The sequence below is a fragment of the Roseovarius sp. genome, assembly GCF_040219995.1.
Taxonomy (GTDB): domain Bacteria; phylum Pseudomonadota; class Alphaproteobacteria; order Rhodobacterales; family Rhodobacteraceae; genus Roseovarius.
On record NZ_JAVJUC010000024.1, the window covers coordinates 57,672 to 114,322 of the forward strand.

At 64.1% G+C, this 56,651-nt stretch carries 53 protein-coding genes and 1 tRNA gene (2 of these 54 cut by a window edge); 25 read left to right on the forward strand and 29 right to left on the reverse strand.

Going from position 1 to position 56,651, the window contains the following annotated elements; genetic code table 11:
* Together RID11_RS11995 and RID11_RS12000 are read right to left on the reverse strand one after the other, a co-directional pair.
* Positions 1-874 carry the 5' end (the start) of an adenosylcobalamin-dependent ribonucleoside-diphosphate reductase gene (locus tag RID11_RS11995; protein WP_350139363.1) on the reverse strand. It extends 1,394 nt beyond the left edge of the window, so only the first 874 of its 2,268 coding nucleotides appear in the window; the start codon lies at positions 872-874; the stop codon falls past the left edge of the window.
* A 27-nt stretch (positions 875-901) separates the two neighbouring features.
* A tRNA-OTHER gene (locus RID11_RS12000) sits at positions 902-1,010 on the reverse strand.
* Between the two features lie 103 nt (positions 1,011-1,113).
* Here RID11_RS12000 and RID11_RS12005 point away from each other — a divergent pair.
* From RID11_RS12005 to RID11_RS12015, 3 genes are all read left to right on the forward strand, one after another.
* The gene (locus RID11_RS12005) at positions 1,114-1,563 is read left to right on the forward strand and encodes a DUF1489 family protein (RefSeq protein WP_350139365.1); all 450 of its coding nucleotides are present in this window, start codon (positions 1,114-1,116) and stop codon (positions 1,561-1,563) included.
* 141 nt (positions 1,564-1,704) lie between these two features.
* Entirely contained in the window at positions 1,705-2,334 is a 630-nt protein-coding gene (locus tag RID11_RS12010; protein WP_350139368.1) for an outer membrane protein, read from the forward strand.
* Between the two features lie 301 nt (positions 2,335-2,635).
* Positions 2,636-3,241, forward strand: a complete 606-nt coding sequence (locus tag RID11_RS12015) for an outer membrane protein (RefSeq protein ID WP_350139371.1) — start codon at positions 2,636-2,638, stop codon at positions 3,239-3,241.
* A 90-nt stretch (positions 3,242-3,331) separates the two neighbouring features.
* Here the strand turns inward: RID11_RS12015 and hisG are convergent, their stop codons facing one another.
* Genes hisG through hisS form a run of 3 tightly spaced genes read right to left on the reverse strand, consistent with a single transcriptional unit; the run spans position 3,332 to position 6,638 of the window.
* Positions 3,332-4,027, reverse strand: coding sequence for an ATP phosphoribosyltransferase (hisG, locus tag RID11_RS12020; protein ID WP_350139373.1), 696 nt, complete (start codon positions 4,025-4,027; stop codon positions 3,332-3,334).
* Positions 4,024-5,109: an ATP phosphoribosyltransferase regulatory subunit gene (locus RID11_RS12025; protein ID WP_350139375.1), complete on the reverse strand. Its 1,086-nt coding sequence runs from the start codon at positions 5,107-5,109 to the stop codon at positions 4,024-4,026. The genes hisG and RID11_RS12025 overlap by 4 nt, the downstream gene beginning before the upstream one ends.
* On the reverse strand, positions 5,109-6,638 hold the full coding sequence (gene hisS, locus RID11_RS12030) for a histidine--tRNA ligase (RefSeq protein ID WP_350139377.1): 1,530 nt from the start codon (positions 6,636-6,638) through the stop codon (positions 5,109-5,111). Before hisS ends, RID11_RS12025 begins: the two co-directional genes overlap by 1 nt.
* A 121-nt stretch (positions 6,639-6,759) precedes the next feature.
* Between hisS and RID11_RS12035 the strand changes: the two genes are divergently transcribed.
* Positions 6,760-6,954 (forward strand): SlyX family protein, encoded by a 195-nt coding sequence (locus RID11_RS12035; RefSeq protein WP_350139380.1) that lies wholly within the window; start codon positions 6,760-6,762, stop codon positions 6,952-6,954.
* Between the two features lie 97 nt (positions 6,955-7,051).
* Here the strand turns inward: RID11_RS12035 and dnaE are convergent, their stop codons facing one another.
* Positions 7,052-10,552 (reverse strand): DNA polymerase III subunit alpha, encoded by a 3,501-nt coding sequence (dnaE, locus tag RID11_RS12040; protein WP_350139383.1) that lies wholly within the window; start codon positions 10,550-10,552, stop codon positions 7,052-7,054.
* Between the two features lie 157 nt (positions 10,553-10,709).
* Between dnaE and xdhA the strand changes: the two genes are divergently transcribed.
* The 7 genes from xdhA to RID11_RS12075 are packed head-to-tail and all read left to right on the forward strand — an operon-like array spanning position 10,710 to position 20,218.
* Entirely contained in the window at positions 10,710-12,116 is a 1,407-nt protein-coding gene (gene xdhA, locus RID11_RS12045) for a xanthine dehydrogenase small subunit (RefSeq protein WP_350139385.1), read from the forward strand.
* A complete protein-coding gene (gene xdhB / locus RID11_RS12050) occupies positions 12,113-14,449 on the forward strand; it encodes a xanthine dehydrogenase molybdopterin binding subunit (RefSeq protein ID WP_350139388.1) in 2,337 nt (778 codons plus the stop codon). The genes xdhA and xdhB overlap by 4 nt, the downstream gene beginning before the upstream one ends.
* Positions 14,446-15,390, forward strand: coding sequence for a xanthine dehydrogenase accessory protein XdhC (xdhC, locus tag RID11_RS12055; protein ID WP_350139391.1), 945 nt, complete (start codon positions 14,446-14,448; stop codon positions 15,388-15,390). Before xdhB ends, xdhC begins: the two co-directional genes overlap by 4 nt.
* A complete protein-coding gene (locus tag RID11_RS12060) occupies positions 15,387-16,904 on the forward strand; it encodes an ABC transporter ATP-binding protein (RefSeq protein WP_350139393.1) in 1,518 nt (505 codons plus the stop codon). Before xdhC ends, RID11_RS12060 begins: the two co-directional genes overlap by 4 nt.
* Positions 16,905-16,952: 48 nt before the next feature.
* Positions 16,953-18,035 carry an ABC transporter permease gene (locus tag RID11_RS12065; protein WP_350139396.1) on the forward strand — a complete coding sequence of 361 codons (1,083 nt, stop codon included), beginning with the start codon at positions 16,953-16,955 and terminating at the stop codon, positions 18,033-18,035.
* Positions 18,035-19,123, forward strand: a complete 1,089-nt coding sequence (locus tag RID11_RS12070; RefSeq protein ID WP_502949355.1) for an ABC transporter permease — start codon at positions 18,035-18,037, stop codon at positions 19,121-19,123. Before RID11_RS12065 ends, RID11_RS12070 begins: the two co-directional genes overlap by 1 nt.
* 21 nt (positions 19,124-19,144) lie before the next feature.
* On the forward strand, positions 19,145-20,218 hold the full coding sequence (locus RID11_RS12075) for a BMP family ABC transporter substrate-binding protein (RefSeq protein ID WP_350139399.1): 1,074 nt from the start codon (positions 19,145-19,147) through the stop codon (positions 20,216-20,218).
* Positions 20,219-20,518: 300 nt separating this feature from the next.
* Here RID11_RS12075 and RID11_RS12080 read toward each other — a convergent pair whose 3' ends face one another.
* The 3 genes from RID11_RS12080 to RID11_RS12090 are packed head-to-tail and all read right to left on the reverse strand — an operon-like array spanning position 20,519 to position 22,574.
* A complete protein-coding gene (locus tag RID11_RS12080) occupies positions 20,519-21,139 on the reverse strand; it encodes a class I SAM-dependent methyltransferase (RefSeq protein WP_350139401.1) in 621 nt (206 codons plus the stop codon).
* A gap of 20 nt (positions 21,140-21,159) precedes the next feature.
* A complete protein-coding gene (locus tag RID11_RS12085; RefSeq protein WP_350139520.1) occupies positions 21,160-21,852 on the reverse strand; it encodes a CDP-alcohol phosphatidyltransferase family protein in 693 nt (230 codons plus the stop codon).
* Positions 21,853-21,911: 59 nt separating this feature from the next.
* A complete protein-coding gene (locus RID11_RS12090) occupies positions 21,912-22,574 on the reverse strand; it encodes a phosphatidylserine decarboxylase (protein WP_350139403.1) in 663 nt (220 codons plus the stop codon).
* Positions 22,575-22,684: 110 nt separating this feature from the next.
* Between RID11_RS12090 and RID11_RS12095 the strand changes: the two genes are divergently transcribed.
* The 5 genes from RID11_RS12095 to RID11_RS12115 all read left to right on the forward strand — a co-directional run bounded on the left by RID11_RS12095 (position 22,685) and on the right by RID11_RS12115 (position 26,210).
* A complete protein-coding gene (locus RID11_RS12095) occupies positions 22,685-23,623 on the forward strand; it encodes an aldo/keto reductase (RefSeq protein WP_350139405.1) in 939 nt (312 codons plus the stop codon).
* The gene (locus RID11_RS12100; protein ID WP_350139408.1) at positions 23,620-24,279 is read left to right on the forward strand and encodes a DUF938 domain-containing protein; all 660 of its coding nucleotides are present in this window, start codon (positions 23,620-23,622) and stop codon (positions 24,277-24,279) included. The genes RID11_RS12095 and RID11_RS12100 overlap by 4 nt, the downstream gene beginning before the upstream one ends.
* A 71-nt stretch (positions 24,280-24,350) precedes the next feature.
* On the forward strand, positions 24,351-24,689 hold the full coding sequence (locus RID11_RS12105; protein WP_350139410.1) for a carboxymuconolactone decarboxylase family protein: 339 nt from the start codon (positions 24,351-24,353) through the stop codon (positions 24,687-24,689).
* A 96-nt stretch (positions 24,690-24,785) separates the two neighbouring features.
* Positions 24,786-25,388 (forward strand): DUF937 domain-containing protein, encoded by a 603-nt coding sequence (locus RID11_RS12110; protein WP_350139412.1) that lies wholly within the window; start codon positions 24,786-24,788, stop codon positions 25,386-25,388.
* 84 nt (positions 25,389-25,472) lie between these two features.
* Positions 25,473-26,210 carry a glycoside hydrolase family 25 protein gene (locus tag RID11_RS12115; protein ID WP_350139415.1) on the forward strand — a complete coding sequence of 246 codons (738 nt, stop codon included), beginning with the start codon at positions 25,473-25,475 and terminating at the stop codon, positions 26,208-26,210.
* Positions 26,211-26,251: 41 nt separating this feature from the next.
* Here the strand turns inward: RID11_RS12115 and RID11_RS12120 are convergent, their stop codons facing one another.
* The gene (locus RID11_RS12120) at positions 26,252-26,638 is read right to left on the reverse strand and encodes a hypothetical protein (RefSeq protein ID WP_350139418.1); all 387 of its coding nucleotides are present in this window, start codon (positions 26,636-26,638) and stop codon (positions 26,252-26,254) included.
* A 131-nt stretch (positions 26,639-26,769) separates the two neighbouring features.
* Positions 26,770-29,277, reverse strand: coding sequence for a GcvT family protein (locus RID11_RS12125; RefSeq protein WP_350139421.1), 2,508 nt, complete (start codon positions 29,275-29,277; stop codon positions 26,770-26,772).
* A 194-nt stretch (positions 29,278-29,471) separates the two neighbouring features.
* Between RID11_RS12125 and panB the strand changes: the two genes are divergently transcribed.
* Both panB and panC read left to right on the forward strand, forming a co-directional pair.
* Positions 29,472-30,299, forward strand: a complete 828-nt coding sequence (gene panB / locus RID11_RS12130) for a 3-methyl-2-oxobutanoate hydroxymethyltransferase (RefSeq protein ID WP_350139423.1) — start codon at positions 29,472-29,474, stop codon at positions 30,297-30,299.
* Positions 30,296-31,141: a pantoate--beta-alanine ligase gene (panC, locus tag RID11_RS12135; RefSeq protein WP_350139425.1), complete on the forward strand. Its 846-nt coding sequence runs from the start codon at positions 30,296-30,298 to the stop codon at positions 31,139-31,141. Before panB ends, panC begins: the two co-directional genes overlap by 4 nt.
* A 2-nt stretch (positions 31,142-31,143) precedes the next feature.
* Here panC and RID11_RS12140 read toward each other — a convergent pair whose 3' ends face one another.
* Positions 31,144-34,248, reverse strand: a complete 3,105-nt coding sequence (locus RID11_RS12140) for an efflux RND transporter permease subunit (protein WP_350139427.1) — start codon at positions 34,246-34,248, stop codon at positions 31,144-31,146.
* A 20-nt stretch (positions 34,249-34,268) separates the two neighbouring features.
* Positions 34,269-35,363: an efflux RND transporter periplasmic adaptor subunit gene (locus tag RID11_RS12145; protein WP_350139429.1), complete on the reverse strand. Its 1,095-nt coding sequence runs from the start codon at positions 35,361-35,363 to the stop codon at positions 34,269-34,271.
* A 222-nt stretch (positions 35,364-35,585) separates the two neighbouring features.
* On the opposite strand from RID11_RS12145, the gene RID11_RS12150 reads away from it, so the two are divergent.
* Positions 35,586-36,185 (forward strand): TetR/AcrR family transcriptional regulator, encoded by a 600-nt coding sequence (locus RID11_RS12150; RefSeq protein ID WP_350139431.1) that lies wholly within the window; start codon positions 35,586-35,588, stop codon positions 36,183-36,185.
* On the opposite strand, the gene RID11_RS12155 is transcribed toward RID11_RS12150, so the two are convergent.
* The 5 genes from RID11_RS12155 to RID11_RS12175 form a co-directional block, all read right to left on the reverse strand.
* A complete protein-coding gene (locus RID11_RS12155; RefSeq protein ID WP_350139433.1) occupies positions 36,172-36,840 on the reverse strand; it encodes an aspartate/glutamate racemase family protein in 669 nt (222 codons plus the stop codon). The two genes, RID11_RS12150 and RID11_RS12155, sit on opposite strands and share 14 nt — an antisense overlap.
* A gap of 3 nt (positions 36,841-36,843) precedes the next feature.
* Positions 36,844-37,680 (reverse strand): ABC transporter permease, encoded by an 837-nt coding sequence (locus RID11_RS12160; protein ID WP_350139436.1) that lies wholly within the window; start codon positions 37,678-37,680, stop codon positions 36,844-36,846.
* Between the two features lie 2 nt (positions 37,681-37,682).
* The gene (locus tag RID11_RS12165; RefSeq protein ID WP_350139438.1) at positions 37,683-38,537 is read right to left on the reverse strand and encodes an ABC transporter permease; all 855 of its coding nucleotides are present in this window, start codon (positions 38,535-38,537) and stop codon (positions 37,683-37,685) included.
* A 99-nt stretch (positions 38,538-38,636) separates the two neighbouring features.
* Positions 38,637-39,902, reverse strand: coding sequence for an ABC transporter substrate-binding protein (locus tag RID11_RS12170; RefSeq protein ID WP_350139522.1), 1,266 nt, complete (start codon positions 39,900-39,902; stop codon positions 38,637-38,639).
* A 54-nt stretch (positions 39,903-39,956) separates the two neighbouring features.
* Complete coding sequence (locus RID11_RS12175; protein WP_350139440.1) at positions 39,957-40,940, reverse strand: ABC transporter ATP-binding protein; 984 nt, start codon at positions 40,938-40,940, stop codon at positions 39,957-39,959.
* Between the two features lie 236 nt (positions 40,941-41,176).
* Here RID11_RS12175 and RID11_RS12180 point away from each other — a divergent pair, with 236 nt between their 5' ends.
* Positions 41,177-41,911, forward strand: a complete 735-nt coding sequence (locus RID11_RS12180) for a GntR family transcriptional regulator (protein WP_350139443.1) — start codon at positions 41,177-41,179, stop codon at positions 41,909-41,911.
* A gap of 32 nt (positions 41,912-41,943) precedes the next feature.
* On the opposite strand, the gene RID11_RS12185 is transcribed toward RID11_RS12180, so the two are convergent.
* From RID11_RS12185 to trpS, 3 genes are all read right to left on the reverse strand, one after another.
* Positions 41,944-43,989 carry an FAD-dependent oxidoreductase gene (locus tag RID11_RS12185; RefSeq protein ID WP_350139446.1) on the reverse strand — a complete coding sequence of 682 codons (2,046 nt, stop codon included), beginning with the start codon at positions 43,987-43,989 and terminating at the stop codon, positions 41,944-41,946.
* 81 nt (positions 43,990-44,070) lie between these two features.
* The gene (locus RID11_RS12190; RefSeq protein ID WP_350139449.1) at positions 44,071-45,129 is read right to left on the reverse strand and encodes a GlxA family transcriptional regulator; all 1,059 of its coding nucleotides are present in this window, start codon (positions 45,127-45,129) and stop codon (positions 44,071-44,073) included.
* Positions 45,130-45,203: 74 nt separating this feature from the next.
* Positions 45,204-46,232, reverse strand: coding sequence for a tryptophan--tRNA ligase (gene trpS, locus RID11_RS12195; protein ID WP_350139452.1), 1,029 nt, complete (start codon positions 46,230-46,232; stop codon positions 45,204-45,206).
* 74 nt (positions 46,233-46,306) lie between these two features.
* On the opposite strand from trpS, the gene RID11_RS12200 reads away from it, so the two are divergent.
* Positions 46,307-46,993, forward strand: coding sequence for a rhomboid family intramembrane serine protease (locus RID11_RS12200; protein WP_350139455.1), 687 nt, complete (start codon positions 46,307-46,309; stop codon positions 46,991-46,993).
* Positions 46,994-46,995: 2 nt separating this feature from the next.
* Here RID11_RS12200 and RID11_RS12205 read toward each other — a convergent pair whose 3' ends face one another.
* From RID11_RS12205 to RID11_RS12240, 8 genes are all read right to left on the reverse strand, one after another.
* Complete coding sequence (locus RID11_RS12205; RefSeq protein WP_350139457.1) at positions 46,996-47,691, reverse strand: ABC transporter ATP-binding protein; 696 nt, start codon at positions 47,689-47,691, stop codon at positions 46,996-46,998.
* Positions 47,675-48,397 carry an ABC transporter ATP-binding protein gene (locus tag RID11_RS12210; RefSeq protein ID WP_350139460.1) on the reverse strand — a complete coding sequence of 241 codons (723 nt, stop codon included), beginning with the start codon at positions 48,395-48,397 and terminating at the stop codon, positions 47,675-47,677. Before RID11_RS12210 ends, RID11_RS12205 begins: the two co-directional genes overlap by 17 nt.
* Complete coding sequence (locus tag RID11_RS12215) at positions 48,394-49,326, reverse strand: branched-chain amino acid ABC transporter permease (protein ID WP_350139462.1); 933 nt, start codon at positions 49,324-49,326, stop codon at positions 48,394-48,396. Before RID11_RS12215 ends, RID11_RS12210 begins: the two co-directional genes overlap by 4 nt.
* Complete coding sequence (locus tag RID11_RS12220; RefSeq protein WP_350139464.1) at positions 49,323-50,249, reverse strand: branched-chain amino acid ABC transporter permease; 927 nt, start codon at positions 50,247-50,249, stop codon at positions 49,323-49,325. Before RID11_RS12220 ends, RID11_RS12215 begins: the two co-directional genes overlap by 4 nt.
* 22 nt (positions 50,250-50,271) lie before the next feature.
* Positions 50,272-50,889, reverse strand: coding sequence for a hypothetical protein (locus RID11_RS12225; RefSeq protein WP_350139466.1), 618 nt, complete (start codon positions 50,887-50,889; stop codon positions 50,272-50,274).
* 1 nt (position 50,890) lies between these two features.
* Positions 50,891-52,174, reverse strand: coding sequence for an ABC transporter substrate-binding protein (locus tag RID11_RS12230; RefSeq protein ID WP_350139469.1), 1,284 nt, complete (start codon positions 52,172-52,174; stop codon positions 50,891-50,893).
* A 92-nt stretch (positions 52,175-52,266) separates the two neighbouring features.
* The gene (locus RID11_RS12235; protein ID WP_350139472.1) at positions 52,267-53,643 is read right to left on the reverse strand and encodes a hypothetical protein; all 1,377 of its coding nucleotides are present in this window, start codon (positions 53,641-53,643) and stop codon (positions 52,267-52,269) included.
* Positions 53,636-54,673, reverse strand: coding sequence for a hypothetical protein (locus RID11_RS12240; RefSeq protein WP_350139474.1), 1,038 nt, complete (start codon positions 54,671-54,673; stop codon positions 53,636-53,638). Before RID11_RS12240 ends, RID11_RS12235 begins: the two co-directional genes overlap by 8 nt.
* Before the next feature lie 122 nt (positions 54,674-54,795).
* Here RID11_RS12240 and RID11_RS12245 point away from each other — a divergent pair, with 122 nt between their 5' ends.
* The 4 genes from RID11_RS12245 to RID11_RS12260 form a co-directional block, all read left to right on the forward strand.
* Positions 54,796-55,680, forward strand: coding sequence for a carbon-nitrogen hydrolase family protein (locus RID11_RS12245; protein WP_350139476.1), 885 nt, complete (start codon positions 54,796-54,798; stop codon positions 55,678-55,680).
* An 84-nt stretch (positions 55,681-55,764) separates the two neighbouring features.
* Positions 55,765-55,983, forward strand: coding sequence for a translation initiation factor IF-1 (infA, locus tag RID11_RS12250; RefSeq protein ID WP_005978431.1), 219 nt, complete (start codon positions 55,765-55,767; stop codon positions 55,981-55,983).
* A 41-nt stretch (positions 55,984-56,024) separates the two neighbouring features.
* Complete coding sequence (locus RID11_RS12255; RefSeq protein WP_350139479.1) at positions 56,025-56,546, forward strand: hypothetical protein; 522 nt, start codon at positions 56,025-56,027, stop codon at positions 56,544-56,546.
* A protein-coding gene (locus tag RID11_RS12260) for a Maf family protein (protein WP_350139481.1) crosses the window boundary here: on the forward strand, positions 56,543-56,651 show its start. It continues 470 nt past the right edge of the window; the window shows 109 of its 579 coding nt (coding positions 1-109); it begins with the start codon at positions 56,543-56,545; its stop codon lies beyond the right edge, outside the window. The genes RID11_RS12255 and RID11_RS12260 overlap by 4 nt, the downstream gene beginning before the upstream one ends.

The following is a 56,651-nucleotide window of genomic DNA, read 5'->3' on the forward strand; positions in this document are numbered from 1 at the left end:
ACGGATCGCGCACTAGTCGCGCCAGGTTGATCGAGCCAAGCAGGCAGGCCCCATAGGGAGGCAGGGGTTGTTCGCCGCAGGGATTGGTCGCTGCGATCTCCTCGCAATAGGCCAGATTGTTGGCCTGATTGATCCGGTCGATGAAGATCACCCCCGGTTCGGCATAATCATAGGTGGCCTGCATGATCCGGTTCCACAGGTCGCGCGCCTGCACGGTGTGATAGACCCGACCGTCGAATTGCAACTCCCACGGGCCATCGGCCTTGACCGCCTCCATGAAGGCATCGGTGACCAGAACGCTGAGGTTGAACATCCGCAGCCGCGCGGCGTCGGACTTGGCGGCGATGAAATCCTCGATGTCGGGATGGTCGCAACGCATGGTGGCCATCATCGCGCCGCGCCGCGATCCGGCGGACATGATCGTGCGGCACATCGCGTCCCACACATCCATGAAGCTGAGCGGCCCGCTGGCATCCGCCGACACGCCCTTGACCACCGCGCCCTTGGGCCGGATCGTCGAGAAATCATAGCCGATGCCGCCGCCCTGCTGCATGGTCAGTGCGGCCTCGCGCAGATTGTCGAAGATGCAGCCCATGTCGTAGGGGATGGTGCACATGACGAAGCAGTTGAACAGCGTCACCTTGCGCCCGGTGCCCGCGCCAGCGGTGATCCGTCCCGCGGGCAGGAACTTGAAATCCTCGAGGGCGTCGTAGAACCGATCTTCCCAGATCTCTGGCTCGGCCTCGACCTCGGCCAGCGATCGCGCGATGCGCCGCCACGTGTCCTCGACGCTGGCATCGCCGCCGTCGTCGGTGATGTAGCGGTATTTCATAGTCCAGATCTGTTCCGCGATGGGGGCGGCAAAACGGGTCATGAGCGGCGATTCCCTAGAAAGAGTAAATGGACGCGGAGGCGGGACTTGAACCCGCAACCCTATCGCCGTACGTTTGACGAGCGAAAATCGAACGTACTAGAAAGCAGATGGCTCTATCCCTTTGAGCTACTCCGCGTCAGTGGTCCCGTCAGACACCATCTGACGGGACTCACACAATAGCCCTCTCGCCTTGAGATTTCCACCATCTCTTGCCCTGCCCGGTGAGACCGCTACGATATATGGAGAAACCAGAGGATTCGCGCGTGGCTCTGCATCTCATCAAACTCAGCGTCGGCACCAAATCGGTCGAAGGGCTGATGGAATGGCATAAAAACCCGCGTGCCAAGGCCCCGGACGGCCATCCCTGCCATGTTACCCGGATGTGGCCAAAGCGCGAGACGGAACTGCTCGACGGTGGGTCGATCTACTGGGTGATTCAGGGGCTTGTGCAATGCCGTCAGCGCATCCTGCGGCTTGACGAGGTGACGGGCGGCGACGGTATCCGCCGCTGCGCCATCGTGCTCGACCCGGTGCTTATACGTACCACGACGGCCACGAGGCGCCCGTTTCAGGGCTGGCGCTATCTGCCGGGGACGGATGCGCCTACGGATATCGGCCCGGCGCGGGCGGGCGATGACAGCCTGCCGCCGGAACTCTCGGCGGCACTGGCGGATATCGGGGTGCTGTGAAGGCTGCCCCGGTCCGGCGCGAACTGATACACGCGTCGCTCACCCGCTATTGACGTTGCGCGACCGTATCGTTCATTGCGCCGCATGCGCCCCGCGCCGATCCTTGTTCCAGACGGACCACTACCCGAAAGGACAAGTGACATGCGCCCCCAACTCCCCTTCATCAGCGTCGCTATCGCCCTCGTGTTCGCGCTCCCGGCCCTTGCCGAGGCCGACGCGCCGAAGTTCGACGCCGCGCAGGATCTGAGCTTTGACAGCGCGACGCAGAGCGCGCCCGTGGTTGTCTCCACGCAGTCCCGTTCGCCCAAGCGGTCGGCCAACTGGACCGGCGTCTATATCGGCGGGCAGCTAGGATTCGGCAGCGTCGATACTTCGACCGGCGGCGAGAACGAGGATTTCATCGGGGGGGTCACCCTCGGCTATGACTATGATTTCGGGCAATGGGTGCTTGGCGGCGCGCTCGATTATGATTTTGCCGAAATCAATGCCGGTCCCGGTGCGGAAATCGAAGAGGTTTTCCGCCTGAAAATCCGGGGTGGACCCAAGATCGGCAATGGGCTGCTTTACGGTGCGGCGGGCTGGGCCAATGCCGATACAGACACTCTCGGTGACGATGACGGTTGGTTCATCGGCGGCGGCTATGACTACATGGTCAACAGCCAGTTCTCGATTGGCGGCGAGGTGCTCTATCACGACTTCGGCAGCTTCAACGGCAGTGGCAACGACATCGAGGCCATCACCGTGCAGATCCGTGCCACCTACCGTTTCTGACGGTCATACGGCGGCGCGGCCGGCGGGCGCGTCCTTCAGCGTGCCCGCTGTTTTCGGTTCAAGGGGAAGACGTTAGAATTCACTCGATGGTTGCGCGTCAGTGACAGGGTTTTGCGGTTTTCCGCCGATTTTTCGTTAGATTTCAGCGTATCCCTGCCACTCACAGAGTCGTGACCATTCCGGGCGACACATGCCCTTGTCGGCAGTGGTATGGTGACCGATATGCATCCCAACGGCACGCGCCGTGCCCCGGATCGTGACGCGATTGCGGGGCGTGACAGACCACTGAAAGGACAAAACAATGCTGAAGACAACCACAGCCCTCGCGACAGTGACCGCGATTTTCGCAGCGCCCGCATTCGCAGGCAACGTGACCGAACCGGCCCCTGAGCCGGTAATCGAGGCCCCGGCGCCCGTCCCTGCGGCCCCCCTTTCGCCGAATTGGACCGGCTTTTACGGTGGTGGTCAACTTGGCTGGGCCAATGTCGATGCCGACGGGTTCGATGACGATGACAGCCTGATCGGTGGTCTCACCGGTGGCTATGACTACGACTTCCAGAACGGGTTCGTCGTCGGTGCCGGCCTCGACTATGACTTCCTCGATGCGGATGTCAGCAATGCTGCCGTCGGCAACGTTGGCACAGTCGAGGAGGTCTTCCGCGCCAAGTTGCGCGGCGGCTACAAGATTGGGCGCGGCCTCGCTTATGCGACCGGCGGCTATGCCTGGGCTGACACCGACAATCTTGGCAGTGACGACGGGTATTTCGTCGGTGCCGGGTATGAGCACATGGTGACCGATCAGGTCTCGCTCGGCGGTGAGGTGCTTTATCACGAGTTCGAAGATTTCGACGGCGGCGCCGATGTCGAAGCGACCACGGTTCAGGCGCGGGCCACCTTCCGCTTCTGATCCGGCTGGATCGAACACAAGGGGCGGTCTTTTGGGCCGCCCTTTTTTCGTGGGGGAGACTGAATGTCACATTTAGCGGCGGCACCCGCTTCAGTCCAGACGCAGCCGATCCTTGAGCGCCCGCAGCGTGTGCCGGTCGGCATCCTCCATCGGCGCCACGCGTGACTTGAAGAGTGTGGCCTGCGATTTCAGGATCAGTCCGTCTTCCAATATTTTCAGGTGGTTGGCCCGCAGTGTGTCGCCGGTCGAGGTGATATCGGCGATGGCCTCGGCGGTCTCGTTCTTGACGGTGCCCTCGGTCGCGCCCTGACTGTCGACCAGCTGATAATCCGCGACCCCGTTCTCGCGCAGGAAATCGCGCACGAGGCGGTGATATTTCGTGGCAATCCGCAAGCGAAATCCGTGCTTTAGCCGGAACGCGGCGGCGGCGGCGTCAAGGTCGTCGAGATGGCTGACATCGACCCAGCACCGCGGCACCGCGAGCACCAGATCGGCCTGACCGAAGCCCAGTTCGGCCAGTTCACCGACCTGATTTTCCCATTGGCCGAGTTTCTCGCGGACCAGATCCGTGCCGGTCACGCCCAGATGGATGCGCCCGGCGGCCAGTTCGCGCGGGATTTCTCCGGCCGACAACAGGATAAGCTCAACATTGTCGATGCCCTGGACAAAGCCCGCATATTCGCGCTCTGATCCTGCACGCCCCAGTTCGATGCCGTGCTTGCCGAACCAGTCGAAGGTCTTTTCCATCAGCCGGCCCTTGGACGGCACGCCGAGTTTCAGGGTCATGTCGCACCCCCAAGACTCAGGACCAGACCGGGCCGGATCACCCCGCCCACAGCCGGAATTTCGCGCCCGCGCCCCAGTTGCCGGGTCAGCGCGTCATAGCGCCCGCCGGTCGCGACCGGGGGCAGGTCGGGGCGTTTTTCCGCATAGAACCCAAAGACAAAGCCGTCATAATATTCCATCTGCGTGCGCCCGTAGCTGGCTTCGAAATCGAGCTTTGTGACGTCCAGCCCGCGCGCCGTCAGCGCCTCCAGCCGCCGCGCCAGACGGTCCACCGCAGTTTGAATCGCGGGCAGGTCCACGGCGATGTCGCGCAGCCGTTCCAGCGCGTTGTCGCTGGTCTCGCGCACCGCCAGCACCGCGTCGAGCAGTTCGACCTCGGCGACAGAGATCGGGGCGGTCTTGGCATCCTCGCGCAACGCCTTGATCCGGCTTGATATTTCATCCGGGCCGCGCAGCCCGATCATGGGTTCGGCCTTGGCCATCGGGTCTGCTGCGGCCAGAAGCGCCGCGCGCTGTTCCGGCACCGGGGATTTGCCCGAAAACCGGTCGATCAGGGCGCGAAACCGCCGGGGCCGCCAGATATGCCGCCGGAGCGCCGCCTTGCGCCGCTCAGCCGTGCGCAGCCCCTCGACCGCGGCCATCAGGATGCCGATATCCCCTGTCGCCGCGCGCAGGCCAAGCGGGCGCAGGATATCGAAGAACATCGAGAACACCTCGGCATCCGCTGCCTCGGGTGCTGTGCGCTCGAAAATCTCGAACCCCACCTGCGTGTATTCATTGGCGCGGGCGGCATCCTCTTCCTGACGGCGAAACACCTCGCCGGAATAGGTGTAGCGCGCGGGTTCCGCGCCGTGCTCCATATGCATCTGCACCACCGGCACGGTGAAATCCGGGCGCAGCATCTGCTCGCCGCGCAGCGCGTCCGAGGTCACGTAGGCGCGGGCGCGGATATCCTCGCCGTAAAGGTCCAAGAGCACCTCGGCGGGTTGCAGAACGGAGGTCTCGACCGGCAATGCACCCGCCGCCTCAAAGAGGCCCCGCAGGCGCGCCGCCTCAGTGCGGATCGCGGCGCGTTCCGGCATCAGCCTTGCCTCGACAGAATTTCGCGGACCTTTTCAACAAGTTGATCGCGCGGCACCTCGTATTGGCTGGGGCGTTCCTTCCATTCTTCCAGCGTCGCATTCTCGGCGATCTGCGCGCCAAGGATCAGGTCCTTGATCTGCACCACGCCGCGCGCCTTTTCGTCGCCGCCCTCGATGATCGCCACCGGGCTGCCGCGCCGGTCGGCATATTTCATCTGGTTGCCGAAATTCTTCGGGTTGCCGAGATAGACCTCGGCGCGGATGCCCGCCTGTCGCAACTCGCCGACCATCGCTTGATAATCGGCCATGCGGTCGCGATCCATCACGGTCACGACCACCGGACCCTGCGCCTCGCCCCCGATGCGGCCCTTTTCGCGCAGGGCGGCGAGCAGGCGGTCGACACCGATGGAGACGCCCACGGCCGGAATCTGCTGCCCGGTGAAGCGCGCGACGAGATCGTCATAACGGCCCCCGCCCGCGACGCTGCCGAACTGACGCGGGCGGCCTTTTTCGTCAAGGATTTCAAAGGTCAGCTCAGCCTCGAAGACCGGGCCGGTGTAATAGCCGAGGCCGCGTACGACGGAGGGATCAATGACGATGCGGTCGAGGCCGTAGCCTTGGGCTTCCAAGAGCTTGGCGATCTCTTCGAGTTCGTTGACGCCTTGGGCCCCCGTGACGGAGGCTCCCACCGCTTCGCGCAGGTTATACAGGGTCTTGGCGGTATCGTCACCCTTTGAGGTCAGGAAGGCCAGCACCGCGGCGGCCTGTTCATCCGATAGTCCTACTCCGTCAATATAAGCCCCCGAGGCATCGAGCCGCCCCTTTCCGAGCAACTCGCGCACGCCGTCCTTGCCCACCTTGTCGAACTTGTCGATGGTGCGCATAACTGCGTTTCGGATCGCCACATCGTACGCGTCTGAAACGGTAGCGTCTAAATCCTTTGGATCGGCCTGAATCTTGGCTTTCGCTAGTCCGATGCTGTCCAAAACGCCTTCCAGCACCTTCCGGTTATTCACCCGCACTACGTAGTCGCCGCGCTCAATCCCCAACGCTTCCAGCGTGTCGGCCAGCATGGCGCAGATCTCGGCATCCGCCGCCATCGACGCCGTGCCCACCGTATCCGCATCGCATTGATAGAACTGCCGATACCGGCCCGGCCCGGGCTTTTCATTGCGCCAGACGGGGCCCATGGCATAGCGGCGGTAAGGCGTCGGCAGATCGTTGCGGTGCTGGGCGTAGACGCGGGCCAGCGGCGCCGTCAGGTCATAGCGCAGCGCCAGCCATTTCTCGTCCTCGTCCTGCCAGGCAAAGACGCCCTCGTTTGGGCGGTCCACGTCGGGCAGGAACTTGCCCAGAGCCTCCACCGTCTCCACCGCACTGCTCTCCAGCGCGCCGAAGCCGTAGCGATGGTAGACCCCTGCGATGGCGTTCAGCATCGCGGCGCGCTCGGTCACGTCCGCGCCGAAATAATCGCGGAACCCTTTCGGCGTTTCGGCCTTGGGGCGGGGCTGTTTCTTGGGCTTGGCCATGGGTGTCGTCCTTGCGGCGGCTGTCGTGGCGCGGTCTAGCCGAAGGGCCGCGCGGGGGCAAGGCGGCCTCGGTGATTGCTCGATGATTGACCGCACCCGCGTGCGGGCGTAAGGCGATGCCATGACCGATCTGGAAGAGAAAATCGCCCATCTGATGCGCAGCGTCGATGACCTGTCGGATGTCATCGCGCGGCAAGACCGCGAGATCGACTGGCTGCGCGGGCGCGTCCAGATGCTTCTGGAGCGCGAGGCGGCACGGCGCGAGGACAGCGAAGGCAGCGTGTTCTTGGGCGACGAGCGCCCGCCGCATTATTGACCGGCTCACATCTTGTGCTTTGTCACTCCGGACTGGATCCGGGATCTCTTGCGGCAGGGAGATCCCGGATCCAGTCCGGGATGACGTTGGGCAGGGTTCAGATCTCCTCGACCATTACCACGCCGCTCAGGCTCTTGATCGCGCCCTTGATCTGCGGGGTGACGGGGTATTCCACACCGCTGTCGATCTCGACCTCGCCGGGCAGCCCCTCACCCATGAGGCGGAAATGTATCGGTCCTGGCGCGCCCCCGCGCGCGGCTTTGGATGCGCCCTCCAGCACGGTCGCGACAGATCCGATCACCCCCGGCTGATCGACGAAAATCCGCAGGCCCACGGCCCCGGCATCGGCGACCATCCCGTCGATGGGCTGCACCGAGCGGCAGAGGAGTTTGAGCTGATCGCTCTCCATCGTGGCCTCGGCGCTGATCACCACCTGCGCGCCGGTTTCGAGAAAATCGCGCGATTTCTCGAGCACATCGGAAAAGATCGTCACCTCGTAGCCCCCGGTGGTGTCGCTGAGCTGCGCAAAGGCAAAGCGGTTGCCGCGTGCCGATTTGCGCTCCTGCCGCCCGGCGACGACCCCTGCCATCTTGGCAAGGAACGGCCCCTGTTCGGCGCGGGCGGTCACCTCGTCCAGCGTCCTGACCTCCTGCCGCTTGAGCACGGTCATGTAATCGTCGAGCGGATGACCCGAGAGGTAGAAGCCGACGGCCTTGAATTCCTCGGTCAGCCGTTCGGCAGGCAGCCAATCCTCGACCGGGACAAGGCGCGGTTCGGGCAGATCCTCACCGGCATCGCCGAAGAGCGACACCTGATCCGAATACTTCTGCTCGTGGATCGCGGCAGAATAGCTCATCAGCGCCTCGATACTCTCGAACACCCGGCGGCGATTGCGGTCCAACTCGTCGAAGCCGCCCGCGCGCGCCAGCATTTCCAGCGGCCGTTTGCCGATGCGCTTGAGATCCACCCTCCGCGCCATGTCATAGAGCGTGGCGAAGGGCTTGTCGCCGCGCCCCTCCACGATCAGTTTCATCGCCTCGACGCCCACGTTCTTGAGCGCGCCGAGCGCGTAGTGCAGTACGCCCTGACGCACCACGAACGTGGCCTCGGACCGGTTCACGCAGGGCGGCAGCCAGTCGAGGCGCAGCCCCTTCTTCACCTCCTGGAAATAGACGGCGAGCTTGTCGGTGAGGTGGATATCGCAATTCATGACCCCGGCCATGAATTCAACCGGGTGATTGGCCTTGAGCCAAGCGGTCTGATAGCTCACCACCGCGTAGGCGGCGGCGTGGGACTTGTTGAAGCCGTAATTGGCGAACTTGTCGAGCAGGTTCCAGACTTCGAGCGCCTTGGCATCGTCGACGCCGTTGTCCTTGGCTCCGGCGATGAACTTGGGCCGTTCGGCATCCATCGCGGCCTGGATCTTCTTGCCCATGGCGCGGCGCAAGAGGTCGGCCCCGCCAAGCGAATAGCCCGCCATTTCCTGCGCGATCTGCATCACCTGTTCCTGATAAACGATGATGCCCTGCGTCTCGTCGAGGATGTGATCGACCGAGGGGTGCAGGTGGTCGCGTTCGCTCAGCCCGTTCTTGACCTCGCAATATTTCGGGATGTTCTCCATCGGGCCGGGGCGGTAGAGCGCGACGAGCGCCACGATATCCTCGATGCAGGTGGGTTTCATGCGCTTGAGCGCATCCATCATGCCCGAGCTTTCCACCTGGAACACGGCGACGGTGCGGGCGCGGGCATAGAGCTCGTAGGTCGCCTCATCATCGAGCGGGATCTGCCCGATATCGTTTTCGGCCCCCGGAAAGGGCTCGTAGATCGTGCTGCCATCGGCGGCGATATGCAGGTCGCGTCCCTCGTTGTGGATCTGCTCGATCGCGTTCTGGATCACGGTCAGGGTCTTGAGGCCGAGAAAGTCGAACTTCACCAGACCCGCCTGTTCAACCCATTTCATGTTGAACTGGGTGGCGGGCATGTCCGAGCGCGGATCCTGATAAAGCGGTACCAGCTCATCCAATGGCCGGTCGCCGATCACCACCCCTGCGGCATGGGTCGAGGCGTTGCGCAACAGCCCCTCGACCTTCATGCCGTAATTCAGCAGCCGATCCACCACCTCCTCGGATTTCGCGGCCTCGCGCAGCCGGTCCTCCTGGGCGAGCGCCTGTTCAATGCTGACCGGTTTGACTCCCTCGACAGGGATCATCTTGGACAAGCGGTCCACCTGCCCATAGGGCATTTGCAGCACCCGGCCCAGATCGCGCACGGCGGCCTTGGAGAGCAGGGCGCCAAAGGTGATGATCTGCCCCACCCGGTCGCGACCGTATTTCTCCTGCACATACTGGATCACCTCCTCGCGGCGATCCATGCAGAAGTCGATATCGAAGTCGGGCATCGACACCCGCTCGGGGTTGAGGAACCGCTCGAACAGAAGGCTGTAGCGCAGCGGGTCGAGATCGGTGATGGTCAGCGCATAGGCCACGAGGCTACCGGCCCCCGACCCACGCCCCGGCCCCACCGGAATATCCTGCTCCTTGGCCCATTTGATGAAATCGGCGACGATCAGGAAATAGCCGGGAAAGCCCATGCCCTCGATGATGCCCAGCTCGAAATCGAGCCGTTTTTCATAGTCCTCGACCGGGGCGGCGTGCGGAATGACGGCAAGCCGCGCCTCAAGCCCCGCGCGTGCCTGACGGCGCAATTCGTCAACCTCGTCATCGGCAAAACGCGGCAGGATCGGGTCGCGCCGATAACAGCCGAAGGCGCAGCGTTTGGCGATCTCGACGGTATTTTCCAGCGCCTCGGGCAGATCGGCGAAAAGCGTCGCCATCTCTTCCTGCGACTTGAAGTAATGCTGCGGGGTCAGGCGGCGGCGCGGCTCGCTCTGATCGACATAGGCCCCGTCGGCCACGCAGAGGAGCGCGTCATGCGCCTCGTACATGTCGGATTTGGGGAAATAGACATCGTTGGTGGCCACCAGCGGCAAGTCCATCGCATAGGCCATCTCAACGAGGCCGCGCTCAGTCAGCCGCTCGGATTCCGGCGCGCCGCTCTCGCCCGGGTGGCGCTGCAACTCGACATATAGCCGGTCGCCATAGGCTGCTGCCAGCCGCTGCATGAGCGCCTCGGCTGCCGGGCGCTGTCCGCCCTGCAAGAGCCGCCCCACCGGCCCGTCGGGCCCGCCGGTCAGGCAGATCACACCTTCGGCATGGGCGGCCAGCTCCTCGACCGTGACATGCGCCAATTGCCCGTCGCCCCGCAGGTAGAGGCAGGAATTGAGCTTCATCAGGTTTTCGTAGCCACGCTCGTTCTGCGCCAGAAGGACGACGGGCGCGGGCGGCTTGATCCGCTCTCCGGGGCTTGTGGTGACATATTCGAGATCGACCTGACAGCCCATGATCGGCTGCACCCCGGCGGCCTGCGCCGAGACGGAAAACTCCAGGGCGGCGAACATGTTGTTGCTGTCGGTGACGGCCACGGCGGGCATGCCCGCCGCCTCGCACAGGCCGGGCAGTTTCTTCAGCCGCACCGCCCCTTCGAGAAGGGAATATTCGGTGTGGACTCGCAGGTGAATGAATCGGGGATTGGCGCTCATGGCGCTCATCCTACGCATGGCCTGCGCGAAACAAAAGACTTGCCAAACGTCCCTACGACCGTTTTCATCGGAGACCGACACGCTCGCCGCCTTCTACGCCGCATCGAAGGTCAGGCACCTCACGGGCAGGTATTCGGTAAGGCGGCAGGCACCGGACATGACCCTCACGTTTCTTCTGAACGGAGAGCGCGTGGATGCGGGGGACATCCCCCCGACCACCACCCTGCTCGACTGGCTGCGCGAGACGCGCGGCCTCAGCGGCACCAAGGAGGGCTGCAACGAGGGCGATTGCGGCGCCTGCACGGTGATTGTCAGCGACGAGACCGGCGCGCGCGCGCTCAACGCCTGTATCCTCTTTCTGCCGCAATTGCGGGGCAAGGCCGTGCGCACCGTCGAAGGCATCAGCGGTCCGGACGGCGCGCTGCACCCGGTGCAAGAGGCGATGATCAAGCATCACGGTTCGCAATGCGGCTTTTGCACGCCGGGGTTCATCGCCTCCATGGCCTGCGCGCATATGAATGGCGAGGCAGATCACGACCGCGCGCTTGCCGGCAATCTCTGCCGCTGCACCGGCTATGCCCCGATCCTGCGCGCCGCCCGCGCGGCTGAGGATGCGCCGGTGCCGGACTGGATGGGCGACGACCGCGGTTTCTTTTTGGCAGAAATACTCTCGGGGGTGCCCGAAGGGCGGGGGGCAGACAGCCCCCCTCTGTCCTGGCAGCCAAGAACCACGGATGAGTTGGCAGAGCTCTACGCGGCACATCCGCAGGCCACGCTGATCGCCGGGGCGACGGATGTGGGGCTATGGGTGACCAAGCAATTTCGCGATCTGGAGATGCCGATATTTCTAAACGCCTGCACCGATCTGCAGGCGGTCGAGATGACCGACACCGAAATCCGCCTCGGTGCCGGGCTAACGATCGCACGGCTGATGGAGGTGATCGCGCCGCACCACCCGTCCTATGCCGCGATGCTGCGGCGCTACGGATCGGACCAGGTGCGTGCGGCGGCGACGCTCGGGGGCAATATCGCCAATGGTTCGCCCATCGGCGACAACGCGCCCGCGCTGATCGCTCTTGGCGCCACGCTGCACCTGCGCCACGGCGACACCCGCCGCGCGATACCGCTGGAGGAGTTCTTTCTGGACTACGGCCAACAGGACCGGGCCGCTGGCGAGTTTGTCGAGGCGGTAAGCATCCCGCGCCAGCCCGACCGGCTGCGCTGCTACAAGATCTCCAAGCGGTTCGATCAGGATATCTCGGCCGTCCTCGGCTGTTTCAACATCACCGTCGAGGATGGCCACGTGCGCGCCGCGCGCATCGGTTTCGGCGGCATGGCGGGCATTCCCAAGCGCGCTGCCCATGTCGAGGCGGCGCTCTTGGGTCAGCCATGGACCGTGGCCACCATTGACGCCACGCAGGACGCCTGGGATCAGGATTTCGCGCCGCTGTCGGACATGCGCGCCTCTGCCGAATACCGGCTTGATGTCGCGCGCAATCTCCTGCGACGCTATTACTTCGAGGATCAGGGCACACCCGCATCGGTGCTGGAGGTGCGGGCATGAGTGTGGCCAAACCGCTGCCGCATGACGCCGCACGTCTGCATGTGACGGGCGCGGCGCGCTATGTCGATGATATCCCCACGCCGCGTGGCACGCTGCATCTGGCCTTTGGGCTGAGCAATATCGCCTGCGGGCGAGTGACGGAAATGGACCTTGCGTATGTGCGCGCCAGCGCCGGTGTCGTGGCGGTGCTGACCGCCGATGATCTGCCGCATGACGCCGATTGCTCGCCCTCGGCCCATGACGAGCCGCTGCTCTGCACCGGCGATGTGCACTACCACGGCCAGCCGCTGTTTCTGGTGATTGCCGAAAGCCACCTTGCCGCCCGCCGCGCGGCGCGGCGAGCCGAGATCGGCTATCAGGAGGCTACGCCGATCCTCACCATCGACGACGCCCTTGCCGCCGACAGCCGTTTCGAGGAAGGCCCGCGCATCTACGCCAAAGGCGATGCCGCAGCCGCCCTCGCCGCCGCGCCGCATCGGGTCGAGGGGGCTATCGAGATGGGCGGGCAGGAGCATTTCTATCTCGAAGGGCAGGCCGCCCTCGCCCTGCCGCAGGAAGGCGGCGACATGGTCATCCATGCCTCCACCCAGCATCCGACGGAGGTGCAGCACAAGGTGGCGGATGCCATCGGACGCCCGATGCATGCCGTGCGGGTCGAGACCCGGCGCATGGGTGGCGGCTTTGGTGGCAAGGAAAGTCAGGCCAATGCGCTGGCCGTCGCCTGTGCCGTGGCGGCGATGGCGACGGGGTGCCCTTGCAAGATGCGCTATGACCGCGACGACGACATGGTGATCACTGGCAAGCGGCACGAGTTCCGCATCACCTATCGCGCCGGCTTTGACGCGGAAGGGCGGCTTACGGGCGTGGAATTCATCCATTACGCGCGCTGCGGCTGGAGCCAGGACCTGTCGCTGCCGGTGGCTGACCGCGCCATGCTGCATGCTGACAATGCCTATCACCTGCCCGCTGCCCGGATCGAGAGCCACCGGCTGCGCACCAACACCGCCTCGGCCACCGCCTTTCGCGGCTTTGGCGGGCCGCAGGGCATGCTGGGGATCGAGCGGGTGATGGACCATGTGGCGCACGCGCTGGGGCTCGACCCGCTCATCGTGCGGCAACGCAATTACTATACGCCACCGGATGGAGGGGGGCTGTCTGCCCCCCGCGCTGCGCGCCCCCCCGAGGATATTTCCGGCCAGAAGAAACATCACACGCCCTATGGGCAGGAGGTGGAGGATTTCATCCTGCACGAGATGACCGACGCGCTGGTCGAGACCTCCGCCTATCACGCCCGGCGTGCGGCGGTGGCGGAGTGGAACGCGCGCAATCCGGTGCTCAGGCGCGGCATCGCGCTCAGCCCGGTGAAGTTCGGGATTTCCTTCACGCTCAGCCATCTCAATCAGGCGGGGGCGCTGGTGCATGTCTATCAGGACGGCTCGGTGCAGCTCAATCATGGCGGAACCGAGATGGGGCAGGGCCTGTTTCAGAAGGTGGCGCAGGTGGCCGCCGCGCGTTTTGGCCTGCCGCTCGAGGCGGTGCGGATCACCGCCACCGATACCGGCAAGGTGCCCAATACCTCGGCTACGGCGGCGAGTTCGGGCAGCGATCTCAACGGCATGGCAGTGCAGGTGGCCTGCGATGCCATCCGCGCGCGCATGGCAGAGTTTCTGGCGCAGTATCATCAGGAGGCGCCCGAGGCCGTCACGTTCGAAGGTGGTATGGTCCGGGTGGGCGCACATGAGATGAGTTTCGCGCAGGCCGCGCGGCTGTGCTACGAGCACCGCATCAGCCTGTCCTCGACCGGGTTCTACAAGACGCCCAATCTGGCCTGGGACCGGATCAGGGGGCAGGGCCGTCCGTTCTATTATTTCGCCTATGGTGCGGCGGTGACCGAGGTGGTGCTCGACACGCTGACCGGCGAGAACCGTATCCTGCGCGCCGATATCGTGCATGATTGTGGCACCTCGTTGAATCCCGCGCTTGATATCGGGCAGATCGAGGGTGGCTATGTGCAGGGCGCGGGCTGGCTGACGGTGGAGGAACTGGTCTGGGACAAGGCCGGTCGGCTGCGCACCCATGCGCCCTCAACCTACAAGATCCCGGCCTGCTCGGACCGGCCGGAGGTGTTCAACGTGACGCTCTGGGACGGGCAGAACCGGGAAGAGACGATCTATCGCTCCAAGGCCGTGGGCGAGCCGCCCTTGATGCTGGGGATTTCGGCCTTTCTGGCGCTGTCGGATGCGGTGGCGTCCTGTGGCTCGCACTACCCGGCGCTCGATGCGCCCGCCACGCCCGAGCGGCTGTTGCGGGCGGTGGAGAGGGCGCGCGCATGAGTTTCGATCTCGATGGCCTGCGCACGGCGGTTTCGCGCCATGGCCGGGTGACCCGGGTGGTAATCGCGGCCACCCATGGCTCGGCCCCGCGCGAGGTGGGGGCGGCGATGCTGGTCTGGCAGGGAGGGCAATCGGGCACGGTGGGGGGCGGGGCACTGGAATATGAATTGGCGGGCGCTGCACGTGCTCAGGCGGCATTCACGCGCTTGAGCCGCCATGCGCTCGGCCCCGATATGGGACAATGCTGTGGCGGCGCGGTCGAGGTGGTGAGCGAGGTCTATGATGCCGCGCGCCTGGCCGGGCTGGAGGGCCGCGACGTGATCGCGCGGCCTGTCACTGGCGGCGATGATGCCCCGCTCGCGGTGCGGCGCAGGCTGGCGCGGGCGCGGGACCGGGGCCAGTTGCCTGTGCCGCAACTGATCGAGGGCTGGATGGTCGAGCCGGTGCGCCCGCGCGCAGCCCCGCTCTGGATCTGGGGGGCGGGGCATGTCGGCCGCGCACTTGCCGCCACGTTCGGCCCGCTGCCGGATTTCCACGTCACCTGGGCCGATACCGGCGCGGCGCGGTTTCCGGCTGTGGTGCCGGAAGGGGTCACAGTATGGCCCGCGCCCAACCTGCCCGCCCTCGTTGCGCATGCCCCACGCGATGCGCATCACCTGATCGTCACCTATTCGCATGCGCTAGACTTGGCGCTTTGTCATGCCCTTTTGCAGCACGGTTTCACCTCTTGCGGGCTGATCGGATCGGCCACCAAATGGGCGCGGTTCCGCAAGCGTCTGGGGTCGTTGGGCCATGGACCTGCCGAAATCGCGCGCATCGACTGTCCGATCGGTGACCCGAACCTTGGCAAACACCCGCAGGCCATTGCCGTCGGCACCGCGACTGCGTTACTGAAGACGCGACAAGCACCCGCCGCCCGCCATCAGGGGACAACCGCGTGACGACGCCGCTGCTCAGTATTTCGGGCCTGACCAAGGCCTATCCCGGTGTCGTCGCCAATGACGCCGTGTCCTTCGATATCATGGAGGGCGAGGTGCATGCGCTTCTGGGCGAGAACGGCGCGGGCAAATCGACTCTGGTCAAGATGATCTATGGTCTCGTAAAGCCCGACAGCGGTGCGATGTCCCTGCATGGCGCGCCCTACGCCCCGCCCGATCCGCACGCGGCGCGCAAGGCGGGCGTGGCGATGGTGTTTCAGCATTTCTCGCTTTTCGAGGCGATGAGCGTGGCCGAGAACGTGGCGCTGGGCATGGAAGAGCCGCCGCGCCTGCGCGACCTCGCCACCCGGATAAGGGAGGTGTCGGAGACTTACGGCCTGCCGCTCGATCCTGGGCGCATTGTCGGCGATCTGTCGGCGGGCGAGCGGCAGCGGGTCGAGATCATCCGCTGCCTGTTGCAGGATCCGCGCCTGTTGATCATGGACGAGCCCACATCGGTGCTGACCCCGCAGGAGGTGGAGATCCTGTTCCAGACCCTGCGCAAGCTGAGCGGCGAAGGTGTGGCGATCCTCTACATCTCGCACAAGCTGGAGGAAATCCGCAGCCTTTGTGATCAGGCGACGATCCTGCGGCAGGGGCGCAACGTGGGCACCTGCCTGCCGCGCGAGACCTCGGCGCGCGAAATGGCCGAGACGATGGTCGGCTCGAGCTTTGCCGCGCCGGAGCGCGCGCCCCGCGCGCCGGGGGCGGTGGCGCTCGACATCACCGGGCTTTCGGTCGCCTCTCCCTCGGCCTTTGGCACGGCGCTCAAGGATATTCACCTGACGGTCCAGTCGGGTGAGATATTGGGCCTTGGCGGGGTGGCGGGGAACGGGCAGGACGAATTGCTGGCGGCGCTCTCGGGTGAAATCCTGAGCGAGGCGCACGCGATCCGGCTCAATGGAACTCCCATCGGTCGACTGGGACCGACCGCGCGGCGCAGGATGGGGCTTCTGGCCGCGCCCGAGGAACGGCTGGGCCATGCCGCCGCCCCGGATATGAGCCTGACGGAAAACGCGTATCTCACGGGGGCGCAGCGCGAAGGGCTGACCGCGCGCGGCTTTATCCGCTGGACTGCGGCGCGAGCGTTCGCGCGTACCATTATCGAGCGGTTCGACGTGCGCACCCCGGGCCCGGATGTGGCGGCGCGGGCGCTGTCGGGCGGCAACCTTCAGAAATTCGTCATTGGGCGTGAGGTGCTGCAACGGCCCGAGGTCTTGGTGGTCAATCAGCCCACATGGGGTGTGGATGCCGCCGCCGCCGCCGCGATCCGGCAGGCGCTGCTCGATCTGGCGGCGAATGGGGCCGCGATCCTCTGCATCAGTCAGGATCTCGACGAGTTGATGGAAATCTCCGACCGGTTCGGCGCGCTCAATGAGGGGCGGCTGTCGGAGATCCGGCCTGCGCAGGACCTGAATGTGGAAGAAATCGGCCTGATGATGGGCGGCGCGCATGGCATGGAGGTGGCGCATGTCTGAGCCGTCGGATTTGAGTATTTTTGCCATAAAGAAACCCCGGGGCGCTCCATGCTGAAGCTGGAAAAGCGCCCGCAGCCCTCGCGCCTCTGGACATGGGTGACGCCGCTTCTGGCGGTGGTGATCACCATGGTGGCGGGGGGTGCGCTTTTCGCGGCGCTTGGCAAGGACCCGGTCGAGGCGATCGCCACGATCTTCTGGCAGCCGCTCTTTGGCGAGTTCGCGTTCTATTATCGCCCGCAGCTTCTGATCAAGGGCGCGCCGCTGATCCTGATTGCCATTGGCCTCAGCCTCGGGTTTCGGGCGGGAATCTGGAATATCGGAGCCGAGGGGCAGTATATCGTCGGTGCGCTGACCGGCGCGGGGGTAGGGCTTGCGTTTTACCCCACAGAGAGCGTTCTGATCTTTCCGCTGATGGTGCTGGCGGGGGCGCTTGGCGGCTGGGTCTGGGCGATGATCCCGGCGGTATTGAAGCTGCGTTTCGGCACCAACGAGATTCTGGTGTCGCTGATGCTGGTCTATGTGGCGGAGCAGTTGCTCGCGGCGATGGCGCTCGGACCGATGAAGAACCCCGAGGGCATGGGGTTTCCCGGCTCGCGCAACCTGCGGCAATACGAGAGCGCGCATAATGCCGAACTGATCACAGGCACCGGCATGCATTGGGGCGTTGTGGCGGCGTTCATCGCGGTGATCTTTGCCTATGTGCTGCTGACCCGGCATAGCCTTGGCTATCACATTCGTCTGACCGGGCAGGCCCCGCGCGCGGCAAGGTTCGCAGGGGTGCGCCCGGCGCGGCTGGTGCTGGTGTGCCTTGGCACCGCCGGAGCGCTGGCGGGGCTGGCGGGGATGTTCGAGGTGTCCGGGCCCGCCGGACAGGTGAGCATCGATTTCAACGTGGGCTACGGGTTCACCGCGATCATCGTGGCCTTTCTGGGGCGGTTGCACCCCTTGGGCATCCTGCTGGCGGGGCTGTTGATGGCGCTGACCTATATCGGTGGCGAGATCGCGCAATCCAACATGGGCCTGCCTGCCGCTGCGATTCAGCTTTTTCAGGGCATGTTGCTGTTCTTCCTGCTGGCGGTGGATGTGCTGACGAATTACCGCATCCGGTTCATGTCGCGGGAGGCGGTGTGATGGATATGGGTTCGATAAGCCCCGAACTGCTGCTCGCCTCGCTGATGGTCGCGGCGACGCCGATCCTGCTCGCCGCCTTGGGCGAATTGGTGGTGGAGCGCGCAGGCGTGCTCAATCTCGGGGTCGAGGGGATGATGATCACCGGCGCGATCTGCGGCTTTGCTGTGGCGGTCAATTCCGGCTCGCCTGCCTTCGGCTTTGCCGCGGCGGCGGGGGGCGGCGCGGTGCTGGCGCTCTTGTTCGCCTTGCTCACGCAAGTGGCGCTGGCCAATCAGGTGGCGAGCGGTTTGGCGCTGACACTCTTTGGCCTGGGCCTGTCGTCGCTGCTGGGGCAGGGCTATGTCGGGATCAAGCCGCCCCCCGTGGCCAAGCTGGATATCCCCCTGCTCGGCGATATCCCGTTTCTGGGCCGGGTTCTGTTTTCGCATGACCTGATGGTCTATCTCGGCCTCGCGCTGGTGGCACTCATCTGGTGGATGCTCAAGTACAGCCGCGCCGGTCTGATCCTGCGCGCCGTGGGCGAGAACCACGATGCGGCCCATGCGCTTGGCTACAAGGTGGTGCGCATCAGGGTTGCGGCGATCCTCTTTGGCGGGGCCTGCGCGGGGCTGGGCGGGGCTTATATCAGCCTCATTCGCGTGCCGCAGTGGACCGAAGGCATGACGGCGGGTGCCGGCTGGATCGCGCTGGCGCTGGTGGTCTTTGCCTCGTGGAAGGCGGGGCGGGTTCTGCTCGGGGCGTGGCTCTTTGGTGGGGTCACGGTGCTGCAGCTCAATCTTCAGGCGGCTAGTGTTCAGTTCCCGCTCTCTACCTTTGGCTGGATGTTCTTCGGTGCACCGCTGATCTACCTAATCCGCCGAAAGCTTCAAAGGTCTCGGGTATCTTGGCGCGCTATCACAGCAGTTACCGCCATTTCGGCTACAGGGTTGGGATATGCTCTTGTGATGCGCGGGGCTCTTGCTCCCTTCAAAGTCGAATATCTTTCCATGTCGCCCTACTTGATCACCATCTTGGTGCTGGTCATCATGGCAGGCGACAAATCACGCGCGCCCGCCTCATTGGGCCGCATCTTTCACGCCTCGCAATAAGACAATGACAGGGAGACACGCATGAAACTCACGCATCTTTTGACCTCGGCTGCGCTCGCGCTCGGCCTTGCAACAACGGCCGTGGCGCAGGACAAGACCAAGGTCGGCTTTATCTATGTCGGCCCCATCGGCGATGGTGGCTGGACCTATGAGCATGACAAGGGGCGCCTGGCCATCGAGGAACATTTCGGCGATCAGGTTGAGACCGTCTATCAGGAGAGCGTGCCCGAGGGCGCCGATGCCGAACGTGCGATCACGCAGATGGCGTTACAGGGCGCGGATCTGATCTTTACCACCTCCTTTGGCTTCATGGAGCCGACGGTAGCCGTCGCCGAGAAATTCCCGAATGTGAAATTCGAGCATGCCACAGGTTACAAGACCCTGCCCAATCTCTCCACCTACTCCGCAAGGTTCTACGAAGGGCGCGCGGTGCAGGGCCATATCGCGGGTAAGATGACCGAGTCGAACATCGTGGGCTACATCGCCTCGTTCCCGATCCCCGAGGTCATTCGCGGCATCAACGCGGCCTATCTCCACGCCAAGAAGGTCAACCCCGAGATCGAGTTCAAGATCATCTGGGCCTATACGTGGTTCGACCCGGCGAAAGAGGCGGATGCGGCGACAGCACTGATCGAGCAGGGGGCCGACGTGATCCTGCAACATACTGACTCGACCGCGCCTCAGGCGGCGGCGGAAAAGGCCGGGAATGTGATCACCTTCGGGCAGGCCTCGGACATGGCGGAATACAAGCCCCTGCCGCGTGTCAGTTCGATCATCGACAACTGGGCACCCTATTACATCGCCCGCACGCAAGCGGTGATCGACGGCACATGGGAGAGCCAGCAGGTCTGGCAGGGCATCGACAAGGGCATGGTCGAGATCGGCGAGATCACCGATGCGGTGCCTGCAGATGTCAAGGAAGAGGCGCTCGCGCTCAAGCAGGCGATGGCGGAGGGCGAGTATCACCCCTTCACCGGCCCGATCAACCGGCAGGACGGCAGCGCATGGCTGGCCGAGGGCGAGGTCGCCGATGACGGCACGCTTCTCGGGATGGATTTCTATGTCGAGGGGATCAGCGGGCAAATCCCGAACTGAACCCGCTGGTCTTGTGAAACGTTGGCCGTGCCGGGTTCGGCGCGGCCTTTCTTTGTCAGGTGACGATGGTTGTGATGGGATCAAGCAGGCGATCGGCACAACGAATGATTCGGAGCGGACCTCGGATGCTTGGCACCGGCGCGGAATCGAGGCCGTAGGCCGCCACGCCATCGCATGTCCGCCCCTCGGGCAGGCGATTTTTGCAAGTCAGCGCGCCGATCAGGGTTTTGCGGGACAGCAGACATAAAGCGCATTGAAACACACTCGGATCACCTGCCCGCGGACATACGAGGGCGCGGCTCAGTTCACCCGCTTTTCCAGCACGAGGAACGTCATCATCCCCATCGGCGGTAGGTCGCGGCGGGTGACGACATGCAGGCGCGGGTCTTGCAACACGGTGTTGATCTCGAAATCCGAATGCCAGCCCAGCACCCGCTCCAGCGGGGCGGCGGCGCGGGCGAGACCGGCCCAGACCCCGCGTTCGTGGCGAAAATGGTTGGTGATCACCACCTGCCCGCCGGGGCGCAGGACGCGGGCGATCTCGGTCATCACCTGTGCGGGCTCGGGCACCACCGACAGGACATGCATGGCGGCCACGGTGTCGAAACTGGCATCGGGGAAATCGAGGTCGCGCGCATCCATCTGGTGCAGCGCCTCGACATGCTTCAGGCCACGCCGCGCGACGCGCCTGCGGGCCTTGCGCAGCATGTCTTCGCTGTAATCGAAGCCGGTGACCTGAAGGGCAGGGTCGTAGGCCTCGAGCGACAGTCCCGTTCCGACGCCTACTTCGAGCACGCGCCCGCCGCGCGCGTTGATATGGCGCACGGCCTCGCGCCTGCCGGCATGGGTGATCCGGCCAAACGTCGCGTCATAGACCGGGGCCCATCGGGCGTAGGAGTTCTTTACTGCGTCAAGTTCCATCGCTCACCTCGTTGCAACACTCAACCAGATCGGTCCTTTGGATACCAGATCAAGGCCGCCCAGATCACGACTGCGACATAGGCCAGACACATCACGATCAGTGCCGCCCAGGTAAAGAGCACGAGGGCGGCAGCCACACAGGCAAAGCCCAGCAGGAAGAACTTGACGTTCTCGCGCGAGATCTTGGTGCGTTTGAAGGACCAGACCGGCACCGGAGAGATCATCAGAAGGCCGACGCCCGCCATGTATATCCCCACAAGGATCGAGGGCGGGTGCGGCATGCCCGGCACGGCGAAGGTCACGAACATCGGCAGCATCGCCAAAAGCGCGCCTGCGGGTGAGGGGAGGCCTTCGAAATAGGCCCCTGAGCCACCCTTGGCACCTTCTTCCTTGGCGCTGACATTGAAGCGCGCCAGCCGCATCACGCAGCAGACCGCGAAGAACAGCACCGCGATCCAGCCCGCGTGACGCGCATCCTGCAGCCCCCAGTAATAGATCACCAATGGGGCTGCGACGCCAAAGTTCAGGAAATCCGCCAGCGAATCAAGTTCCGCGCCCATGGCGCTGCTGCTGCGCAAGAGCCGCGCAAGACGCCCGTCGAGCCCGTCGAGGACGCCCGCGATCAGGAGAAGCTGCACGGCCCGTACGTAATCGCCCTGCACACCCAATCTGATCGCCGTGACACCCGCGCAGATCGCCGCCACGGTCAGCATGTTGGGCAGCAGTTGCGCCAGCGTGACCTCCTTGCGGGCATGATTGCGCGGCGGTTTGGTCACCGATCGAGCTCCGCCATCACCGTTTCGCCTGCGACCATGGTCTGCCCCACACGCACTTGCGGCACCACCCCATCGGGCAGGTAGACATCGAGCCGCGAGCCGAAGCGGATCAGCCCGAAGCGTTCGCCGCGCGAGAGTGCACTGCCCTTGTCCACGAAACAGACGATGCGCCGCGCCACGAGCCCGGCGATCTGTACCACCGGCAAGAGGCGGCCATCCGACATCTCTATCACGATGCCGTTGCGCTCGTTATCGGCACTCGCCTTGTCGAGCGAGGCATTGAGGAACTTGCCGGGGCGATAGGCGACCGCATGGACCTTGCCCGCCGCCGGGGCGCGGTTCACGTGACAGTTGAAGACGTTCATGAACACGCTGACGCGGGTCAGCGGCACATCCGGCAGGCCCAACTCGGCGGGTGGCACGGCGGGCTCGATCAGCGACACGATGCCATCCGCCGGGCTGACGATGAGGCCAGGGCGCTGCGGGGTCACGCGCTCGGGGTCGCGGAAGAAGTAATAGCACCAGACGGTCAGGCCCACGCCCCCCCATCCCAGCACATCCCAGAGCATGAACAGGACCAGCGTGATCGCCGCGAAGATCGCGACGAATTTGCGCCCCTCGGGGTGCATCGGCTTGATGAAGGTTTCGTGCATCTTCATGCGGGCGGGCTCCTTGGGGCGCTTTCGGTCCCCATTCGCCTATGACTCTTGCCCGCAAGATGCAAGGTGGCACCTTTTCTTCACGGGGCGCACATGGCACTGTTCGGACCATGAGCACAAAGATCACCTCCCCCGACGGAACCCCGGCCAGCCGCTTTGCTTTCGGCACCATGCAATTCGGCGATGCGGCGGATGAGAGCGCCTCGCGCGCCATGTTCGAGGACTGCCTCGCGGCGGGCATCACCCATTTCGACACCGCGCATCTCTATACTGATGGCGCGTCGGAAACCCTGCTTGGCCGGTTCGCGGCACCGCATCGCGACCGGTTGGTGATCGCCACCAAGGCGGGCTATTCGGGTGGCGCGGGGGCGGTCAATATTCGCGCGCAGTTCGATCTCTCGCGGAAGCGGCTGGGGATGGATCACGTCGATATTCTCTATCTGCACCGCTTTGATCCCGACACCCCGCTTGAGGCCACGCTGGAGTGTTTCGCCGATCTGAAAGCGCGCGGCCAGATCAGCCATGTCGGTCTGTCGAATTTCGCCGCCTGGCAGGTGATGAAGGCGGCCTGTATCGGCGCGCGGTTCGATCTGCCCATCTCGATTCTGCAACCGATGTACAGCCTCGTGAAGCGGCAGGCCGAGGTGGAGATCCTGCCGATGGCCGCGTCCGAGGGGATGGTGGTGGCGGGATATTCGCCGCTGGCGGGTGGTCTGCTCACCGGCAAATACGCGCGGGGCGAGACCGGACGGCTGACGGGCAACGAACGCTATGCGATCCGCTACGGTCAGGACTGGATGCGCGACGCAGCCGCAGGCCTGGTCGAGATCGCGGCAGAGCTTGGCACCGATCCCGCGACGCTGGCCGTGGCCTGGGCTTCGCGGCACCCCGCCCGGCCTGTGCCGCTCATATCGGGCCGCTCGGCGACGCAGATCGCGCCCTCACTGGCCGCGATGACGTTCGACATGGATGAGGCGCTTTATGCGCGGCTCGCCGCCCTCTCTCCCGCGCCGCCCCCGGCGACGGATCGCACGGAGGAGGGGGGATGAGCACGCGCCGGACGCTGCCGCCTTCGGCCTCGGTCGCGCATGCGGGCGAGGGGGCCAAGCTGCACGCGCCGTCGGCGGAGCGCAATGCGGCGGCGATCAGCGAAGCGCTCCGCGAAATCGCCCCTGAGACGTGCCGCGCGCTGGAAATTGCCAGCGGCACCGGGCAGCATGTGGTGGCCTTCGCTGCTGCGATGCCGGGCCTGATCTGGCAGCCGACCGAGATCGACGCCGCACGCCGTGCCAGTATCGACGCCTATGCCGCCGAGGCGGGCCTGCCCAATCTGCGCGCCGCCATGGCGCTTGATGCGACCGAGGCTGGCTGGGGCCGCGAACAGGCAGGGCAGGGGCTGATCGTGCTGATCAACCTTGTGCATCTCATCAGCACGCCCGAGGCTCGCCGGATCGTTTGCGAGGCGGCGCAGGCGCTTGCCCCCGGCGGGCGCTTTGCGATCTACGGCCCGTTTCTGCGCGCCGGGCAGGCAACGTCCGAAGGCGACGCGCGGTTTCATGCCAGCCTGCGCGCGCAGGACCCGGCCATCGGCTACAAGGATCTGACCGAGGTGGAGGGGTGGCTGCGCGAGGCAGGTCTGACCCTGCATCCGGTTCGCCAAATGCCCGCCAATAATCTCTTTCTGCTGGCCGAGCGCCCCGGCTGATCTGGATCAAGGCCAAGCCGCGCTGAGGGTGGTTTCTGCGGCTGTAACCGCAGCCACAGAAAGGCCCTGACATGAGCTGGTCCAACACCATAGACATCACCCGCAGGGATTTGCGCACGCTCAACGCGCTTATCCCTGACACCGCGCGCGCCTTTGGCGGGCTTGGCAAAGCCGTCAAGGAAGGCGGCACGCTCGATTTCAAGACCAAGGAATTCGTCGCGCTCGGGATCGCGGTGGCGACCAAGTGCGAACCCTGCATCGCGCTGCACATGGAGGCACTAATTCGCGTCGGGGCGACCCGCGAAGAGGTCGGCGACGTGCTCGCCATGTCAATTCAGATGGGCGGCGGCCCGGCGATGATGTACGCCGCCAAGGCGATCGCCTGTTATGACGAGTTGAGCCAGGTCTAGACATCCGCGCGTCGTGGGCTCCGAACTTCACCTTTGTCATACGCCGGAATCATGATTGGCTGAGTATATTCGTTAAACAGTGACAGGAGTCAGCCAATGTCGATCATGAAACTTCTCCAGCAGGCACAGGGCGGTCAGGGGCTTGGTCAACTGGCCTCGCAATTCGGGCTGGACCAGGGCACGGCAGATCAACTCACGCAGATGCTTGCCCCGGCCATCGGCTCTGCGGCCAAGAAGCGGGTTGAGCAGGCTGGCATGGAAAACGTGCTCGGTGCGATGCGCGGCGAGGAGCAGGCGCAGATGTTCGACGACGCCGCCGTCGCGGCCAGCACTGACGGTCAGGCGCAGGGCATGGCGTTTCTCGAACAGATCATGGGCGGCCGGCAAGAGGCCGAAGGCCTTGCACAAGAGGCCGCGAGCCGGGCCGGGGTGGATGCGGGCACGGTCAGTAAGTTCCTGCCAGCCCTTGCCGCCATGGCGCAGGGCGGTTTGCAGAAACAGATGCCCGACAGCCAGATCGACGGCATGATACAGGAGGGTGGCTCCTCGGGCGGTGGCTTGATGGGCATGATCGGCGGCTTGATCGGGGGCAACAAGGACGGCGATCAGGGCAGCGGGCTGGCGATGCTGAGCGAGATGCTCGATGCCGATGGCGATGGATCGCCGCTTGACGATATCCTGGGCAAGTTCATGCGTTAAGGCACGCGCGCGCGAAACGGGCTGATCTTTTCGGTCTGTTTCGGGTAACCTTTGGTGAACCACATTGCTCTAGGGTCTTGCCTCATGTTGCGCGTATTTATCATTTGCCTGATTTGCCTCATCGCGCCCGCGGTGTCCGCCGCGCCTTACGGCGATTACGATCCGGTGGATTTCGGGCCGCGCGGCCCCGCCAGCTATCCAGTGCACGGCATCGACGTGGCGCGCTTTCAGAACGAGGTTGACTGGCGGCGCGTGGCGCTTTCGGGCGTCGAATTTGCCTATATCAAGGCGACCGAGGGCGGCGATCTGAAGGATCCGCAATTCGACCGCAATTGGCAGTTGGCGGCGCGCCATGACGTGCCGCGCGGGGCCTATCATTTCTACTATTTCTGCACCAAACCGGAGGTGCAGGCGCGCTGGTTTATCCAGAATGTGCCGCGCCGGGGCAAGGCCTTGCCGCCCGTGCTAGATATGGAATGGAACCCGTTTTCGCCCACCTGCGTGGTGCGCCCGCCGGGGGCGGAGGTGCGGCGGCAGGCCGAGATCTTCCTCGATATCGTTGAGCGTCACTATGGCCAGCGCCCGATCATCTACACCACCCCGGAATTCTACGCGCAAACCGGCATCGGGCGGGTGCGGGCGGAGTTCTGGCTGCGCTCTGTCGCAAAAACGCCCGATCAGGTCTATCCCGGTCACCCTTGGGTGTTCTGGCAATATACCGGCACCGGGATCGTGCCGGGGGTCGAGGGGGGCGTCGATATCAACTTGTTTCGCGGGTCGGAGGGCGCGTGGCGCAGGTGGTTGCGCCAGCACCACAAGTAGCATAGGCAAGCCAGTTCAGTTTGGTAGCACCTCATGATAATTTATAAAAGATTGAATAAAGTGTAGCTTGGACAGACCTGTGGAGAAATTTCGAGCACCAGAGGTGAAAATACGCTTGCTGTGGTTGAAAATGCTAACACTACCAAGCCACACAAGGCTAAGCGAAGGATGTTCCGAATTATTCCGCTGGGAATTGCAGATACGTATGCCCCGAGCATTCCCCAAACGATTATCCTTCCCGCAAAAATTACAGCAAAGACAGTGAATACTGCGGGTCCAAACACTGAAAACCAATTACTTTGAGGAACGCACTCAAGGAAACGATACATCGCCGCAATGCAAAGCGCGCCGGCACCAAGTAAAGCGCCAATCCTTAAAAGCATTTCACCAGCCTTTAGCGCGGTTGGCTCCTCTGGATTGTATTTCATTCTAACCGCTCACAAAGCCTCGCTCACATAGTAGCATCTTCTCGACCACTCCGGTAGAGAACGGCTTTCATCGTTGAAGAGGAACCGTTTAGGGTGGCCCTTAACCCACCCTAAATGGTTCGCGTGGGGCCTCACCCATCCTTGCGGATGGTCTCGTTCTTGGGGTCATAGGGGCTGTCGCAGGTGACGGTCGCGTCCCAGAGACGGTCGAGCATCTTGACCTTGAGCGTGGTGCCCTCGACAGCCCATTCGGGTTTGACATAGCCCATACCGATGGATTTACCGAAGGCCACCGAGTAGCCGCCCGAGGTCAGGCGACCGACGCGGGTGCCATCCTCGGTATAGAGCACCTCGCGGCCCCACGGGTCGGCATCCTCGGGCCCGTCGATCAGCAGCGTGCAGCATTTCACCCGCACCCCGGTCTGGACCAGCTTGGCCTTGCCGCGGAACTCCTTGTCGAGATCGACGAAGCGGGGCAGGTCGGCCTCGAGCGGGGTGGCGTCGCGGCCAAGCTCATTGCCGAAGGCGCGATAGGATTTCTCCTGCCGCAGCCAGTTCTGCGCGCGCGCGCCCACCAGCTTCATCCCGTGCTTTTCGCCCGCCTTTTCCAGCAGGTCGAAGAGGTAGTTCTGCATCTCGATGGGGTGATGCAATTCCCAGCCCAATTCGCCGGTATAGGCGACGCGGATGGCGTTGACCGGGCACATGCCCAGTTCGATCTGCCGCGCCGAAAGCCAGGGGAACCGCTTGTTGGAGAGCGCCGTTGCCGGGTCGGCATCCTTGATCACCTCAAGCAGCACGTCGCGCGATTTCGGACCGGCGATGGCGAAGACGCCCCATTGCGTGGTCACGTCCTGGATCTCGATATAGCCGAACTCGGGGGCCATGTCCTCGGCGGCCTTGCGCATGTAATCCGCGTCGTATTCCGTCCATCCGCCCGAGGAGACGAGGTAGTATTCGTGCTCCTTCATGCGCACGATGGTGTATTCGGTGCGGGTCGTGCCGTGATCGGTGAGCGCATAGGTCAGGTTGATGCGGCCCACCTTGGGCAGCTTGTTGCAGGTGAACCAGTCGAGAAAGGCGGTGGCACCCGGCCCCTTGACCACGTGCTTGGTGAATGCGGTGGCGTCGATCAGGCCGACGCCCTCGCGGATCGCCTTTGCCTCATCCACGGCATGTTGCCACCAGCCGCCGCGGCGGAAGCTGCGGGCGTCGTGGTCGAAGGTGTCGGGCGCATCGAGAGGCCCGTAATAGTTGGGCCGCTCCCAGCCATTGACCCAGCCGAATTGCGCGCCGCGCGCCTTTTGCCGGTCATAGGCCGGGGCGGTGCGCAGCGGTCGGGCGGCGGGGCGTTCCTCGTCGGGGTGATGGAGGATATAGACGTGGTCATAGGCCTCCTCGTTCTTGCGCGCTGCGAACTCGGTGGTCATCCAGTTCGAGGAATAGCGCTTGGGATCGAGGCTCGCCATGTCGATCTCGGCCTCGCCGTCGACCATCAGCTGCGCGAGGTAGTAGCCGGTGCCGCCTGCGGCAGTGATGCCGAAGCTGAAGCCCTCGGCCAGCCACATGTTGCGCAGGCCGGGTGCGGGGCCGACCAGCGGGTTGCCGTCGGGCGTGTAGCAGATCGGGCCGTTGAAATCGTCCTTGAGGCCCGACTCCTCGCAGGAGGGGATGCGGTGGATCATCGCCATGTATTGCGACTCAATGCGCTCCAGATCGAGCGGGAAGAGGTCGGCGCGGAAGCTGTCGGGCACGCCGTATTCGAAGCAGGCGGGGGCGTTCTTTTCATAGACGCCGAGGATCCAGCCGCCGCGTTCCTCGCGCACATAGGATTGTGCGTCGGCGTCGCGGATTACCGGGTGTTCCTGCCCGCCATTCGCGCGGTAGTCGACCAGCGCCGGATCCTTGTCCATCACGATAAACTGATGTTCGACCGGGATCGCGGGGATCTTGATGCCGAGTTTCTTCGCGGTGGTCTGTGCGTGGTTGCCGGAGGCTGTCACGACATGCTCGGCGGTGATCACGATCTGCTCGTCCAAGGGCACGAGGTTGCCGCCCTTTTCGACCATCTTGGTGCAGGTGACTTCCCACGCCGTGCCATTCCAGTGGAACGCATCGGCCTGCCATTTGCGCTCGATCAACACGCCACGCTGGCGCGCGCCCTTGGCCATCGCCTGCGTCACGTCGGCGGAGTTAATATAGCCGTCCTCGGTGTGATAGATCGCGCCTTTGAGGTCGGAGGTCTCGATCAGCGGCCAGCGCTCCTTGATCTGCTCCGGGGTCAGCCATTCATAGGCGACGCCGCAGGTCTCGGCGGTCGAGGCGTAGAGCATGTATTCGTCCATGCGCGCGTCGGTCTGCGCCATGCGCAGGTTGCCCACCACGGCGAACCCGGCGTTGAGCCCGGTCTCTTCCTCCAGCGTCTTGTAGAAATCGACGGAATACTTGTGGATGTGGGTCGTGGCGTAGGACATGTTGAAGAGCGGCAGGAGCCCCGCCGCGTGCCATGTGGAGCCCGAGGTCAGCTCGTCGCGCTCCAGCAGCATGACATCGTCCCAGCCCGCCTTGGCCAGATGATAGGCGATGGAGGTGCCGACGGCACCGCCGCCGACGACGAGGGCTTTGACTTGGGTTTTCATGGCATGCGACTCCCTTGGGGTATGCGGTGTTTGGGCGATCTTTATCAGTCCTGCCAATCGGCGCGAAATTCAGCCGACACAAAGCCGCCCAAAAGCGACCTTCCCGGCTTTCGCGGGTGTAAAACTGAGCGGTGGATTTCCCCTGCCACCCTTGCTAGCTTGCGCCGCGATGCAGAGACAACCGAAAGACCGCCATGAGCGCAACGAGCCAGAAATCCGCCCCGCTGCCCGATGACATAAGGGCGATGAAGGGCGGCACGCCGATTGTCAGCCTGACCGCCTATACGACGCCAATGGCGCAGATGATGGATGCGCAGTGCGATTTCGTTCTGGTTGGCGACAGCGTGGGCATGGTGCTGCACGGTCTGCCCTCGACGCTTGGTGTGACGATGGAGATGATGATCCTGCACGGGCAGGCGGTGGCGCGGGGGCTAAGCCGCGCGATGCTGGTGGTCGACATGCCGTTCGGGTCTTACGAGGAGAGCCCGGCGCAGGCGTTTCGCAATGCAGCAACGCTGATGACGGAAACGGGTGCGGCGGCGGTCAAGCTCGAAGGCGGGCGGCACATGGCCGAGACGATTGCGTTTCTGGTGGCGCGGGGCGTGCCGGTGATGGCGCATATCGGTCTGACGCCGCAATCCATCAATACGCTTGGTGGCTACAAGGTGCAGGGCCGGGGGGCTGCGGCAGAGGCGCTTATGGCGGATGCGCGTGCGGTCGATGAGGCGGGCGCGTTTTCGGTGGTGCTGGAGAAGGTGCCCGCGACGCTGGCCGACGAGATCACCGCCGGGATCAGCATTCCCACCATCGGCATCGGGGCCTCGGTGGGCTGCGACGGGCAGATCCTCGTGGTCGATGACATGCTGGGGCTTTTCACCGCGTTCAAACCGAAATTCGTCAAGCGCTACGGCAATTTGGGCGAGGATGGCGAGGCGGCGATCACGGCCTATGCCGAGGAGGTGCGCAGCCGCCGCTTTCCCGCGCCGGAACATGTGTTTTCCGACAAGGCCCCCAAGGCATGACCGCCCCGATCCTGCGCGCGCTTGACGATCTGCGCGAGTTCACCCGTCCCTTCATCCGCGCGGGCGAAACCATCGGCGTCGTGCCCACGATGGGCGCGCTGCATGACGGGCATCTGTCGCTGGTGGCGGCGGCCAAGGCACGCTGTGACCGGGTGATCGTGACGATCTTCGTCAATCCCAAGCAGTTCAACAATCCCGAGGATCTGAAGAATTATCCAAGGACCGAGGTCGAGGACGCGCGCAAGCTGGAGCGTTTCGACGTCGATGCGCTCTGGGTGCCGGACGGCGATCAGATGTATCCCGAACATTTCGCGACGACGGTCTCTGTCTCCGGTCTGACCGATGTTATGGAGGGGGCACATCGCCCCGGTCATTTCGACGGGGTGGCGACGGTTGTGACCAAGCTTTTCACCCAGACCGCCGCGACCGATGCGTTTTTCGGCGAGAAGGATTACCAGCAATTCATGGTGGTGTGGCGGATGGCGCGGGATCTGGATATTCCGATCACCGTGCATGGCTGTCCGACGATTCGCGATATCGACGGGCTGGCGCTGTCGTCGCGCAACCTGCTCCTGTCGGATAGGGCGCGCACCACGGCACCCGTGCTCTTCGAAGAGATGGAGAAGATCACAGACGGGTTGCGCGCGGGGTGCGGTTTTGCTGATTTGCAGGCGAAGGCCGCGGCGCGGCTGGAGCGGGCCGGGTTCACCGGGGTCGATTACCTCGACCTACGGGCGCAGGACGATCTTTCGGCGCTCACCGCCCCCACGCGGCCGGCGCGGCTGTTTGCTGCGGCGTGGCTCGCGGGAGTGCGGCTGATCGACAATATCGCCGTGGACTGACGCTATTCCTTGGCCGAGGCGCGCCGGAAGAGGCGCGTCACGATCACGAAGAAGAGCGGCACGAAGACCACGCCCAGCACCGTGCCCGAGATCGTGCCGCTGAGCACGCCCGAGCCGATGGCGTTGCGCCCGCCAGAGCCTGCACCGGAACTCAGCACCAGTGGCAGCACCCCGAGCGAAAAGGCCATCGAGGTCATGATGATCGGGCGGAAGCGTTGCCGCGCCGCCGTCGCCACCGCCTCAATCACGCGCTCGCCCGCCTCGTGGCGTTCGCGGGCGAATTCCACGATCAGGATTGCGTTCTTGCCCGTCAGGCCGATCACCGTGAGCAGACCGACCTGGAAGAACACCCCGTTCTCGAACCCGCCGAGCCACGCGCCGGTGAGCGCGCCGACGATGCCGATGGGCATGGCGAGCATGACGGCGAAGGGGATCGACCAGCTTTCATAGAGCGCAGCCAGCGACAGGAACACGGCGGCAAGCGAGAGCGCGTAAAGCAGCGGCGCCTGATTGCCCGATTCGCGTTCTTCCAGCGAGAGCCCCGTCCAGGCCAGTTCGAACTCGGTGCCAAGTTCGGCGGCAAGCCGCTCCATCTCGGCCATCGCCTCGCCGGTCGAGACGCCGGGGGCGGGAGAGCCCTGCAACTGCACCGAGGGGATGCCGTTATAGCGGTAAAGCCCTTGCGCGCCGTAATCCCAGTTGCCTTCGGCGAAATTCGAGAACGGCACCAGCCCGCCGCTGGTGTTGCGCACGCGCCATTTCTCGATATCGGTGGGGGTGGCGCGGGCCTCGGCCTCGCCCTGCACGTAGACGCGCTTGATCCGCCCCTGATCGAGGAAATCGTTCACATAGGTCCCGGCCCAGGCGATTTGCAGCAATTCCCCGACATCGGTCGGGGTCAGCCCCATCGCCCCCGCCTTGCGCCAGTCGATATCGAGGTTGAACTGCGCCGCGTCCTCAAGCCCGTTGGGTCGGGCGGAGGCGATGAGATCGCTTTGCGCGGCCATCCCCAGAAGCTGATTGCGCGCCGCCATCAGGTCGGCATGGCTCTGCCCGCCCCGCGCCTGCAGGTAGAAATCAAACCCCGACACGTTGCCCAGCTCGATCACCGAGGGCGGTACGACCGGGAAAACCTGCGCGTCGCGGATCTGGCTGAACGCCCCAAAGGCGCGGCCCGCTAGGGCCTGCACGCTTTGATCGGGTCGCGGGCGCTCGTCCCAGTCCTTGAGCTGCACGAAGGCGAGGCCCATGTTCTGGCCGTTGCCGGAAAAGCTGAAGCCGACGACGCCGAACATCGACTCGACCACTTCGGATTCCTGTTCGAGGTAGTAATTCTCCACCTGTTTCACCACGTCGAGCGTGCGCTCGGCGGTCGAGCCTGTGGGGGTCTGTATGAGGGTAAAGAGTATGCCCTGATCCTCTTCGGGCAGGAACCCGGTGGGCGTGCGCAGGAACATCAGCGCCATGCCGAGGGCGAGCGCCAGATAGACCACGAACACCCGCACCGGGCGGCGCACCGACCAGCGCACCGTGCCGGTATATCCGTTGGTTAGCTTGCTGAATCCGGTGTTGAACCACGCGAACGGGCCGCGCTTTGGCTCGTGCCCTTTGGGTTTTAGCAGTGAGGCGCAGAGCGCGGGCGTCAGCGTGATCGCCACCACCACCGAGAGCGCCATGGCCGAGACAATGGTGATCGCGAATTGCTGGTAGATCACGCCGGTGGAGCCGGGAAAGAACGCCATCGGCACGAAGACCGCCGAGAGCACCATCGCAATACCCACGAGCGCGCCGGTGATCTGGCCCATGGATTTATGCGTGGCCTCGCGCGGTGGCAGGCCCTCTTCCTCCATGATCCTCTCGACGTTTTCCACCACCACGATGGCGTCATCGACCAGAAGGCCGATGGCCAGCACCATCGCCAGCATGGTCAGCGTATTGATCGAGAAACCGGCGGCGGCGAGCACCCCGAAGGTGCCCAGAAGGACCACCGGCACGGCAAGCGTCGGTATGAGCGTGGCGCGCAGGTTTTGCAGAAAGAGCAGCATCACGAGGAACACCAGCCCGATGGCCTCGAACAGGGTCTTGACCACTTCCTTGATCGAAATCTCGACAAAGGGCGTGGTGTCATAGGGGATCACGTAATCGACGCCCTCGGGGAAGAAGCGGGCAAATTCCGCCATCCGTTTCTTGATCGCGCGCGCGGTGTCTAGCGCGTTGGCACCGGGTGCGAGCGTGATTGCCATGCCCGCCGCCGGGTCGGTGTTGAAGCGCGCCGTGGTGGCATAGTTTTGCGCGCCGATCTCGACCCGGGCGACGTCATCGAGCAGCACGAGGCCGCCATCGGTCTCGGCGCGCAGCACGATCTGGCGGAAATCCTCGGGCGTGCTCAGCAGAGATTGCGCGGTGATCGTGGCGTTGAGTTGCTGACCGTCGACGGCGGGCCGTGCGCCGAAGGCCCCCGCTGAGATTTGCGCGTTCTGCGCCGAGACGGCGGCCACGACCTCCGAGGGTGACATGCCGAAGGCCGCCAGCTTGGACGGGTCGAGCCAGATACGCATGGCGTATTCGGAGCCGAACACCTGCACTGAGCCGACGCCCTCGACGCGGCTCAACTCGTCCACGAGGTTGGTGGACATGTAGTCAGACAAGTCCACCTGTTCGAGCGCGCCATCGGTCGAGATCATGCCGACGACCATCAGGAACCCGGCCGACGATTTCTCAACCGTGATCCCCTGACGCTGGACGATCTCGGGCAGGAGCGGCGTGGCCTGCCCCAGCTTGTTCTGCACCTGCACCTGCGCGATATCGGCGTCGGTGCCGGTCTCGAAGGTCAGCGTGATCTCGGCATTGCCCTGCGAGGTGGAGCGCGACGAGAAATAGCGCAGCCCATCGAGCCCGGTCATCTGCTGTTCGATCACCTGCGTCACGGTATTGGCGACCGTGTCGGCGGAGGCGCCGGGATAGTTGGCGGCCACCGTGACCGAGGGCGGGGCGATTTCAGGATATTGCGCCACCGGCAATAGCCGGATCGCCAGAACCCCGATGCCCATGATCAGGATCGAGATGACCCAGGCAAAGACCGGGCGGTCGATGAAGAAACGTGCCATGCTTTACGTCCTTTGCCCGGTTACTCTGCGGGTTCTTCGGGAGCGACCGTCGCCCCCGGAGAGGTTTTCTGAAAGCCCGAGACGACGATGCGATCCCCGGGGTTCAGGCCCTCGTCCACGACCCATTGATTGCCACGGTCCTGCACGATGCCGATCGTGCGCTCCTCGATCACGTTCTCTTCGTTCACCACCCAGGCGTTGGGCCGCCCGCGCCGGTCGCGCACGACGCCTTCCTGCGGAACAAGGTAGACGGATTCGGCCACCTCGACAGGCATGTCGACCTGCACATACATACCGGGCAGGAGCAGGAGATCGGGGTTGTCGAACTGCATGCGCAGCGTCACCACGCCGGTCTGCGGATCGACATTCGGCTCGGCGGCCTTGAGTTGGCCGGTTTCGGAATAGTCCGAGCCGTCGGCGAGGATCAGCCGCACGGTCGCATCCGCGCCGCGCAACTCCTCTTCGGTCTCGCCGCGCCGCCAGCGGAGCAGGTCGGCGGCGGATTGGGTGACGTCCACATAGACCGGGTTGATATTGCGGATCACCGCCAGCGGCTGCGCTTGGCTTGCGGTCACAAGCGCGCCCTGCGAGGTCTGCGACAGGCCGATCCGGCCCGAGAGGCGCGCACGGATCGTGGTGCGCGACAGCTCGATTTCGGCGGAGTTGAGTTGCGCGCGCGCCAGTTCCAGCCCGGCCTCGGCGCTGTCACGCGCCGATACCGCCTCATCGAGCGCCTGCTCGCTGGCCACGTTGCGCGATTGCAGTTCGACCAGCCGGTTCGCCTCGCGTTCGGCGGCGCGCAACTGCGCCTCGGCCTGTGCCACGCTGGCGCGCGCCTGTCGGACGGTCGCCTCATAGGTCGCCCGGTCGATCTGGTAGAGCGGATCATCCTCGGACACGTCCGCGCCTTCATCGAACAGACGTTCGGTGATGATGCCGTTGACCTGCGGGCGTACCTCGGCCTCGGCAGAGGCCGCGACGCGCCCGGGCAGGAGCGAGGTCAATGTCACGTCCTGCGGCTCGACCGTGACCACGGTCACCGGCGCAGGGCTTTGCCCCTGCTGTGCCGTCAGGGCCGCTGGCATCAGGCAGGCACAGGCCGCGAGTGCAGCCATGAAACGGGGGAGATAAGCCATCACAAGCCCTTTCACGCATAAAGGATTGGCGCGCATGCGTCCGTTGATTTATAAAACTCTTGGGTTTTATAAATATGACGCGTTTGGAAATGGCAAGCGCGCAATTGGGGGCGCACAATGACTGTGCGGGGATGAATGGGGTCGATACCGACAAAGCGCCCGCAAATCGGGCTATATGATCCGGGCCGGCGCGGGCGTCCGGTGACGCTCTCACCCGAGGCACGGCGCGATTTGATCTTTGCTGCGCTCGAAGAACTGCATTCGGAGGCCGGGCTAGACGGGGCGACGATGCAGGCCATCGCGCGCCATGCGGGCATGTCAAAGCGCACGCTCTACGATGTCTTTCCCAGCCGGACCACGCTCTTGCGCGCTTATATGGACAAGGTCGCGGAGCAATTCATTCAGCCCTTGTCTGCGTCTGAAACTGCCATGCCGATTGCCGAACGACTGACCCGGCTGATGTCCCGCAATGCCCGCCATCAGGGCTATGGCCTGCCGCTGGAAATTCTGCGGACCTTCATGGCCCAAGTTCCTGCCTGTCCCGAGATCGGGCGTGATCTGGTCGACCGGCTGATGCAGCGGGATCTGCGCATTGTGACCGAAGAGTTGGATCGCGGGGTCGCACGCGCGGAGATCGCCCTGGACGACACCGGGCAGGCCGCCGCGCTTTTGCTCGACATGCTGCGCCCGTGGCCGCTGGAATCGCTTCTCGATCCTGCAAGGCTGGCCTCGCCCGAAGGTTTTGCCGCCCGAACGCGTCTGGCCATTCGTGTTTTTCTCGGCGGTGTCATGACGCGTTGAGTGCGCTCCGTTTCGACGCCGCGACCAGCACGCGGCACAATTGCGCCGCCGCCGTGACCCCGTCGATAACGGGAAAGGGCACCGCCTTGGCCACCGCGCCAATGATCGTCACGGCTCCGGCGCATCCCAGTATGGCCAGCGTCGTACCGGGTGTAACGCGTGTCGATGTGCGCGCGAAATACGCGGCGGCGCGGGCGGGCTCTTCCTCCAGCATCAGAACGGGGGTGTCGGCGGCGAGAACCTGCGGGATGGTTGCGCTATATCCATGCTGCGCGATGTTGCGGGTGATCACCGGCACGGCGGCCTCGACCGTGGTGATCACCGCCGCCTGATCCGACAAGAGGCCTGCGAGCGCGAAACTCGCCTGCCCGATCCCGATCACCGGACAGGTGGCGATACGGCGCGCCTCGCTGAGGCCGGTATCGTCGAAACAGGCGATGATGATCGCCTCGGCCCCGCTATCGGACGCCTTCCGGATCAGCGTCAGCAGGGGCGGCACTGCGCGCGCGCCATCGGCCTCGCCCTCGATCACGGCCGGCCCTTGGGCAGAGGTCCAGCCCTCGAATTCCAGATCGGGGGCGGCCAGCCGCGCGGCGGTCAGCGCGCTTCGGGTCATGGCCTCGGTGCTGTTGGGGTTGATGAGGATCACGGCCACCGGTCAGACCATCCCCTTGCCCGCGTCCGACGGGCGCTTGCGCCGGCGTGACAGAAGCCAGACCGTCAGAAAGAAGACGCCGATCACCGCCAGTGAAAACAGCGTCGTCAGCGTGCCGAGCGCAAAGATCACAGGGGTGGTGACATTGGTGGTCATGCCGAAGATTTCCAGCGGCAGCGTGTTGTAGCTGCCCGCCGTGAGCAGGGTGCGGGCGAATTCGTCATAGCTCAGGGTGAAGCCGAACAGCGCGACCCCCAATAGCGACGGCGCGATGATCGGCAGGATGACATGCGCAAAGGTCTGCCACGGGCTCGCACCCTGATCGCGCGCGGCCTCTTCATAGCTCTGGTCGAACCGGTTGAAGACCGCGAACATGATCAACAGGCCAAAGGGCAGGGTCCATGTCAGCTGACTGCCAAAACCGGAGGTGACCCAATGCACCTTGAACCCCAGTTGATTGAAGATCAGCCCGACCCCGAGAGAGATCAGAATCGACGGGATCACCAGCGAGGCGATGCTCAGGTAAAACAGCACCGTCGCGCCTGCAAAGCGTTTGCGGAACGCCAGCCCCGCCAGAACCGACACCACCACCGTCGTCACCATCACCATCAGCCCGAGTGCAAATGACCGGCGGAAACTGCCCCAGATGTCACCCACGGCCTGTTCTTCGAACAGGTCCCGGAACCAGTGCAATGAGACGCCGTTCATCGGAAAGGTCAGCCCGCCCTGCGGCCCCTGGAAACTCAGGATGCCGATGGTCACGATGGGGCCGTAGAGAAACAGCACGAACAGCCCGAAGAAACCGGCCAGCAGGTAAAAACTCCGGCTGCGTCGTTCCATGCTCACAATTCCTTTCGGATATCGACCAGCCGCAACAGCACGGCGATCACGATCAGTACCGAACAGAGCAGCACGACCGCCGTGGCCGCCGCGGAGGGGTATTGCAGCAGGCTGATATCGTTCGAGATGAGCCGCCCGACATTGGCGCGCTGCGAGCCGGACATGAACCGTACGGTGATGAAATCCCCCATCACCAGCGTTGTGACAAAGATCGTGCCGATCATGATCCCCGGCTTGCAAAGCGGTACGATCACGTTCCACAGCGTCTGCAGCCCGCTCGCCCCGCAATCGCGCGCGGCTTCGATCAATGACCTGTCGATCCGCATCATCGAGTTGAAGATCGGCACCACCATGAACAGCGTGTAGAGATGCACGAAGGCGAGGATCACCGAGAAGTCCGAGAACAAAAGCCATTCCAGCGGCTCATCGATGACACCCCAGCTGATCAGCGTCGAATTCGCGATCCCGTTACGGCCGAGAAACGGAATCCAGCTGATCATGCGAATGATGTTCGAGGTCCAGAATGGGATCGTGCAGAGCAGGAAAAGCGCGATTTGCCATTTCAGGCTGCGTACCTCGAAGGCCAGGAAATAGGCCACGGTAAAGCCGATGACGAGGGTGAAGGCCCAGGTAATCACGGCATATTTGAGCGTGTTGAAAAACACCGTGTAGGTGACTGGAGAACTGAACAGGAACTGGTAATTATCGAATTGAAAGGCCGGATAGATCGAATACTCGGTCGCGCCCCAGAAGCTGACGATCACGATCATCGCAATCGGGGCCACGAGAAAGCCCAAAAGCACGGTCGCCAGCGGGGCTGCTTGCAGCCACCCGATAAGGTTTCGATTTCGCAGCACCCGGCAGCCTCTTCTTTATGTAAAAAATACTTTCCGGGGGTCTGGGGGGCGGAACGCCCCCCAGTTGCTCGGATCGCCACAGGCGATCCGATGCCTCATTCAGGCGGCAATGAATTCATTCCACTTGCGCACCATGTACTGGTTTTCATCCATCACCGAATTCCAGCAGGCCACCGCGCCCATCCGGTCGTAGAAAGACCCGCCATCACGGATTTCACCCACACCGGCAAGCTCGTCACCGAAGGGCGAGGTGATCACATCAGTGCTTTCCTTGCCCTCGAACCAGTAGCCCCACTCGTTCTCGCTCATGAACGCCTTGGAGGTCTCGGGCACCGCCGAGTAATACCCCTGCCGCATCAGGAATCCGCCGACCCAGCCGCTGAGATACCAGTTGATGTACTCATAGGCCGCATCCAGCTCCATTCCCGAGAGCGACGCCGACAGCCCGATGCCGCCGCCCCATGAACGATAGCCCTCTTTCAGCGGCTGGTAGACGCAAGGAATATCGCGCGAACGCACAGCGGTGATGGCTGGCGACCACATCGACTGGATCACCACCTCTCCGCTCGCCATCAGGTTCACGCTCTCGTCAAAGGTCTTCCAGAACGCGCGGAACTGGCCCGCTTTCTTGGCTTCGGTAAAGATCGCGATGGTCTTGTCGATCTCCTCGACGGTCATGTTGCCCTTGTTGCCATAGGTGATCTCGCCCATCGCCTCGCAGACCATCGCCATGTCCATGATTCCGATCGAGGATATGTCGAGGATCGACGCCTTGCCCTTGAACTCGGGGCTCAGCAGCTCGGTCCAGCTTTCGATCGGACGCCCGATCAGATCGGGGCGGATGCCGAGCGTATCGGCGTTGTAGATCGTCGGGATCAGCGTCATCCAGCCGCTTTCGGTATCCACGAAATCGGTGCCGCCCGGCCCTTCGACAAAGCCCACGGTATGCGGCGCGGTGCCTTGGGCGATCTCGCTTTCGGGGGTTAGCTTGCCGTCGCGGAAAATACCGACGATCTTGTCGTAATTCTCGATCCGGCCGGCATCCATCGCCTGAAGGTTGCCGGTCGGCCAGACCTTTCTACAGACGAAATACTCGATATCGGCGATGTCGAAGCTGTCGGGCTGGGTGGCGGCGCGCTGCGTCACGCTGTCAGTATCAAGCGCGGTCATCTCGAGCGTGATGCCCAGATCCTCCTTCACCTTGGTTGCCACCTCGTTGAGATTGGACACCCCGGTGCCGAACTGGCGCAGCGTGATATCCTTGCCTTCCTGACCCCAGACCATTGGGGCGGGCAGGGCTGAGGCGGCAAGTGCTGCCCCCCCTGATTTGAGTAGCGCACGGCGGCTGTAGCGGGTCTTGCAGATCGTTGTCATGGTCGGTCCTCTCTGTTGTGGTCGTTTGGCTTGGCTCTTCACGTCTCAGGCGGAAATCGGATGCGCGGCCCGGTCGTCCCATCCCAGTCCGATCACATCGCCCAGTTCCCGGGGGGTTCGGAAAAATTCGCTCTCGGGCAAAAGCGCCGTCACCTCCTGGTCGCCCGCGACCACGGAAATGAGCGCGACATGCGTGCCCTGGTATTCGATACCGGTAATGCGACCGTCGATCCGCCCAGCCTCGGGCGAGGTGACGGACATGACGTCAGAGCGCAGGGCGATCCTTCCCTGTGGCAGGTGCAGCACGTTGTGCCCGCCCATGAACCGCGCGACAAAGGCGGTGCGCGGAGCGTTGAACACCTCGCGCGCGGGGCCCGCCTGCTCGATGCGCGCGTCGTTCATCACGATGATCTCGTCGGCGAGGGCCAATGCCTCATCCTGCCCGTGGGTGACATGAATGAAGCTGATGCCGAGGTCGCGTTGCAACCGTTTCAGCTCCGTCCGCATACGGATGCGCAGGAACGGGTCGAGCGCCGAGAGCGGTTCATCCAGCAGTAAGACCTGCGGTCGGGTGATGAGCGCCCGTGCAAGGGCCACGCGCTGCTGCTGCCCGCCGGACAACTGATCGGGCTTGCGGTCCGCGTATTGCGTCATCTCGACGAGGTCGAGCATTTCATCCGCTCGGGCAAGGCGCGTGGCCTTGTCCTGCCCTGCCATGCGCAGGCTGAACGCCACGTTGTCGCGCACATTGAGATGCGGAAAGAGCGCATAGCTTTGAAACATCATCGCCGTGCCGCGCCGCGCGGGCGGCAGATGGGATATGTCGCGCCCCGACAGGACGATGGCCCCGTCACTGACGTCCTCGTGACCTGCGATCATCCGCAGGGTCGAGGACTTGCCACAGCCCGACGGCCCCAAAAGGCAGGCATATGTACCCGCCTTGAAGTGATGCGAGATCGCATCGACCGCGACGGTGTTACTGTAGCGTTTGGTCAGGGAAACGAATTCTAGATCGGCGGCGTTTGTCATCTGGCATCCCGTTATCGGCATGGTTCAACTGCGGCGAACGGGATCGAATCTCGCAACGGAATCCGCGACGCAGCGCTGAGCATTCGATAAAATGCCGGTATTTTGGGCAGGTTCGTCGCAGCACGGTGCAATATTGTGCGCAATCATTGTATACAATTTATCTGAATACGGGATGTGATTCCACGCGGTATTGTGTGCGTGCACGCGGGGGCGCATGATTGGCGCAGGAGACCTGCATGAACCATCTCAGCGAATCCCCCCCGTTTATCCAGCCGACGATCACCGGCCCGAGTGCCGCGGTCGTCGCGCGGCTGTCACAGGCCATTCATGAGCACCGACTGGCGCCGGGTACGAAGCTGGGTGAGGACGAATTGAGCGACGTGTTCGACGTGTCGCGGACCGTTGTGCGCAGCGCGCTTCAGGCGCTCTCGCATGATGGGTTGGTGGAGTTGAAACGCAATCGCGGGGCCTTTGTCGCCAAGCCGACGATCCGCGAGGCGCGCGAGGTGTTCGAGGCCCGCGCCTTGCTTGAGCCGCGCACGGCGCGCTCTGCGACGGAGCGGATGACGCGCGCCCATCTTGACCGACTGCATGCCCATATCGAGGCCGAGCATGACGCCATGGCCCGCGCCGAACACGGCAAGGCCCTGCGTTTGTCCGGGCAATTCCACATCGAGATTTCACATATTGCGGATCAGGCCACGATCGCGGGCTTCATCGAGCGGTTGGTCGCGCGTTCGTCGCTGATCATCGCCCTCTATTGGCAACGTCAGAGTGCTATGTGCGAGAAACACGCCCATCACGCCCTACTCGACGCATTCTCACGCGGCGACGCGGATGACGCCGAGGAACTCATGAAAAACCACCTTGTCGATATCGTCACGACCCTTGATCTGCGCGACCCCGCCCCGCGTGAGATCAGCCTTGGCGAGATCCTCCTCGGGCCGTCTTCGCCCGGAGAAAAAGGTTAGTTGCGCACCGATCCCGGCCCCGCGATCCCGTGTCAGATATCCTTGACCAGGCGCAATGCGTCGTAGATCGCGGCATGTGTGTTGCGTGCGCTGACCGCGTCGCCGATCCGGAACAACTGAAATGCGCCGTCGGGGTTGCGCGTCACGGCCTGCGGCTGACCTGCGATCAAGGCATCATAGTCCACCTCGCCGACGTTTGAGGACAATGGCTTCAGCTCGAAATAGAGGTCATCCATCGGCAGGGTGCCGTAGTTCACCACCACCTGATCGTAGGTCTTCTCTGAGGTGAAGTCGCTGTAATCGGTGCCGATCGTGGCCTTGAGGCGGTTACCGTCGCGCGTCACGTCGAGCAGGCGGCGGGTGACGGTAAAGGTCACGTCCTTGTCCTGCAATGCACGCATATAGGGCACCAGATTCATCCCCATGATATCGGGGGCAAAGGTGCGGTCGGGGGTCATCACCTCGACGCTTGCACCGGCATTGGCGGCGATCTCGGCAGCCATCAGGCCGGGGTGATCGCCGCTTTCGTCATAGATCAGCACATTTTGCCCCGGCTTCACGTCGCCCGCGATGATGTCCCATGTTGTGGTGACAAGGTCCTGTTCCCTGCCGCTTTCGAAGAGTTCGACATTGGGCAGACCGCCCGTTGCAACGATGACGATATCCGGGGAGAGTGCAGTTATATCCCCCGCCTCGGCCCATGTGTTGAAGTGAAAGGCCACGTCGCGCGCGGCGCATTGCGCCATGCGCCAGTCAATGATGCTGATCATCTCGCGGCGGCGCGGGTTCTGCGCGGTCAGCCGCACCTGTCCGCCGGGGTCGGGCTGGGCCTCGAACACCGTCACGTCATGTCCGCGCTCTGCGGCAACGCGCGCGGCCTCTAGCCCGGCGGGGCCAGCACCGACGATGACGATGTTCTTGCGCTCGGGGGCCGACGTGATCTCATGCGGCATGGTCAGTTCGCGGCCCGTGGCGGCGTTGTGAATGCAGAGCGCCTCACCGGCGGCATAGATGCGATCCAGACAGAATGTGGCGCCCACGCAGGGGCGGATGTCGTCCTCGCGCCCTTCGATGATCTTTTTCACGATATGCGGATCGGCCATATGGGCGCGGGTCATGCCGACCATGTCCAAGAGCCCGGCCTGCACCGCATGCCGGGCGGTCGCCACGTCGGGGATCTTGGCGGCGTGGAAGGTGGGCATGCCGGTGGCCGCCCTGACCGCGCCTGCGAAATCGAGGTGGGGCGCGTTTTTCATGCCCTGCACCGGGATCACATCGGTCATTGCCGGGTCGGTATGGACGCGCCCGCGGATCACGTTGAGGAAATCGACCATGCCGCAATCGGCCAGCTTTTTGGAAATCTCCAGCCCTTCCTCGGGGGTGATACCGCCCGCCTCTGCCTCATCCGCCGTGTAGCGCAGGCCGACGATGAACTCATCGCCCACGCGTTTGCGGATACCGCGCAGCACGTCCATCAAGAGCTTCATCCGACTGTCGAGGTCGTGCCCGCCATAGGGGCCGTCCAGATCATTGGTCAGCGGGGACCAGAACTGATCGAGCAGGTGTCCGTAGACCTGCAATTCGATCCCGTCCATGCCGCCCGCTTTCATCCGTTCGGTGGCATCGGCGAAATCGGTGATGATCCGCTCGATATCCCAATCCTCGGCCAGCTTGGGAAAGGCCCTGTGCGCGGGTTCACGGTGTTTCGAGGATGACAGCGACGGCAGCCAATCGCCCTTGGACCAGACGGTGCGGCGGCCAAGATGGGTCAGCTGGATCATCACCGCGCAGCCATGGTCGTGGCAGGCATCGGTCAGTTGTCTGATCCACGGCACCACCTCGTCTTTGTAGGCGAGGACGTTGTTGAAGACCGGCGGGCTGTCTTTGGAGACCGCCGCCGACCCGGCGGTCATTGCCAAGGCCACGCCCGCGCGGGCGCGCTCGGCGTGATAGGCGGCATAGCGTTCCTTGGGCATCCCGTCCTCGGGATAAGCCGGTTCATGGCTGGTGGTCATGATCCGGTTGCGCAGGGTCAGATGCTTGAGCTGGTAGGGCTGAAGGAGGGGATCGTTGGACATGGGGCTGGCTCCGTTTGGCCGGGATCGCGATCCAGCCTTTGGTCAGGTGCGTGTTGCTGTCAAGCCCCGGTTTCTATTGGCTCAAGGCGTGGCCCGCTGGGGCGCCGCTTTGCCGCTACGAAACCGCCCCGGCGCATGGCCGAACCGGCCCCGGAAGCTCTTGATGAACACCACCTGCGAGGCAAATCCCGAGGCGACGGCGATCTCCGAAACGCTCAGATCGGTCTCGCGCAGCAGGCCGCGGGCGTGATCCAGTCGCAGGTCGCGAAAGAAGCGATACGGTGTCTTGCCGCAATATTTCATGAACAGGCGTTCCATCTGGCGTCGAGAACACCCGGCCGCTGCTGCCAGATCGTCCATGCCGGGCGGCGTTTCGATATTCGCCTGCATCGCCTTGATCGCGCGCACCAGCAGGGGATTGCGGCTGTCGATGGCACTGCTGACCGAAGCGCGCTGTTGCGTGCGCTCGCCCCGGCGCTGCCCGTAGAGGCACATGTCTGCCACCACATCGGCAAAGGACGGGCCGTAATCCTCTTCGATGCGCAAGAGCATCATGTCGGTCGCGCCGACACCCCCGCCACAGGTGAAAATACCGCCATCAAGCTCGTAGGTGTTCGTGGTGATCTCGACCTGCGGGAACTGCTCTCGAAAGGCGGGTTGGTTTTCCCAGTGCAGCGTCGCCTTGCGCCCCTCCAGCAACCCGGCTTCGGCCAATGCGATGGCCCCGGTGCAGATACCGCCAACGCGCCCGCCGAACCGGACATGCTCGCGCAGGATCGCGCGTGCGCCGGGATGTGAGCCGCCGGGCCGCACGGTGCCGCCACAGACCACCAGATCGGTATCGCGGGCAAAGCGCGCCAGCGGCTGATCGACATTGACCGACATGCCGCAGGAACTGCTGACCGGCGCGCCATCCTGCGAACATACCGTCCAGCGATAGAGCGGGCGCTGCGCCAGTTGGTTGGCGATGCGCAGCGGGTCGAGCGCGGCGCTGAACGCCAGAAGGGTAAAGTCGGGCAGCAGAAGGAAAGCGAAATGCCGGGACGGCCGGTCGATATCGACGGCGCAATAGGCGGCCCCCGCCGGGATCACGGCGGGGCGTTCTTCGGTCAGGTGAGAACTGTCGCGTGTGCCTGTCATCGGTCCACCCTCGCTGTCACGGCTGTGCCACGACAGCTAAGCAGAGGCGCGGCCCCCCGGCAAGATGCGACGGATCAGACCTCGCGCGGGCCGACCATGCCCATGATCTCGTAGGTCTGGCGCAGGATTGGTGCGGCGATGTCGCGGGCGCGATCCGCCCCGTCGGCGAGAATGCGGTCGATCTCGGTCACGTCCTGCATCAGCCGCGACATCTCGGTCGAGATCGGCGCGATCTTCTCGACCGCCAAATCGGCCAGCATCGGCTTGAACTCGGAAAACGGCTTGCCGCCCGCCTCGGCCATCACCTGATCTACACTCATATCTGCAAGTGCTGCGTAGATATTGATCAGGTTGCGCGCCTCGGGACGGTCCTCCAGCCTTTTGGCATCAAGCGGGAGCGGTTCTGGGTCGGTCTTGGCCTTGCGGATTTTCTTGGCGATGGCATCGGCATCGTCGGTCAGGTTGATCCGGCTCATGTCGGATTGGTCGGATTTCGACATCTTCTTCGATCCGTCGCGCAGGGACATGACACGGGTTGCCGCACCCTCGATCACCGGCTCGGTGATGGGAAAGAAATCAACGCCGAAATCGTTGTTGAACTTTATCGCGATGTCGCGCGTGAGTTCGAGGTGCTGTTTTTGGTCCTCGCCCACCGGCACATGGGTGGCGTGATAGGCGAGGATGTCGGCCGCCATCAGCGCCGGATAGGCAAAAAGGCCAAGCGAGGCGTTCTGCGCGTTCTTGCCCGCCTTGTCCTTGAATTGCGTCATGCGTTGCATCCAGCCCATCCGCGCCACGCAGTTGAACACCCAGGCCAGTTGCGTGTGCTCTGCCACCTGGCTCTGATTGAACAGGATCGAGCGTGCCGGATCGAGGCCCGAGGCGATGAACCCGGCGGCCAGTTCGCGGGTCGCGTGGCGCAGGTCGGCGGGCTCTTGCCAGACGGTGATGGCGTGCAGATCGACCATGCAATAGAGCGTCTGAACCCCCTGGTTCTGCGCGTCGGCAAAGCGTTTGAGCGCGCCAAGGTAATTGCCCAGATGCAGGTTGCCCGAGGGCTGGATTCCCGAAAACACGCGGGGGGTAAAGGCCGCCTCGGTCATGGCTCAACTCCGTGGTGGATTTCTTTGCCCGCCTCGCTTACCCATGCGCCATTGCCCCGTCAAGGAGAGCCGCAATGCAAGACCCGCAGCGCCCCAGCCCGCTCAACCCGGTGCCGCCCTTCGTGATCGCGCTGTTTCTGGTGATCATCGGGGTCGAGGCGATGTTTTCGCTCGGCGAGCGCGGCATGATCGGCGGTCCCGAGGCGATCGGCTGGCGCGCGGGCGCGATCGAGGATTACGGGTTCAACGGCGATATCCTGACATGGATGATGCAGAACAACGTCTGGCCCACGGAACATCTGCGGCGCTTCGTGACCTATGCCTTCGTGCATGGCAGTTTCACCCATGCCCTCTTTGCCGGGGTGCTGCTGCTGGCCATGGGCAAATTCGTGAGCGAGGTGTTCCGTCATTGGGCGGTGCTGGTGCTGTTCGTGGTAAGCACGGTCGGCGGTGCGCTGGTCTTCGGCCTTGTGGTGCAGGATCGGCCTTGGCTCATAGGGGCGTTTCCCGGGGTCTACGGCCTGATCGGCGGCTTCACCTATATCATGTGGCTGCGGCTGGGGCAGTTGGGCAGCAATCAGGCGCGGGCCTTTACGCTCATTGGCGTGTTGATGGGGCTGCAACTGATCTTTGGCCTGCTGTTTGGCGCGAGTGCCACATGGGTGGCCGATGTCAGCGGTTTTGTCGTGGGCTTTCTTGCCTCCTTCGTGCTCAGCCCCGGCGGTTTTGCCAAACTGCGCGCGCGCATCCGGCACGATTGACGTCAGACACCAAGGTAACGATCCGCAAGCGAGCGATCCGCGCGCAGTGTTTCCGCGGGGATCACCGGGCCGTTTCTGCCATCCTCCAGAAACGCGACGCGGTCTGCCACCGACAAGACCGCGTGGAGGCGCTGTTCCACCAGCAAGACCGCGACGCCGCGCGCGCGCATGGCGGTGATGACCTCGCGGATGGCGTCGATCATCGAGGGTTGCAAGCCCTCCGTCGGCTCATCGAGCAGGAGCACGCGCGGCGCGAGGCAAAGCGCCCGCGCCATGGCGAGCATCTGCTGTTCCCCGCCCGAAAGCGTCTGCGCCGCCTGTCCCATCCGGTCGCGCAGGCGCGGGAATAGGTCGAGCACCTCCTCGCGCGTGGCCATACCCTGCGCGCCTGCCATCAACCCGATTTCAAGGTTCTGCGCCACGCTCAGACCCGAAAACAGCCTGCGCCCCTGCGGCACGTATCCCACGCCCGCGCGCGGCACCTCGTGCGGCGGCAGATCGCTCAGCGTCACTTCCCCCAACCGCACCGCGCCCGACATCAGCGGCACAAGGCCCATGATCGCGCGCATCAGCGTCGTCTTGCCCGCACCGTTACGCCCAAGCAGGCACAGGATCTCGCCCGGGGCCACCTCTAATGACACCTCGTGCAGCACCTGCGCACGGCCATAGCCTGCCCCGATCCTATCCAGCCGCAGCATCGCCGCCCCCCAGATAGGCCGCCTGAACGGCGGCATTGGCATGGATTTCCTCAGGCGTGCCCTCGGCCAGTACACGCCCCCCGTCGAGCACGGTAATCCGGTCGGCAAGCGCCATCACCACGCGCATGTTGTGCTCGATCAGCAGGATTGTCGTCTCCTGCGCCAGATCGCGGATCAGGCTCTGAAACGCCTCGATCTCGCCCTCCGAGAGGCCCTGCGTCGGCTCGTCAAGGATCAGCAGGCGGGGGCGTTGAACGATCCCCATCGCCAGTTCCAGCAGGCGCTGATGGCCATAGGCCAGATCGCCCGCCTCCTGCCCTGCGCGCTCGGACAGGCCCACGCGCGCAAGTGCCTCTGCCACCGCCTTGCGCGCCGTGGCTCCATGCAGGTGACGGCGCGCGGCAAGGCCCACATTCTCGGCCACGCTGAGCCGCGCAAACACCGAGGTGATCTGGAACGTATAGGCCATGCCGCGCGCGATGCGGCGATGCGCGGGCAGACGGGTGATATCCGCGCCGTCAAAGATCACGCGTCCGGCACTCGCCGCGATGCGCCCGGCGATCATACCGACCAGCGTCGTCTTGCCCGCTCCATTGGGGCCGATCAACGCGCGGATCTCGCCCTCGGGCAGGTCGAGATCGACACCCTCGACCGCGTGCAGCCCGTCGAACCGCTTGGAGAGACCGCGCACCGACAGAAGCATCACGGCAGCCCTTTCCACAGCCTGCGGCGCAGCTCGCCCATGATCCCCTGCGGTGCGAAGAGCGTGAGCAGGACGAGGGCGATACCCGCGATCAGCATATAGGCGGTGGTGATGCCGGAACTCAGGTCAATCAGGTAGAACATAAAGAGCGTGCCGATGAAGGGGCCAAGCACCGTGCCCGCGCCTCCCAAGAGCACATAAAGCAGCGGCAGGATCGAATACTGCACGGCGGCAAAACTGGCCCCGACGTAACCAAACAGGATGCCGTAAGCGGCCCCCGCCGCCGCCGCCATCGTGCCCGAGATTATCAGTGCGGCAAGTTTATGTGCGAAGGTGTCGTAGCCCAGCATGCGCACCCGCTCCTCATTCTCGCGGATCGCCACCAGCACCCGGCCAAAGGGTGCGCGCACCAGCCAGAGGCTGAGCATGAGGCAAATGCCGAATAACATCAGCGCCGCGAGGTAGCGGGCGTTTGGATCGCTCAGATCGACCCCCCAGAACATCCGCCCCGCCTGCGCCAGCACGAAGCCTTCATCGCCGCGCGTCCATTCGGAAAAGTGCAGGATCGTCAGGTATCCCGCCTGCGCGAACATCAGCGTGACGATCATGAAGGCCACGCCGCTGGTGCGCAGCGCCAGAAGCGCCAGCGCACCCGAGACCACAGCGCCCGCTAGGACTCCGATCAGCATTGCCGACCCGGCGCTCAGCCCAAGATGCTGCACCGAGAGCCCCATGCCATACATGCCCGCCGCAAAGAACAGCGCGTGGCCGAGGCTGAGCAACCCGGAATAGCCAAAGAGGATGTTGTATCCCATGGCGAAACTCGCCAGCACCATGACCCGTGCAAGGTTGCCGTGGTGATAGGCGGGCAGCACGAAATGCAGCGTCAACAGTACCGCCAACAGCCCCAGATGCAGCGCCAGCGCCCTCATGCCGCGCGTTTCCCAAACAGACCCTGCGGGCGGAACACCAGCACCAGCGCGACCAGCAGCGTCGCAATGATCTTGGCCAGGGTGGGCGAGAAGAAGACCGAGATGATCCCGTCGCTGAGCCCGATCAGCACGGCGGCCAGCACCGTGCCGGGCAGGCTGCCCAACCCGCCGATGATGACCACGATGAACGACAGCAGCAGCGGATCGGCCCCCATCAGGTAATGCGCCTGCTGGATCGGCACGATCAGCACAGCGGCGAGCGCCGCCAGCCCCGCACCGAGGCCGAAGGTGATGGCGTAAACCCGCTCCACCGGGATGCCGAAGGCCAGCGCCATATCACGATCCGCCTGCGTTGCGCGCATCACGAGGCCAAGGCGCGAGCGCGCCATCACTGCCCAAACCCCACACAGGATCAGCACCGCCGCGCCGATCACCGCCAGCTTGTAAGAGGTGGTGCCCAGCCCCCAGGGCCAGATCATCTGCCAGCCCTCCGGGCCATGCTCAAACCACGGGATCGCGAGCCGCGTGTTGAACGGTGCCTCGACCGGGCGCGCCTCGGGGCCATAGCCCATGAGGGTGAGTTGCTGGATGATGTAGAGCAGGCCGATGGTGGCGACGATGGTCCGCTCCGGGTCATAACCCAGTCGCTTGAGAATGGTCATGTCGGCGGCGATGGCCAGCGCGCCCACGATCAGCGGCGCGGCGATCAGCGCGGCCCCGAAACCAAGCGCCGGGTGCCCGCCAAGGCTGGTCGCTACCCACCACGCCAACACCGCGCCCAGCATGAAGAACTCGCCATGCGCGATATTGACCACCCGCATCACGCCAAACACAAGGCTCAACCCCACCGCGGTGAGCGCCAGTACCGCCGCCGTCACCGCGCCTTCCAGCGTGGCGAGCACGAGATAGGGGCCGAGATCCATCAGACTGTCCGGATGTCAGGGGTCATTGCGCTACGTACTCCACCCCGCCCACGAGGAGGCGCTGATCGTCGGTCAGGGTCACGATCTGGCCGTGCTTGCGTTCCAGCTTGCGGGCCACGACCTCGTCGCGCGGTTGCCAGTCATAGGCCGTGTCCTCGCGTACGCCTGCCCAGGTCAGCCGCCCACCCTTGCGCCACGGGTCGAGCACGATGCCCGCGTCATATGCGTTGCCCCGGGCGCTGATGATCGCGGTGCTGTGCTCCAGCCGAAAGGAGTTGTCGGCATTGGCCACCGCGCGATGCAGATCGAGCGTCTGAAAGTTTTCCGCCTTCAGCCGATCCTCCATGTCGCGCGCCCAGTGCCAGCACAGCCCGCGCGGTTTCAGCCCCATATTGACCTTGGTGTTATGCACGATGGGCGGATCGGTGATCTTATATTCCAGCGCCAGATCATGGGTGTGCCGATAGGCCATGGTGGCCGCGCGCTGTGCCTCTTCGGGGTCGACCTCAGGTCCAAGGCCTTGGATCGCGGCGGCAAGGCGGCTGACCTCCTCGGGTTGCGGTGGGGGCGGTGCCGCGCAGGCGGCCAGCAACAACATCGCCCCTGCCAGCATGCCCCGCCAAAGCGCCGCCGGCCCCATATCAGAACGCCTGCGTGGTGTAATCGACCATATCGGGATAGACCGAATCCTCGATCGCGGTCGTGTGCACGCGCATCAGCGTGCCGTTCTGCACCTGGCTGATATATTGATGGCCGAACACCTGATGGGTCTTGCCGTTGAACCGCTTGGCCCCTTGGGGATGCGCGCGCGACAACGGCATGTCGGTCATCGCCTCGACTGCCTCGATCAGCGCGGCGCGGTCTTGCGGCCCGGCGTATCCCGCCGCCTCCATGCCCGCCTTGATCACGTGCAGCGTCTCCCAGCAGCCGAACATGTGGCCATAGGTCGACACATCCGCCGGATCGTTCACCGATGCCCCGCGCGCATCGACGCCCACGGCCTCGCGATAGAAGGTCTCATGCGCGCTCTCGTCGGGTTGTTGGTGGCGGCACATGCCTTCCCAGAAATGGCTGCCTTCGAGGAAGTCGAGCCCGGGGCTGTCGATGGCTACCGCCTCGAGGCTGTCGATGAAGCCGAAAAGCTCTGGCCCTCGCCCGCCAAAGAATTCGCCCAGTTCCTTGACGAAGGTCAGCACCGCAGGACCGACCATGACATGGTATAGCACTTCGGTGTCGCGCGGGATCTTGGGGAAGTACTTGGTGAAGGACGTCTCAGACGGCGGAATGGCGATCTTGGCCAGCACCTCGCCGCCCTGCGCCTCGATGGCCGGGGCGAGGGCATCGCGGTGGTCATAGCCAAACCCGTAATCGGGAAAGATCATCGTGACCTTCTTGCCCAGCGTGTCGGTGATGAACGGGGCCATCGCGATCACCTGGCTTCGCACATCCGTAATGCCCGGCTGCAACGTATAGCGGTTGAGCATGCCCGACGAGACATGCGTGCCCTCCGAGACCACGAAATAGGGCAGTTTCAACTCTCCGGCGCGGGGGGCGGAGCCGATCACCACATGGCTGAAGAGCGTGCCGAACCCCACGTCGCAACCATGCTGATTGGCGAATTTCTCGACCACCTCGGCCCCGCGCTTGGGATCGGTGCCGTCATCCTCGGCAATGATCTCGATGGGGCGGCCATTGATGCCGCCATCCGCGTTGATCAGGTCTACCGCCGCTTCGGTCGCCCGGCCATACCAGCGCCCATAGGCCGCGCCAATCCCGGTGCGGTGCTGTTGAAACCCGATGCGAATGGGCTCAGCGCTCTGGGCATGAGTATAGCGCGCCCAGAGCGGCAGGGTGGCTGCGGCGGCCCCGCCTGCCAGCGTCTTGAGCGCGCCGCGCCGGGTGGCGGTTTTGGTCGGGGTGGTCATGGGCGATCCTCCGATCAGTCAGAACTAGAGCCGCAAGGCCCGGTTGCGCGCAAATTGCGCAACAGCGGCCTGCATGTCCAGCCCTTTAGCCCTCAGGCCCCACGCGGCGTGGCCAAGAGCCACAGGCCAAAGACTGTATAGGCCACCATGAAGAGCGCAAGCGGCGCCTGCGCCAGCGCCGCACGCCGCGTGCTCTGACCGGCCCGGATGGCAATGGCATGCGCCAGCAGCAGCGCGATCACATGCCCCGCGACCACCACGCCCGCCTGCGTCATCCAGATCAGCCGCACCGGGCCGGGGCTGTTGAGAAACCCAGCTGTGACATGGACATGCCCCGCGCCCAGCGTCTCGGACAGCCAGCCCAGCACATATTGCCCGTCGAGCAGGAAACTCGTGAGGTAATGGGCGATATGGTAGGCCAAGGCAATCGGCAGGAGCGTGGGCGCATAGCGGCGGATGAGCAGGCCCATGCCCGCCCGCTCGCCCGCGAGCCGCGCACCAAGCCAGAGACAGATTGCAAAGACCGCGATCAGCCCCAGATTGGTCAGCAGCAGTCCAAGCAGATTAGGCCCGATTACGGCGGAACGGCCCGGAAACTCCAACGGATTAAGACCGAGCCAGCCCATCCACAGAAAGGTCTCGTTCAGCCCGTCGAAACTGCCGCTCCCGAGCAAGACCAGCATCAGCACCGCAAGGCTGAGTGATGGCATCGGCCGCGACAGCACTTGCCACCCGGGAAGGCCCAGTGCCAGCCGCCCGCGCGCCCGGCCCAACAGCCCCATCCGCGGATAGCTGCGCATCAGGAGCGTGATCCCCTCGGCGCGCAACAGCCACGCCCCCCCGAACAGCAGAACCCCCACCATGTGGAGCGTCCAATAGACCGCAACCGCCACGGCCAGCCGCGCCGGATCGGCGGGGGCGGGGTCGGCCAGCAGAAAGCCCGCGAAGGCGAGGAAACTCGCCACCCCCGGCCAATGTCCGAGCGCCCTCGGATAGCGGAGCGGCGCGCGCCGCCCGGTGATCCGGGCGACAAGCGCGGACAGGCCGGACCACGGGTTGATCCAGCGCCAGAAGTCGCCGATCAGCCCCTGCAGGCTGACCAGCGCGATCCAGAACACCACCCAGACGCTTAGTGACAGCGGGTTCAGCATTGGATCGCGCGGCCCCGAAATGCCCCGCCAGATCAGCCACAACAGGACAGCGGTTGCCACAAGACTGAGAATATGGCGGGGCCTTGGCGGCGAGACGGCCAACGGCAGAGGCCGAAAGACCGCCCCGGCCACTCCGCCCGGCATCACCGCCAATAGCGCCACGGTCAGCGCCACGGTTGCCCCGCCCGCCGCGATATAGACATCCGTCGGCAACAGCAGGACGAACCCCTGCTCCGAGGCGTGCGCCCATGCAGCGCTGGCCAAGATCATCAAGGTGATCGCGCTTGAGAAGGCCAGCACGATGGATCTCTCAGCCACCGCAAATTCCCTGAAGCCGCAACCAGTCTGCGTCGCTCAGGATTGGCGGTGGCGGCTCCGCTCCGCGCGCGAACGGGTCGGCCTCGATCAGTGACAAGACCGTCTCGCCGGTGATGTCACGCGCATAAGCGTAGGGGGCCATGCGCACCTGCCAATGGGCGAACGCCTCCAGCAGCGCGGTGTCAGAGGGCATCTCGGGCGGTGACTTCAATAGCGTTTCGGCATGGTCGCGCAGGGTGTCGTCGGTCAGTTGTCCGGTCGCCAGCAGGCGCAGGCTCGCGACTGCGCCGCCATCAGTCAGCAGGCGGTGCAGCGGATCGCGGACTTCGGCGCGCAGATAGGCGGCGATGATATGGCCTGCGACGACGTCGGGCTCGTCATGATCCTCGACCAGATCGGCGTTGATCATGACCGTTCCGCCGGGCAGACGCAGGGTGTCTTCGACGCCGCTGCGCACGACCATGAACCGCACGCCGCCTGAGCGCGGGGGCAGGCGGCGCGCCAGCGCGGCCAGCGCGGCGTTGCCGCCTTGCGCACGGCAGGCGGGGCCTGTGGCGCGCTGCAAATGGGTGATGAGCGCCTGTCCGATCTCTGCGCGTTTGACTGCCGGTACGACACGCAGGGCATGATCCCGCGCCGCGCCGGGCAGCCAAAACAGCGCCAGCAGGACTACCGCCGTGACGCTTGTCAGCACACCGTAAAGCCGCAACCGACCCGGCCTCGGTCGTTGTCGGGCGATTGTGTTGCGCAGGGTTTCGATGGCGGCGATCATGTCGGTCTCGTCCTCGGGCAGTTCCAAGGTCTCATTGGGGTCGCCGTCAGGATGATAGATCGCCGGTTTCTGCCCCGGATTGGCCCGGGCAATGGCGGCGATCGACCAATGCGCCTGCACCCGCTCGCGCATATCCGTCATGGTTAGCGTCGCCTCGCCGACCGACACGATCACGTCGATGCGCTGCGCCTCCGCATCGGCGCGCCACAGGCCCGCCGCTTCGAGCCGCTGGTATTTGCTGAGTGCCGTTTTCGCCATATGTAGGGCTGCCCTGCCTCGATACGACAAGTGATAGCACGGTTGCGCGCGGGGCGGCAATCGCTCGACGTGCTCTTGCGGAGCGATTACAAGAGCGCCACCTGTTGCATATGAGGACCTCGATGAAAATCGCGACCGCCGCCTATCCGCTCGATGCCCTGACCAACTGGGCCGACTACGCCGCCAAGATCACCGAGTGGGTTGCCGATGCCGCAGGGCAGGGGGCCGATCTGGCGGTCTTTCCCGAATACGGCGCGATGGAACTGGCGATGCTCGACGGGCCGGAGGTGGCGGGCGATCTGGAACGCTCGCTGCATGCGGTCTCAAACCGGATCGCGGATGTGGACGATCTGCACAGCACTCTGGCCGTGCGGCACGGGCTGCACGTCCTCGCGGCCTCTGCTCCGGTGTTTGATCCCGACCTCGGCGCGCGCCCGGTCAACCGCGCGCGGCTGTTCACGCCCTCGGGGGGCTGCGGCGTGCAGGACAAGCAGATCATGACCCGGTTCGAGCGCGAGGAGTGGGACGTGGTGCCGGGCGGGCCGCTGCGCCTGTTCGACACGAGCCTTGGCAAGATCGGCATCCTGATCTGCTATGACAGCGAATTCCCCCTGCTGGGCCGCGCCCTGCACGATGCTGACCTCATTCTCGTGCCCTCCTGCACGGAGGCGCTGACGGGATATTGGCGGGTGCGCATCGGTGCGATGGCGCGTGCGCTCGAAATGCAATGCGTCACCGTCATGTCCTCGACCGTGGGCGATGCGGGATGGTCGCCGGCGGTGGACGAAAATACCGGCATGGGCGGCATCTTCGGCCCGCCCGACAGGGGCTTTCCGCCGACCGGCGTCATTGCCGAAGGCACGCTCAACCGCCCCGGCTGGACGCTGGCCGAAGTGGACCTTGCGCGTGTCGCGCATGTCCGCGACGACGGCGTCGTGCTCAACCGCCGCCACTGGGCCGAACAGGCGGGCCGCGACATGCAGGTCACATCTATGCCGCTCAGGTGATTATGCCCTTGAAAAAAACGTGAAACAGGCCCATTTACTAGCGCGTTCCGCAAGAATGGCGGAATGCCAAAGCAAGGAGAGACCATGGCCAAGGAAGACACGCTCGAATTCCCCGGTGTCGTCAAGGAACTCCTGCCGAATGCGACATTCAGGGTCGAGCTTGAGAACGGCCATGAGATCATCGCACATACGGCAGGCAAGATGCGCAAGAACCGCATCCGCGTTCTGGCAGGCGACAAGGTGCAGGTTGAGATGACCCCCTATGATCTGACCAAGGGTCGGATCAACTACCGCTTCAAGTAAGCGACTTGAAACTCGTTACTCCGCAAAAGGAAACGAGGCAAATGCTAGACTTCGTCGCCAAACTTGGCGGCGAAATGTTCCATATTCTGAATCGTGACTATCAAAATGAGTCAGACGCTGGAAATTGTTTCAATAACGTCAAGCGTCACGTTCTGATGAACGGTGGCGACATATTAACGGGGTGGTCTGTGCGATTCTGGCCGAGAGTGTTTTTCGAGGCGGAACAACATGCTGTTTGGCACAATCCTGACGGTGATTTATTCGACGTCACGCCACATGCCCAAGGTGAAAAACTGACATGCTTTGTAATTGACAAAGCAGTTGTTTTTTCTGAACACGGACTGGCAACGGAAGTTAACAGATACATGCCAGTTGCCTATGGAAAGCGTTTAAAGTTGGTCAGAGATCTGATTGAGGTTGCTCAAGCAAGACAAAGATACCAACTGGAGCATACGATGGTCACGGATGGCCTAGTCACTTTCCATGGGAACGACTGGCTGCTCGAAAAGTATCGCGAAAAGATGGCCGAATTAGCGCTTCAAATCTCCAAGAAGATCAAATGAGACTTTTATTGGGATCGGGAAGCCCGCGCCGCAGGGATCTGCTGGCGCAGATCGGCGTCGTGGCGGATGACATCCGCCCGCCCGAGATCGACGAGACCCCCGCCA

What these genes read in the sequence shown, in the direction of transcription:
- RID11_RS12120 (WP_350139418.1), bottom strand. Translation starts at nt 26,638, where the DNA reads ATGAAATACAATCCAGAGGAGCCAACCGCGCTAAAGGCTGGTGAAATG.
- hisS (WP_350139377.1), bottom strand. Translation starts at nt 6,638, where the DNA reads ATGGCCAAGCCCAAGAAACAGCCCCGCCCCAAGGCCGAAACGCCGAAA.
- RID11_RS12200 (WP_350139455.1), top strand. Translation starts at nt 46,307, where the DNA reads ATGCAAGACCCGCAGCGCCCCAGCCCGCTCAACCCGGTGCCGCCCTTC.
- trpS (WP_350139452.1), bottom strand. Translation starts at nt 46,232, where the DNA reads ATGACCGAGGCGGCCTTTACCCCCCGCGTGTTTTCGGGAATCCAGCCC.
- RID11_RS12010 (WP_350139368.1), top strand. Translation starts at nt 1,705, where the DNA reads ATGCGCCCCCAACTCCCCTTCATCAGCGTCGCTATCGCCCTCGTGTTC.
- RID11_RS12205 (WP_350139457.1), bottom strand. Translation starts at nt 47,691, where the DNA reads ATGCTGCGGCTGGATAGGATCGGGGCAGGCTATGGCCGTGCGCAGGTG.
- RID11_RS12115 (WP_350139415.1), top strand. Translation starts at nt 25,473, where the DNA reads ATGTTGCGCGTATTTATCATTTGCCTGATTTGCCTCATCGCGCCCGCG.
- RID11_RS12005 (WP_350139365.1), top strand. Translation starts at nt 1,114, where the DNA reads ATGGAGAAACCAGAGGATTCGCGCGTGGCTCTGCATCTCATCAAACTC.
- hisG (WP_350139373.1), bottom strand. Translation starts at nt 4,027, where the DNA reads ATGACCCTGAAACTCGGCGTGCCGTCCAAGGGCCGGCTGATGGAAAAG.
- RID11_RS12185 (WP_350139446.1), bottom strand. Translation starts at nt 43,989, where the DNA reads ATGTCCAACGATCCCCTCCTTCAGCCCTACCAGCTCAAGCATCTGACC.
- RID11_RS12160 (WP_350139436.1), bottom strand. Translation starts at nt 37,680, where the DNA reads ATGGAACGACGCAGCCGGAGTTTTTACCTGCTGGCCGGTTTCTTCGGG.
- xdhA (WP_350139385.1), top strand. Translation starts at nt 10,710, where the DNA reads ATGACCCTCACGTTTCTTCTGAACGGAGAGCGCGTGGATGCGGGGGAC.
- RID11_RS12175 (WP_350139440.1), bottom strand. Translation starts at nt 40,940, where the DNA reads ATGACAAACGCCGCCGATCTAGAATTCGTTTCCCTGACCAAACGCTAC.
- RID11_RS12075 (WP_350139399.1), top strand. Translation starts at nt 19,145, where the DNA reads ATGAAACTCACGCATCTTTTGACCTCGGCTGCGCTCGCGCTCGGCCTT.
- RID11_RS12140 (WP_350139427.1), bottom strand. Translation starts at nt 34,248, where the DNA reads ATGGCACGTTTCTTCATCGACCGCCCGGTCTTTGCCTGGGTCATCTCG.
- RID11_RS12125 (WP_350139421.1), bottom strand. Translation starts at nt 29,277, where the DNA reads ATGAAAACCCAAGTCAAAGCCCTCGTCGTCGGCGGCGGTGCCGTCGGC.
- RID11_RS12180 (WP_350139443.1), top strand. Translation starts at nt 41,177, where the DNA reads ATGAACCATCTCAGCGAATCCCCCCCGTTTATCCAGCCGACGATCACC.
- RID11_RS12225 (WP_350139466.1), bottom strand. Translation starts at nt 50,889, where the DNA reads ATGGGGCCGGCGGCGCTTTGGCGGGGCATGCTGGCAGGGGCGATGTTG.
- RID11_RS12220 (WP_350139464.1), bottom strand. Translation starts at nt 50,249, where the DNA reads ATGGATCTCGGCCCCTATCTCGTGCTCGCCACGCTGGAAGGCGCGGTG.
- panB (WP_350139423.1), top strand. Translation starts at nt 29,472, where the DNA reads ATGAGCGCAACGAGCCAGAAATCCGCCCCGCTGCCCGATGACATAAGG.
- RID11_RS12035 (WP_350139380.1), top strand. Translation starts at nt 6,760, where the DNA reads ATGACCGATCTGGAAGAGAAAATCGCCCATCTGATGCGCAGCGTCGAT.
- RID11_RS12230 (WP_350139469.1), bottom strand. Translation starts at nt 52,174, where the DNA reads ATGACCACCCCGACCAAAACCGCCACCCGGCGCGGCGCGCTCAAGACG.
- infA (WP_005978431.1), top strand. Translation starts at nt 55,765, where the DNA reads ATGGCCAAGGAAGACACGCTCGAATTCCCCGGTGTCGTCAAGGAACTC.
- RID11_RS12085 (WP_350139520.1), bottom strand. Translation starts at nt 21,852, where the DNA reads ATGCTGACCGTGGCGGCGATCTGCGCGGGTGTCACGGCGATCAGATTG.
- xdhB (WP_350139388.1), top strand. Translation starts at nt 12,113, where the DNA reads ATGAGTGTGGCCAAACCGCTGCCGCATGACGCCGCACGTCTGCATGTG.
- dnaE (WP_350139383.1), bottom strand. Translation starts at nt 10,552, where the DNA reads ATGAGCGCCAATCCCCGATTCATTCACCTGCGAGTCCACACCGAATAT.
- RID11_RS12105 (WP_350139410.1), top strand. Translation starts at nt 24,351, where the DNA reads ATGAGCTGGTCCAACACCATAGACATCACCCGCAGGGATTTGCGCACG.
- RID11_RS12080 (WP_350139401.1), bottom strand. Translation starts at nt 21,139, where the DNA reads ATGGAACTTGACGCAGTAAAGAACTCCTACGCCCGATGGGCCCCGGTC.
- RID11_RS12255 (WP_350139479.1), top strand. Translation starts at nt 56,025, where the DNA reads ATGCTAGACTTCGTCGCCAAACTTGGCGGCGAAATGTTCCATATTCTG.
- xdhC (WP_350139391.1), top strand. Translation starts at nt 14,446, where the DNA reads ATGAGTTTCGATCTCGATGGCCTGCGCACGGCGGTTTCGCGCCATGGC.
- RID11_RS12145 (WP_350139429.1), bottom strand. Translation starts at nt 35,363, where the DNA reads ATGGCTGCACTCGCGGCCTGTGCCTGCCTGATGCCAGCGGCCCTGACG.
- RID11_RS12095 (WP_350139405.1), top strand. Translation starts at nt 22,685, where the DNA reads ATGAGCACAAAGATCACCTCCCCCGACGGAACCCCGGCCAGCCGCTTT.
- RID11_RS12025 (WP_350139375.1), bottom strand. Translation starts at nt 5,109, where the DNA reads ATGCCGGAACGCGCCGCGATCCGCACTGAGGCGGCGCGCCTGCGGGGC.
- panC (WP_350139425.1), top strand. Translation starts at nt 30,296, where the DNA reads ATGACCGCCCCGATCCTGCGCGCGCTTGACGATCTGCGCGAGTTCACC.
- RID11_RS12240 (WP_350139474.1), bottom strand. Translation starts at nt 54,673, where the DNA reads ATGGCGAAAACGGCACTCAGCAAATACCAGCGGCTCGAAGCGGCGGGC.
- RID11_RS12110 (WP_350139412.1), top strand. Translation starts at nt 24,786, where the DNA reads ATGTCGATCATGAAACTTCTCCAGCAGGCACAGGGCGGTCAGGGGCTT.
- RID11_RS12015 (WP_350139371.1), top strand. Translation starts at nt 2,636, where the DNA reads ATGCTGAAGACAACCACAGCCCTCGCGACAGTGACCGCGATTTTCGCA.
- RID11_RS12100 (WP_350139408.1), top strand. Translation starts at nt 23,620, where the DNA reads ATGAGCACGCGCCGGACGCTGCCGCCTTCGGCCTCGGTCGCGCATGCG.
- RID11_RS12215 (WP_350139462.1), bottom strand. Translation starts at nt 49,326, where the DNA reads ATGAGGGCGCTGGCGCTGCATCTGGGGCTGTTGGCGGTACTGTTGACG.
- RID11_RS12070 (WP_502949355.1), top strand. Translation starts at nt 18,035, where the DNA reads ATGGATATGGGTTCGATAAGCCCCGAACTGCTGCTCGCCTCGCTGATG.
- RID11_RS12190 (WP_350139449.1), bottom strand. Translation starts at nt 45,129, where the DNA reads ATGACAGGCACACGCGACAGTTCTCACCTGACCGAAGAACGCCCCGCC.
- RID11_RS12065 (WP_350139396.1), top strand. Translation starts at nt 16,953, where the DNA reads ATGCTGAAGCTGGAAAAGCGCCCGCAGCCCTCGCGCCTCTGGACATGG.
- RID11_RS12090 (WP_350139403.1), bottom strand. Translation starts at nt 22,574, where the DNA reads ATGAAGATGCACGAAACCTTCATCAAGCCGATGCACCCCGAGGGGCGC.
- RID11_RS12245 (WP_350139476.1), top strand. Translation starts at nt 54,796, where the DNA reads ATGAAAATCGCGACCGCCGCCTATCCGCTCGATGCCCTGACCAACTGG.